The following is a 57,486-nucleotide window of genomic DNA, read 5'->3' on the forward strand; positions in this document are numbered from 1 at the left end:
GAGGTCGGGCAGTGCGAGACGGCGGTGCCGGTCTCGGCGCAGCGGTCGCGTTCCCGGCCGGTCAGATGGACGCCGTGCGCCAGGACCGCGCCCCGGCCGAGCAGACCGAAGTGGTCGTAGACGTCGAGGTAGCCCTGCTGCCTGGGGAAGAGCGAGCGCACCCAGGAGATCTCGCCGGTGTTCTCGGACACGTGGGTGTGGACGAGGGCCTCGGGGTGCTCGCGCCACAGGGTGCCCGCCGCCTCCAGCTGTTCGGGGGTGCTCGTGGGGGCGAAGCGGGGCGTGATGGCGTACAGGTTGCGGCCCTTGCCGTGCCACCGCTCCAGCAGGGCTTTGGAGTCCTCGTAGCCGGAGCGCGGGGTGTCGAGCAGGGCGTCGGGGGCGTTGCGGTCCATGAGGACCTTGCCGGCGGCGATCCGCATGGAGCGCCGGGACGCCTCCTCGAACAGCGCGTCCACCGACTGGGGGTAGACCGCGCAGAACGTCAGGGCGGTGGTGGTGCCGTTGCGGAGGAGTTCGTCGCAGAAGGACGAGGCGACCTGGCGGGCGTAGTCGGCGTCGGAGAACCGCTGCTCCTCCACGAAGGTGTAGCGGTTGAGCCAGTCGATGAGCTGGGAGCCGAACGCGGCGATGATGCCGGTCTGCACGTAGTGGGTGTGGGTGTCGATGAACCCGGCGGTGATGACGTGGTCCGGGTAGTGGACGGGCTCCACGCCCTCGGGCAGCCGATCGCGGAGAGCGTTGTAGTCGCCCGCGGCGGTGATGATCCCGTCCTCGCAGATCAGCAGCCCGTCGCTCTCGTGGACGAAGGCGTCGTCCCGGCCGACCAGGAACGGGTCGTCCCTGAACCAGATGAGCGGGCCCCGGACTGCTGATATGTGCGTGGACATGGCCGCCTCCGGTGCCTGGGAACACATACGACGGTTCCCAGTGCACGCTCCCGGGGGCTGCTACGGCATTTCGGGCTAGGCCGTCCGGGGGCGGAGCCAGGCCGGTTACGCCACCGGTGCGTACGAGCTCGCGAGATTGTCGAAGCCGAACTCCCGCAGATCCCGGAACTCCTGGTACGTCCCGATGGCATAGAAGCGCCTGCCCCGGTACCAGCTGTGCTCGCACAGCACGTTGGGCCCCCATGCCTTCACCGAGGAGGCCGCGTCGTTGCAGTCGTACGGGAACCAGTTGAAGTTGGGCCACGTACCGGTGAAGAAGACACCTCGGCCGCTCCAGCTGTAGCCGTGGTAGCAGATCATCGATCCGACGTCGCCGACGAGGTGCCACGCGTCGACGAGCTTCTGCTGCTCCTCGTGCGGGATGTTCTGCAGCTTGCGGGTGAGGACCTCGTCCCGCCGGGCGCCGGCGGCCTGGAGCTCGTAGAACTCCACGACCTTGTCGGGGTCACCGACGAGCTTCTCGATCTCGGCGAACCTCGCCTCGGTGGTCCTCATCTTCGCCGCCGTGGCCTCGTCGGCCTTCGCGACGATCTCGATGCACTCCTCCACTGCCACATCGGTGTGGATCTCCGGGGGCGAGTCGGCCGAATCGCCCACCTGGAGGGCCAGGACATGGTTCGCGTCGCGATTCGTGATCATGTGCGTTCGTCTCCTTTCGCGCAGCGGCTGATGGCCTGCTGTATTCGCCGCGACCCAGGAATGTTGTCGGGCAACGCTCACGTCACGCCCGTCATGTGGATGAATACGCAACCGGATTGCCGTTCCACGGCCGCTCCCTGACGGGTCGGCGATACGGGCACACAGTCCGCCATCTCCCATGGTGCGCCCCTCCGGCCGCCTTCGCATCCGCGAGGCACCGGAGGTGGGGTTCACTCTCAACTCCCCTTCTGCCCAAGCCTTTTGACTGCCCGACTGGCAGGTTCCGGACAGCCTGCGGCTTCACTCCGCGGCCGCGCCACCCGCACAACCGGGAACTCTTGCACATAGTTGTCATGCGCTTGACACTCTCGCGCCTCGCGCAACAGGCTCGGAACCCCCAGCGGAGCAAGCTCGACGACGAAGAGGTGCACTCTCATGCGATCACGCCCCATCGGATTCCTGCTCGCGACACTCGCGGGCGCGGTTCTCGCCCTCGGCGGCACCTCCGCCGCATCCGCGTCCCCGTCCACGGCCCCCGCGTCCACGGCGTCCGGGGACGTCGGAACGGCCGACGCCTGCTACACCTGGGGCGGCACTCTCCGCGAGGGCTCCAGCGGCGAGGCCGTACGCCAGCTCCAGATCCGCGTCGCGGGCTACCCGGGCACCGGAAACCAGATCGCCATCGACGGCGCGTTCGGCCCGGCCACCAGGGCGGCGGTGACCCGCTTCCAGTCGGCGTACGGGCTGGCCGCCGATGGCATCGCGGGCCCCGCGACCTTCAACAAGATCTACCAGCTGCAGGACAACGACTGCACCCCGGTCAACTTCACCTACGCCGAGCTGAACCGCTGCAACTCCGACTGGTCCGGCGGCAAGGTCAGCGCCGCCACCGCGCGCGCCAACGCCCTGGTGACCATGTGGAAGCTCCAGGCCATGCGGCACGCCATGGGTGACCGGCCCATCACCGTCAACGGCGGCTTCCGCAGCGTGTCCTGCAACAGCGCGGTCGGCGGGGCCGCCAACAGCCGCCACATGTACGGGCACGCGGCGGACCTCGGCGCCGGGCCCCAGGGCTTCTGCGGCCTCGCCCAGGCGGCGCGCAACCACGGCTTCACCGAGATCCTCGGCCCGGGCTACCCCGGCCACAACGACCACACCCACGTCGCCGGGGGCAGCGGCCGCTTCTGGTCCGCGCCCAGCTGCGGCATCTGACACCCGGCGGGGCGGGGGCCGGCTCGACCGGGATCAGCCGGTACCGGCCTCCAGCAGCAACTCCGCCAGTTCACCCGGCACGGTGACCATGCAGTCGTGACCGCTGCGCACCTCCCGTACCCGCGACGGAGCCCCGTGGGGCTGCGCCGCGGGTACGGGCCTGCGCGTGACGCCCTCCGGCTCGCTGCCCACGCAGTGGATGTACGTACGGGGGATCGCGGCCGCCGCCGGATCGTCCAGGCGGACCGGCTGCCGGAAGCAGCGCGCCGACTCGTCGATGAGCATCGTGCGCAGCCAGGCCTTGTCCGCCGGGTCGGTGACCCCGAACAGGCCCTGGGGCTCCGGCCCTTCCGGCAGGGGAGGGATGCGCCAGGGGGCCTCGGAGCCTGCCGCGAGGTCGAGCAGGTGCTGGGTGTGGGGCATGACGTCGAGGACGCTCTCACCGTCGGCCGGGACCATCGCGTCGACGAAGACCAGACCGGTGACCCGCTCCGGGAGCCGGTCGGCGACGGCGGCTATGACCATCCCGGCGTAGCTGTGGCCGACCAGCACCACGTCGGTGAGGTCCTCCTCGACGAGAAGACCGACGACATCGGCGATGTGCGTGTCGAGCCCCACGTCCGGGCCGAGCAGGTGCGCCTTCTCGCCGTGGCCGGTGAGCGAGGGGGCGGACACCCGGTGCCCGGCCCGGGTCAGGAAGGGCGCCACCCGGTCCCAGACGCGGCCGTCGTGCCAGGCGCCGTGGACAAGGACATAGGTCTTCTCGCGCTGCGTACTCAGCGGCGCATTGCGTGATGCGTTCCGTGGCGTGCTCATGAGAAAGACGCTACGGAGCCGATAGGTACCTCTTGGTACCGTTCAGCCCATGCGCGACCCTGCGGGAACCGTCTTCCTCGCGGACTGCCCCGCCCGGCTGGCCATCGAGATCATCACCACCAAGTGGGCAGCCGTCGTCCTGTTCGCGCTCAGTCGCGGACCGTGCCGGCACGGCGAACTCGTCGACCACGTCGGCGGTATCTCCCGCAAGGTGCTGACCCAGACCCTCCGCAAGCTCCAGGGCTACGGCCTGGTCGAGCGCCGCGCGTACGCCGAAGCGCCGCCCCGGGTCGAGTACCGCCTCACCGAGCTCGGCACGACCCTGGTCGAGCCCATCGCCGTACTGACGGAGTGGGCCCGGACGCACGGCGAGGCCATCGTGAGCTTCCAGGAGGAGGAGACGGCGGAAGACGGCCCGGAGCGGCTCACCGGGTGAAGGAGCGCTCCCAGCAAGCCTCATGAGGGTGCGTCAGCTACGCGCAACTCATTGACAGCCGGATGCACCCCTGCCACCGTCTCGACTGACGGCGGCAGTTCCCGGACCCGGCCCCCAAGGGTCCCAGGGTCCACCGCGCACACCTCCCCCACCCCGCGCCTCCCTCCCCCACAGCTCGGCCGCCGTCAAGTGGGAGCGCTCCCAGAGAAGGGCCGCACTCGTGAGAAGACTCCTTCGTACGCTCGCCGCCTCGGCGTTCGCCTGCCTGCTCCTCCCCCTCAGCGCCGGGCCGGGCAACGCCACCACCACCCCGGCCGCCGCCGCCCTGGCCGACCCGATCGGCATGACCAGCGGCTTCTACACCGACCCCCACTCCAATCCCGCCGCCTGGGCCGCCGCGAACCCCGGCGACGGGCGCGCCGCCGCCATCCGCGACAACATCGCGTCCCGCCCCATGGCCCGGTGGTTCGGCGCCTGGAGCGGGGACATCGGGGCCTCGGTCGGCTCGTACGTCGGGGCCGCGGACGCCGCCGACAAGCTGCCCGTGCTGATCGCGTACAACATCCCCGGCCGCGACGCCTGCGGCGGGCACTCCGGCGGTGGCGCGGGCACCCCGGCCGCGTACCGGACGTGGATCTCCGCCTTCGCCTCCGCCATCGGCTCCCGGCCCGCACTGGTGGTGATCGAGCCCGATTCGCTGGGCGACTTCAGCTGCCTGGACCAGGCCCGGATCGACGAGCGCAACGCCATGCTCCGGGGCGCCCTCGCCGAGTTCCGCAACCGCGCCCCCAACACCTGGACCTACCTGGACGCCGGGAACCCGGCCTGGATCAGCGCGTCCACCATGGCCCAGCACCTCGAAGGCGCCGGCGCCCGCGAGGCGCACGGCTTCTCGCTGAACATCTCGAACTACTTCACCACCGGCGAGAACACCTCCTACGGCAACGCCATCAGCTCGGCGCTGTCCGCGTCCTACGGCTACACGAAGCCGTACGTCATCGACACCAGCCGCAACGGCAACGGCTCCAACGGCGAGTGGTGCAACCCCGGCGGGCGCCGGATCGGGGCCGTCAGCCAGACGGGCGGCGGGGCCGAGATGCTGCTGTGGCTGAAGACCCCCGGGGAGTCCGACGGCAACTGCGGGGTCGGCGGCGGATCGGCGGCCGGGCAGTTCCTCCCGGAGGTCGCGTACAAGATGATCTTCGGGTACTGAGGGCGGGTCGTCGGCCGCTCGACGCAGGAACCCTTGATACCTCGCACCGGCCCGGGAACCGGCGGGACCTGACGTCCGCCGGTTCCCGGGCCCTCGCATGTGCAGGCCCGGCGCGGGACCGGGTCCCGGTCGCCGCCACGGGACCGCGCTCACGCGCGTTCGGCCCGCCCGCACGCCGGCGCGACCGCGCCCAAGCACGCGCCACGACGGTAGAGTTGCAGGTGAACCGGAGGTGCCGCGCGGAGAAAATTCTGCTTTCGCGCGAGTGCGTACCGTCTGCGCCACGCAGACCGAACTGCGTACGGAAGCAGACCCCCGGGAGCCTCACGTGTCGGTTGCAGCGGACCAGCTGAAACAGCTTGACCCTCAGTCGTGGGCCGACGGCCTGGTTGCCCATCTCTACGTCCAGGGGCCTCCGGTGATCCCGGACCTGCGGCGGTGGGTCGACATCCGTGTGAACACGCACTTCAACGGCGGTCTCGGCAGGTTCAGGGGGGTTCAGTCGTTCGTCCGCGGCCTGGAGCAGGAGGCCGAGAAGAAGCGCGCGGCGATTCTGGAGGCCCCCGGCCCCATCACCCTTGAGCTGGAGGACCTCACCACGCTCCTGGCGGCGCGGATGGTCAACGAGGCCGACTGCCCGCCCCTGCCGGAACCCCCGGACTTCCCGGAGGAACGGACCCCGGACCAGATCCGTGAGGCCCTCCCCGGCGGCTTCCAGTACATCGAGCGCAAGCTCAGGGCCGAACAGCGTACGTACTTCCATCTGGAGTGCGTCAGCGGAGTGCGCCGCGAGCTCACCGCCAGCCTCATGGGCGTGCCCACGACGACGGTCGCCACCCACGCCTACGAGGTCTGGAACGGGATGGAGCACCACGGTGTCGACCGCGTGTCGATGGCGTGGTTCGTGAACAACCGCCTCGGGGCCCGCGCGCCGAAGGCGTACAAGAAGGGGGACACGAAGCAGACGGCGGGCGCCGCGGCGCCCGCCCCGCCCCCCGCACGCAAGCCACCGAGAACGAGGAGGAATCCCCGTGCGAAGGAATGAACGATGACGCAGACCCTGACACGCAGCGCTGCCGACGACAAGGAGGACATCTTCATGAGTCAGCTCAGGACGCGTGAATCGCTTGCCGGTTCCCCCCTCCGGCAGGACACGCCGGTCGGGCTTCCCTTGACCCGGGAGACCCGCCAGGCCAATAGGCAAGAAACCCGCCGCAGGCTCGCGAAGGCGCCCGGCGTCGTCGTCTCCGCGGGTGCGGTGACGTGCAGTCTGGCGACGACCGTGTCGCTGATGGCGGCCTGGGGGGTGAAGGAGGCCGCGCTCTTCCAGATCGGCACCATGCTCACCGCCGTTTACGTGGCCGTGAACGATATCCGTAGGTCGGTCGTGGGCGGGGAGGCGTGGCGCAGCCGCCACGTGATCATTTCCTGGCTGGTGCGACGGCACCCGCTCGACTGACAAGGGCGGGACCGCCCAGCGTTCTCCAGGATCGCGAGCCCATGGATCACGCTGAGCAGCCACCAACAGCCACTCCCCAGAGCTGCTTGACACGACACAGGACAAGGAAGAGCCGATGCCGCTAGTTTCCCCGCAGAAGGCGCAGCACAGTACGGATGCTCATTCTTCGATGTATTCCGGCAATTTCTGTGCGCCTTCCTGGCTGAAGACAGCCATGCGGCTCGTACACGCGTACTGCCGCCTCCGTCTGCTTTCGATACGCCAGCCCGACTGGGGCCCCCGGACGTGACATGACCGCGGCCCCAGGCTTGGCGAAGCCCGGGGCCGCAGCTGTGACGTGCGCCGTGGAAACGGTGCACGGAGAACCTTTAGACGCTCGTCGGGTGCATCTGTCCAGGACCCGCCCGACGGGCATCCTCCCTAGTTCTCGGTTAGGACACCGCAATGATGCCCTGTTCGTACTCTTTCCCGTGGCCGAACGCTGAATATGTCTGGCGAAGCAGCCCCCTTCAGGCCAGCGCCGCCGCTGATGCCGGTTTCGCCGGCTCGTTCACCTGGGCGGCGCTCGTGACCGCGATCGGCATCGTGCTCACCGCCGTCCTCGCCTTCGTCCACCGGTGGTTCGACAAGCGGGCGAAGCTGCTGGAGCAGGACGGCGCAGTCGTCGTCAGGCTCTCCGCCGAGGTGAATAGGCTCGCCAAGAAGACGGCCACCGAGGACGACCTCGGGGAGATCAAGGAACTCCTCAGCCTCCTCAAGCAGGCCGAGCGCCGCTTCCCGAGGATTCCGTTCGGCACAATCGTCGCGACCGTGGAGGTGTACGAGAAGGCCGTCATCAGTGAGGAGTGCGCCAAGGCGCTCAAGCGTGTCCTGGCCAACAGGAAGTTCGTGGACGAGGCGCTGAAGCTCTCCCGCGAGCAGGGCGTACGGCTCGCCGCCGTCCGCGCCGCGATCGAAACCGTCCAGCGGATCATCGACCGCAAGCTCAGGCGGTGACGACCGGAAGAGGCCGAGAAAAAGGCGCGAGAGAAAAGTCGCGAAACAATGCGGGCAACCACGTCGAGAACCCGCACCCGGCTCCGTCCCCGTAGTGAAAGCGACCACGAAGCGGCCCCACAGGTCGCCCGCACCGAGGAGAATCCCATGGCCAAGTACCTGATGCTCAAGCACTACCGAGGCGCTCCCGAGGCAGTCAACGACGTCCCCATGGACCGCTGGACCCCGGAAGAGGTCTCGGCGCACATCCAGTACATGAACGACTTCGCCGCCCGGCTGGAGAAGAGCGGGGAGTTCGTCGACGGGCAGGCGCTCGCGCCCGAGGGCGCGTGGGTCCGGTACGACGGGGAAGGGCGTCCGCCGGTCACCGACGGGCCGTTCGCCGAGACCAAGGACCTGATCGCCGGGTGGATGATCATCGACGTGGATTCGTACGAACGGGCCGTCGAGCTGGCCGGTGAGCTGTCGGCCGCCCCCGGGGCGGGCGGAAAGCCGATCCACGAGTGGCTGGAGCTGCGGCCGTTCCTGACCGCGCCGCCCACCATCTCGGAGTGACCCACCGATGGACGAGCTGCTGCTCCGGAGCATCGTTCCGGGCGTGCTCGGGGTCCTCGTCCGCCGCGGAGCCGACTTCGCGGCGGCCGAGGACGCCGTACAGGACGCGCTGATCGAAGCGGTCCGCGTCTGGCCCGCCGATCCGCCCCGCGACCCGAAGGCGTGGCTGGTCACCGTGGCCTGGCGGCGGTTCCTCGACGCGACGCGCGCCGAAACCGCCCGGCGGCGGCGTGAGGACCTCGTGGAGGAGGAGCCCACGCCCGGGCCCGCTCCCGGAACCGACGACACGCTCCAGCTCTACTTCCTCTGCGCCCACCCCTCCCTGACGCCCTCGTCCGCCGTCGCGCTCACCCTGCGGGCCGTCGGCGGGCTGACCACCCGCCAGATCGCCCAGGCCTACCTGGTGCCCGAGGCGACCATGGCGCAGCGGATCAGCCGGGCCAAGCGCACGGTGTCCGGCGTGCGGTTCGACCGGCCCGGCGATGTCTCCACCGTGCTGCGCGTCCTCTACCTGGTCTTCAACGAGGGGTACTCCGGCGACCTCGACCTCTCCGCCGAGGCCATCCGGCTCACCCGCCGGCTCGCGGCCGCCATCGACCACCCCGAGGTGGCGGGGCTGCTCGCCCTCATGCTGCTCCACCACGCCCGGCGCGCGGCCCGGACCGCGCCCGACGGCAGCCTGGTGCCGCTCGCCGAGCAGGACCGGGGGCAGTGGGACACCGCCTCGATCGCCGAGGGGGTCCGGATCCTTCAGTCGGCGCTCGCCCGCGACCGGCTGGGCGAGTACCAGGCCCAGGCCGCCGTCGCCGCGCTGCACGCGGACGCGCCGACCGCCGCGGAGACCGACTGGGTGCAGATCGCCGAGTGGTACGACGAGCTCGTGGGGCTGACCGGCAGTCCGGTCGTCCGGCTCAACCGGGCGGTGGCCGTCGGTGAGGCGGACGGGCCGCGCGCCGGGCTCGCGGCCCTCGCGGAGCTGGACGACACGCTGCCCCGGTACGCGGCGGTGGCCGCGTACCTCCACGAACGCGACGGCGACCCGGGGACGGCGGCGAAGCTGTACGCCGAAGCCGCGCGCAAGGCGCAGAACGTTGCCGAGCGCGACCATCTGACCCGGCAAGCGGCACGCCTCAACTCCCGTAAGGAGTAAGGGCTCAGGGGTTCCTCGCCCCGTCCGTCACCCGCTCCAGCCGGTAGAGGTCCGCCACGCACCCGCCGGGCCAGTAGCGGGCGCCTCCCTGGCTGAACGGCTCCAGCATGCCGCTGATGACGAGCCGTTCGTACGGCATCACCCGCTCACCGTCCGCCGCCCCCTGCCGCAGCCGCCGGTCCTGGGCGTCCCACTTCTCCGCCCGGGCCCGCATGGTGCCGTCCAGGTTGAGCAGCGAGACGGCCGGGCCGAAGCAGACCAGCACGCAGAGCGCGGCGCACACGGCCTTCACCGGGGCGGTACGGCGTACGTGCTGCCGCGCGGCGAGGCCCAGGAGCGCCCCGGCCGCGACGAGGAGGACCACGTACAGCAGGAGGTAGTCGTTCCAGAGCCGGTTGGCGCTCGGGTCGCTCACCCGGTCCCGGAACACCGGGTACGCGATCACCGTGCACAGGTAGCCCGAGACGAGCAGCGTGAGCAGGGCGGTCCAGGCCAGGAGGGGCCAGTGGGCCGGCGGGCGGGGGGTGCGGCCGTCGCGCCGGTCGCAGAGCAGGCCGAGGAGTACGCCGACCGCGACCGCGCCGACGTACTGCCAGGTCGTGACCACCGTGACGGTGATCTCCGCGAACCCTCGCAGCGAGGCGGCGAGCGAGTCGGGGGCGAGGAGGGACGTGGTCTGTGCCCCGAACCGCTCCCGGCGGTGGAGGGAGCCGGGTGAGGTGATGAGGACGAGGCCGCCCGCCACCGTCCCGGCGATGCCCGCCGCGCACCACAGGCGGACGAACCCCCGGGCGGGGGCGGGGACCACCCGGCCGCTCAGGAGCAGCGTGGCCAGCAGCACCATCACCACCACGATCGCCGTCTCCTCCGAGAGGGTGGCGAGGAAGACGCCCGCGAGCAGGACGGTGGCGAGGGCGGTCCCCCGGCCCCGGCGGGTACGGGCGAGCAGCAGCGGGACCAGGGCGGCGCAGGCCAGGACCGGCGGCAGGGTGTGGGAGACCGAGGCGGCGGGCCAGTAGAACGTCTTGTACGTGTTCGGCGTGACGAACAGGAAGAGCGCCGTCATCATCGCCGCGACCAGGATCGGCAGCCCGCGCGGCACCGTGATGCCGCCCCGGCGCAGCGCCAGCACGGTCACCGCCCAGAGCACCGCCAGCACCAGAACCCCGCTGACCAGGGGGAACCACTGGTGTCCGGCGACTTGGAACTTCGCGTAGGCGCCGACCAGCAGGGCGTTGGCCACGCGTCCGTTGTCGTCGAAGTAGAACTTGCCCACCAGGCCCGTGACGCCGGTGTCCCGTACGGCGGGGAGGAAGCACCAGTCGTCGGCACCGGGCCGCACCCACCGGCCGAACCAGGACGCGGCGGCGAGCAGGGCGAGGGGCGGGAGTGCGAGGGCGCTCACCCAGAGCGCGGTCGTCGGCCGTGCGCCCGGTTCCCGCGCGTCCCGTGGGACCTGGGCCCCGGGCGTCGGCTCGTCCGGCACGGCGGTTTCCGGCGGGCTCCCGGACATCAGGCCTCTCACCGGTCCTCGGAGGAGCGCACGGAGGGCTGGGGCGTGGGGTGGGTGGTCGTCCTCGGTGCGAAGGACCTGTCCGCCGCCGCGCGCCCGGGGAGCGGCTGGGCGGGACGCTCCGGTACGGAGACCTCGGGGGCTTCGGCGGCTCCGGCGGCTCCGGTGACGTCGGTGGCCTCGGAAGCTTCGGTGGCCTGGGCCCGGCGGCCCGACATGATCGCCCACCGGGCCAGCAGGAACGAGAGCGGTGTGACGATGATCCCGGCCGCCAGCGCGGCGAGGTTCTTGTCCATCCCGAGACCACTGACCGCGCCGTAGAGCAGTGCTCCGGACGCCACCAGGTTGGCCAGGCTGGAGACCGGGTAGCGCACGAACCCGTGCCAGGTCGGCTTCGTCCGGCAGGTGACGTAGGAGTTGAGGAGGAACGAGCAGACGATGCTGACCGCGTAGCCCAGCACATGGGCCACGAGGTAGGGGATCCAGCGGTTCAGCGAGGCGTAGACCCCCAGGTAGACGGCGGTGTTGACGCAGCCGACGAGGACGAAGCTGCCGAACTGACGCACCGTGCGGGAGCGGCTGGAAGGGTTGGGCAGGGCGGGCTCGTACGGCTCCACGACGACCGGCGGGGTCGCCGGCAGGTGACGCTCCGGCAGGGTCCGGCAGGTCGCGTCGGTCTCCCGCACCACATAGGGCGGGCGGTGTTTCGTCTCGTGGTAGATGCGGCCCACGTACTCCCCGATGACGCCGAGCGTGACGAGCTGGATCCCGCTCAGCGCGACGACCGCGGTGAGGAGGGTCGCGTAACCCGGGGTCTCCGCGCCGTGCAGCACGACGGTGATCACCGTCCACAGCGCGTACGCCAGGGCCGAGACGAAGACCCAGAAACCGGTGTAGATGGCGAGGCGGAGGGGGCGGTTGTTGAAGGAGAGGAGCCCGTCGATGCCGTAGTTCAGCAGGCGTCTGCTCCCCCACTTCGACCGGCCGGCCACGCGCTCGCTGTTGCGGTAGCGGAAGCTGACCGTGTCGAAGCCGATCCAGGAGAAGATCCCCTTGGAGAAGCGGTTGCTCTCGGGGAGCGAGAGGACGCTCTCCACGGCCCGCCGGGACAGCAGCCGGAAGTCGCCCGAGCCGTCGATCAGCTCGACGTCCATGCACCGCCGCACCAGGGCGTAGTACGTGTGGCTGAGCGTGGAGCGCACCATGCCCTCGCCCACCCGGTCGCGGCGCGGGATGACCTGGTCGTAGCCGTGCCGGTGCAGCTCCAGCATGCGGGGGATCAGCTCGGGCGGGTGCTGGAGGTCGGCGTCCATGATGACCACCGCCGCACCGCGTGACATGCGCAGACCGGCGAGCATGGCGGCCTCCTTGCCGAAGTTGCGGCTGAAGGCGGTGTAACGGACGCGCTCGTCGCGCAGGGCGAGGGTGCTGAGGAGTTCCCGGGTGGCATCGCCGCTGCCGTCGTCCACGTAGCAGACCTCGAAGCGGGTGCCGGTGGATTCGAGGACGGTGAGCAGGACGGTGTGGAAGGTGTCGAGCACCTCGGCCTCGTCGAAACACGGCACGACGACGGAGAGCTGAAGGCCGTTCATGGGAATCCTCCGGACTTCGGCGGCCGGTCACCTGCAATACGGGGACAACAGGTCCCGTTCTGATCGCTTTTCTCTACATTTGCCCATCCGGTGGGAGAGGCCCGGCCTTCCCCCTCCGGACGCGCGGTCCGCCGCGCCCTTTCATCCGAACAGCGCAGACCCCCCGGGGCGGCCGCCGGGGGCTGCCGGAGCCGCCGGGACTCCGGGTCGCGGGCTCCGACAGGCGGACATAGCCTCGCAAACGTGACGCCATCCGTGGACCGTATCCGGAGCTCCGCGCCCGGCAGGGCCCTGCTCACCGGCCTGCTCGCGACGCTCTTCGCCGGGTACTGGCTGGCCCTGCCCGGCGCGGCGGACGCCCGCGCCGAGGACCCGGTGGAGCTCTCCCGGGACGGCCAGATCACCGACCGGGTCGGGGCGCTGGGGGACCGTACGGACGCGGTGGAGGACGCCCTCGACCGGCTCTACGCGGAACAGCGCCTCCAGCTCTTCGTCGTGTACGTACGCGATTTCTCCGGGCGGTCCGGGCAGACCTGGAGCGACGAGACAGCCAACCGCAACGGGCTGGGCCAGGACGACGTGCTGCTCTCCGTCGCCACCCACGACCGGCAGTACGCCTACTCCGTGGACGCGGGCTCCGAGCTCACCGACGGGCAGCTGAGCGAGGTGGCGTCCACCGCGATCGAGCCCGCGCTGCGCGAGAACGACTGGGCCGGTGCGGCGATCGGCGCTGCGGACGGTTACGCCGCCGTCCTGGCCGGGCGTCCCGTGACCGCCCCCGCCATCACCCCGGGCCCCGCCGACCCCGGTACGGGCGCCTCCGGCCCCTCCTCCGGTGCGGGCGACTTCATCCTGCCGGTGGTCGTCGTCGGGGGCGCGGGGGCGCTCGCCGCGTTCGCGTACACCCGGCGCAAGCGGCGCTCCGCGACCCGCACGACCCCGGCCGCGACCGGCTGGGGGCGCGGTGCGGAGGGGGAGGACGCACCGGTCCCCCTGGAGGAGCTGGACGCGCGGGCGAAGCAGGTGCTGGTGGACACCGATGACGCGGTCCGCACCAGCGAGGAGGAACTCGGCTTCGCGACCGCCCAGTTCGGCGACGAGGCGGCGAAGCCCTTCACGGAGGCCGTCGCACGGGCGAAGGACGAGCTGACGCAGTCGTTCCGGTTGCGCCAGCAGCTCGACGACGCCTTCCCCGAGGACGACGCGACCCGCCGCCGGATGCTGGAGGAGATCCTCACCCGGTGCGCGGCCGCCGACGAGGGGCTCGACGCCGTCTCGGAGGACTTCGACCGGCTGCGCGCCCTGGAACGCAACGCTCCGGAAGCCCTGGCCGCCGTCGAGACCACGTACGCCACGCTCACCGGGCGCGTCTCGGCGGCCGAGGCGACGGTCGCGGGGATGCGCGAGCGGTACGGGGACGGGGCCGCCGCCCCCGTCGCGGGCGATGTCGAGCAGGCGAAGGACCGGCTCGCCTTCGCCGCCTCCGCCCTGGACCAGGCCCGCCCGGCGGTCGACGCCAACGACCACGCGCGGGCCGCCGTCTACATCCGGGCCACCGAGGGCGCGGTCGGCCAGGCGGGCACCCTCATCGACTCGGTGGACCGGCGCTCGGCCGAGCTGGCCGAGGCGGCCGGGAAGCTGCCCGCGGCCCTCACCGAGACGGAGACCGACCTCGCCGACGCGGGCGGACTCCTCGAAGGCACCGCGGCCGCCACCTCCACCGCCGACCTGCGGGGCCGGATCGCCCGCGCCGAGGCCGTACTCACCGACGTACGGGAGGCGATGGCGGCGGGTCCGTACGACCCGGTCGACGCGCTGCGCCGGGTGGAGGAGGCCGATGCGGCCCTGGACGAGGCGCTCGCCGGGGCCCGGGAGCAGGAGCAAGGCGGCCGGCGGGCCCGCTCGCTCCTCGACCAGGCGATGCTCACCGCCCGCTCCGCGATCGGGGCGGCGGCCGACTACATCACCACCAACCGGGGCGCGGTCGGCGCGCAGGCCCGCACCCGCCTCGCGGAGGCCCAGCGCCGCTGGGAGCGGGCCGGGCAGCTGGCCGACGGCGACGCGCAGGGCGCCCTGGCCGAGGCGCAGCAGGCGGACGCGCTGGCCCGGCAGGCGCTGGGCCTGGCCGAGCAGGACGTACGCGGCTTCCAGGGCCCGCAAGGACCGGGAGGCTTCGGCGGTCCCGGCGGTTCGCGGGGCGGGGGCGGCATGGGCGGGGCGGTGCTCGGCGGGATCATCCTCGGCGGGCTGTTCGGCGGCGGGCTCGTCCGGGGCGGCATGGGCGGCGGCTCCGGCGAGCCGGTCGGGGGCGGACGCGGCCGGTCCGGGGGGTTCGGCGGCGGGCCGGGCAGTTTCGGCGGGGGCGGCACACGGGGGCGCCGGGGCGGTGGCGGCCGCTTCTGAACGCCCGGCGCACACCACACCACTCAGCTGTTCCCGACACCTCAGCTGTTCCCGACATCCAAGGAGCCGTGCCATGACCAAGCAGACCATCCTCGGCCGCGTCACCCAGCTGGCGAAGGCCAACATCAACGCCCTGCTGGACCAGGCGGAGGATCCGCAGAAGATGCTGGACCAGCTGATCCGCGACTACACCAGCAACATCGCGGAGGCCGAGCAGGCAGTCGCCGCGACCATCGGCAACCTGCGGCTGATGGAGCAGGACCACAAGGAGGACGTGGAGGCGGCGGCCGAGTGGGGCTCCAAGGCGCTGGCGGCCAGCCGGAAGGCCGACGAGCTGCGCGGGGCGGGGTCGGTGGCGGAGGCGGACAAGTTCGACAACCTGGCCAAGGTGGCGCTCGGCCGTCAGCTCCAGTCCGAGCAGGAGGCGAGGACGGCCATGCCGACGATCGCCTCGCAGAGCGAAGTGGTGGACAAGCTCAAGACGGGGCTCGACCAGATGAAGGTCAAACTCTCCGAGCTGAAGGCCAAGCGGGACGAGCTGGTGGCGCGCGCCAAGTCCGCGCAGGCGCAGAACCAGATGATGGACGCCGTGAAGAGCATCGACGTCCTGGACCCGACGAGCGAACTGAGCCGCTTCGAGGACAAGGTGCGGCGCGAGGAGGCCCGGGCGCTGGGCAAGCAGGAGCTCGCCGCCTCCTCGCTGGACGCGCAGTTCGAGCAGCTGGACAGCCTGGGAGCCAGTGCGGAGGTGGAGGCCCGGCTGGCGGCCCTGAAGACGGGAGCCTCGTAGCGGTTCAGTACATGCTCAGCAGCTGCTCCACGGAGAGTTCCGCAGCCGGGGCCCCGGTCGGCAGGGCCAGCTCGAACCAGACGGTCTTGCCGCGCGGGGTGCGCCGCGAGCCCCATGCGGCGCTGAGCAGCCCGACCAGCTGGAGCCCGCGCCCGCCCTCGTCGGTGTCGCGGGCGCGGCGGCGGCGGGGCTGGACGAGTCCGGCGTCCCACACCTCGCAGACCAGGGTGCGGTCGCGCAGCAGCCGGAGCCGGATCTCGCCCTCTCCGTACCGCAGGGCGTTGGTGACCAGCTCGCTGACGAGGAGTTCGGTGGTGTCGACCAGGTCGTCCAGGTCCCAGGCCATGAGCTGGGAGCGGGCCAGTTCGCGGGCGCGGCCCACCGAGCGGGGTTCGCGCGGCAGCGTCCAGTCCCCCACCGCCTCCCCGGGGAGCCCCTGGATACGGGCCATCAGCAGGGCGATGTCGTCCTCGCCGTGCCGGGTGTCGAGCGTGGCGAGGACGAAGTCGCAGGCGTCCTCCAGGGGCATCTGCGGTCCGGTCAGCACGGCGCGCAGGGCGTCCAGGCCCTCGTCGAGCGGCTGGTCGCGGGATTCCACGAGCCCGTCGGTGTAGAGGGTGAGCAGGGCGTTCTCGGCGAGCTCCACCTCCACCTCCTCGAACGGTTCGCCGCCGACGCCCAGCGGCATCCCCGGCGGTACGTCGATGAGCCGGGCGGGCCTGCCGGGCTCCACGACGGCCGGGGGCATGTGCCCGGCGTTGGCGAACGTGCAGCGCCGGGTGACCGGGTCGTAGACCGCGTACACACAGGTGGCGAGGTACACCTCGGAGAGGTCCGCCTCACGGGACTTCTGCGCGGCGCGGGAGGGCCACTGGGCTCCGCCGCTGCCGCCGAGCCCTTCGCTGCGCTCGCCGCCGCCCGGGGAGCCGAGGCCGCGCGCGACCTCGTCCAGGGCGGAGAGCACCTCGGCGGGCTCCAGGTCGAGGAGGGCCAGCGTCCTTACGGCGGTGCGGAGTTCACCCATGGCGACGGCGGCCCGCAGGCCCCGGCCCATGACGTCGCCGACGACCAGGGCGGTGCGGTGGCCCGGCAGCTCGATGACGTCGAACCAGTCGCCGCCGACCTCGGTCGCGGTGTTGCCGGGGAGGTAGCGGCAGGCGATGTCGAGCCCGGCGGCCTCGGGGTCGCCGGGGGGCAGCAGGCTGCGCTGGAGGATCAGGGCGCGTTCGTGTTCGCGGCGGTAGAGGCGGGCGTTGTCGATACAGACGGCGGCGCGGGCGGCCAGCTCGGTGGCGAGCGCCCGGTCCCGCTCCCCGAAGGGCTCGCTCCCCTTCGTACGGGAGAACTGGACGAGGCCGACGACGGTGTCGTGGGCGACCATCGGCACGGCGAGCGTCGACTGCACGAACCCCATGTCGTCGCCGGGGACCGCCTCGACCTGGCCCGAGCGCAGCGCGATCGCGCACGGCGAGCCGAACGGGAAGCGGTGCACCGAGCCGAGCGCGGGCGGCAGGTCGTGGGGGCCGGGGCCGCCGCTGCCCGCCACGGCGGTCGGCAGCGCGTCGGCGACGGCGCTGGCGTGGGCGACCCGGCGCAGCTCGGCCGAGCCGCCGCCGGATTCGCGGTGCGGGGGCGCCCAGCTGCCGGGTGCGGCCTCCTCACCGGTGAGGAGGCCCTGGTAGAGGTCGACGGAGGCCAGGTCGCAGAAGCCGGGGACGGCCACGTCGAGGAGTTCGCGGGCGGTGGTCTCCAGGTCGAGGGAGTTACCGATGCGGGCGCTGGCCTCGTTGAGGAGGGCGAGGTTGCGGCGGGCGCTGGCGGCCTCACGGGCGGCGATATGACGGCGGGTGACATCGGTGGCGAGGCCCGCGACACCGACGGGGCGTCCGGCTCCGCTGTGCACCCGGTAGAGGTTCATGGACCAGTGGCGGCGGCCGGTGCCGCCGGGGGTGGGCCCGACCAGCTGGAGGTCGGTGACGGACTCGCCCGTATCCATGACGCGTTTCAGCGTGGCGCCCAGCCGCTCGGCCTCGGGGCCCGGGAGGTAGTCGTCGACCGTGCGGCCCCGGTGGTCGTCGGCCGCGCCGCCGAAGACCGTGGCGAAGCGCTGGTTGGCCCGTACGACGGTGAAGTCCGTACCGAACAGCACGAAGCCGAAAGGAGATTGGCCGAAAATGGCCTGCGAGGCGGCGAGGTCCGTCTCGATCCTCCGCAACGCCCGGACGTCAACGACGATACAGAGCGCGGCCCGCTCACCGTCCGCCGTCAGACTGGGCATCACATAGACCTCGGCGAGCCCGTGCGCTCCGCCCTCGCCCGGCATCCGGAACGGGACGAGGCCCGTCCACTCCTTGCCGTCCAGGATCTCGCCGACCCGCCGATGGCCGTCCGAGCGCAGCTCGGCGGGCATGAAGGCGTCGACCGGGTCACGCCCTATCGCCTCGTCCGCGGCCATGCCGAAGAGGCCGGCGGCCCGGCGGCTCCACTGCTCGATCAGGCCGTCGGGGCCGATCGAGAAGGAGGCGACCCTGATGTAGTCGTAGATCGAGCCGGGCGGACTGCTCTGCCACACGACGTCGCCCGTTGTCCCAGGTATTTCGCTCACGCGACCGTCCCCTCCAGCTCACACACCGGACCGGTCCTGCCCGCAGTATTCAGCACTACGGCCCCGACCGACACGGCGTTCACGATCACAGCAAGGTCTCAGTCCCTTTCAGCCAGGTTCTGCCCGACCTCTGGTGATCGCTGTGCGTCCCTCCCCACTCCTAACCAGGGAGAGCGAGCTCGAACCACACCGTCTTGCCACTCTTTCCGCGACGGGTCCCCCAACGGCGTGCGGAACAAGCCACGAGCTGCAGTCCTCGGCCGCCCTCGTCGTCGGGTCCCGCACTGCGTTCGGTGGGTGGATCCGGAAGCGGATCGGAGACTTCCACCAGCAGCCCCGGGGCGGCGGGCGGGCGGTCGGCGAGCCGGAGGTCGGTGGAGAAGTCTCCGGTGAGCCCGCCCGACCCGTTGCCCGAAGCGTTGTCCGATCCGTCACCTGATCCGTCGCCCGGTCCGGCACCCGATCCGGCACCCGAGGTGCTCGGGCGCGAGCGCTCCAGTCGTACGCCGATGGGGCCGGAGGCGTAGCGCAGGGAGTTGGTGACCAGCTCGCTGACCAGCAGGACCGTCAGGTCACCGACCGCCGTGTCCAGGCCCCAGCAGTCCAGGGCGTCACGGACGGCGTGCCGGGCACTGCGCACGGAACCCGGTTCGGCCGGGAAGGTCCACTCGGCGCAGTCGCCTTCGGTATCGATCACGCCGATCACTTCCCAGGGCAGACCACGGGCGCACCCCACAGATAAATGGGGACTAAACAGCCCATACCCACCATTTATTGCTTACTACCGCGCAAGCCTTCGTTTGGTGCAGACGGGGGTACGGGCCCCGCCCGCCGCGGGCGGCGGGTCAGCGCAGCTCGCCGGCGGCTTCGAGGTCGTCGAAGAGCAGTTGGTCCACCGGGGGCACGAGAGAGCGGTCGGCGTAGGAGAACCACGCCACCTCCTCGATCTCGCTGCTCGCGGCCAGGGTCCCGCGATAGTCGGCGTAGTAGCAGCTCATCGTGACGAGGGGGGCGTCCGGACCGTCATGGGCGTGCGCCTCGTACGTACCGGCGTGGACGACGGTCTCCGGGATCAGGCCGACCGTCAGCTCCTCCTCGATCTCGCGCAGGAGGGTCTCCAGGTCGGTCTCGGCGCCCTCGCGCTTGCCGCCCGGGATGTAGAAGACGTCCTTGCCCTTGGGGCGGGCGCAGAGAATCCTGCCGTCCTCGATCCGCACCCATGCCACCGTGTCGATCAGCACCGACGTCACCGCTCCGCCCCTCGTTCGCCGCGCCCGGGACGCTCGTACCGGACGGGCGGGACCCTACCGCCTGCGCGGCAGGGCCCCGGAACGCGACGGGGGCGCCTCAGGCCCTGAGGCCTGACGGGGCGCCTCAGGCCCTAGGGTCGGCCTCCCTGGCCCACGCGCTCCACCCGGTACACCTGGCGGTGCTTGCGGTCGTCCAGGCCGTCGGCGACCTTCTGCGCCTCGGCCTGGGTGGCATATCTGCCGACCCGGTAGCGGTTGCCGCTGTCGTCCTGCCGTATGACCAGCCACGGGAGCACAGCACCACTGTCGCTCATCGTGTTGCTCCCCCGCATATGCCCCCTCTTTCCACCGGCGTGCACGTATCCACCGGCGTGCACGTCTCTAAGGATCCCCAGGAAACCGCAGTACGCATATGCCCGAGCGTACGCCTGACCTTCACTCAGCGCAGGCGCCTTTACACAAAGAGATACACATCCGGCCAACACGAAGGGGGCGCATCCGCTGAATGCGCCCCCTTCACCGCCCCATCGCCCCTGGTTCCGGGGCCGCCACACGGCCCGACGGGGCGTCAACTCATCTGACCGGCAAGTGATAGGCGACCCGGTAGCGGTCGGCGGGCACCACCACGTCGGCCGTCTCCACGGCCCGGCCGGAGGCGTAGTACGTACGCCCGATCACGATGACGACATGGCCCGGCACCCCGCCGAGCGCCAGCAGCTCCTCCGCGAGCCCTGGGCGCGCACCGACCTCCTCCGCCACGTTGTCGACCACGATGTCGATCGCCGCCATGCGGTCGACCACCCCGCAGCCGCCCAGCGGACCCTCCTCAGGGAGCATCACCGGCGTACGCCCGGTGACAGAGAGGGGCTCCCACGAGGTGGAGAGCATGATCGGTTCTCCCGCCTCCCGGAACACGTAATGCGTCCGCATGACCCGGTCGCCCGGCTCGATGCCGAGCCGCTCGGCGACCTCGGCGCTCGCCCCCTCCTGCTCGCTGCGGGACTCCCAGGTCCCGCGCACCCCGTCGGCGGTCTGCTCCTGGCGGAACGGACTGGCCCCCTTCCCGGGCCGGTATCCGGAGCGGGCGATCATGCGGGGGACGGGGCGCTCGCGCACATAGGTGCCGGATCCGGAGCGGCCCTCGACCAGCCCCTCGGCCATCAGGACCTTCCGCGCCTCCAGGGCGACGGTGTCCGATACCCCGTACTCCTCCCGGATGCGGGCCTGCGACGGCAGGCGGGTATGGGGCGGCAGCGCGCCGTTCACGATCTTCTCCCGCAGATCGCTCGCCACGCGCAGATAGGCGGGCTGCTCACCGAAAGTCACAGGCCACTCCCAACAGGTTGACAGTCTGCAACAGCCTGACAACCGTGGGTTGTGCACCGCAAGCATGGGCCAGAGTTTCACTCAATGTGATGACGCTGCGGTCGTTCATGCATGAACCGACTGCGAGCACCAGGGCGCTTACCAGCCATTCCCACCCGGAATCCACACCGGACCCGCCCCGAACCTGCCCCGAATTCCGTCGGCCGACACCGCCGCGGAGACCCACAACTCCCCAGCCCTTGACCGTTTTTGGTCCAGACCAATACCTTCCTGTGCACAGCACGGCTCCCGATGTCCCTCCCGCAACGGATCACGCACAGGAACGAGCCTCATGCGTCGAAGAGACCTGTCCCGACTGACCATCGCCGGCGTCGCCCTCGCCCTGCTGGCGGGCACCGCCCCGGCCGCGGTGGCCGGCAGCGACCGCGGCCAGAACAACGGCGGCGACCGCTCCAAGGGCCACCACCGTCCCGCGTACAAGAACATCGGCTACTTCACCCAGTGGGGCGTCTACGGACGCGACTTCCAGGTCAACGACCTGCAGACCAGCGGGTCCGCGGCCAAGCTGACCCACATCAACTACGCCTTCGGCAACGTCAACGCCGAGGGCAAGTGCTTCACCGGCAACATCCCCGGCCAGGCCGATGCCTGGGCGGACTACGCCCGCCCGCTCGACGCGGCGAACTCGGTGGACGGCGTCGCCGACACCGACACCCAGCCGCTCGCGGGCAACTTCAACCAGCTGCGCGAGCTGAAGGCCAAGAACCCCGGCCTCAAGGTCATGATCTCGCTCGGCGGCTGGAGCTACTCCACCAACTTCTCCGACTCGGTGCGCACGGCCGCCTCCCGCAAGGCGCTCGTCGCCTCCTGCATCGACCTGTACATCAAGGGCAACCTCCCGGTGGACGGGGCGCGCGGCGGCCAGGGCGCGGCGGCCGGCCTCTTCGACGGGATCGACGTCGACTGGGAGTGGCCCGGCTCGGCGGGCAACGAGGGCACCGTCTTCCGCCCGGAGGACAAGAAGAACTTCACGGCCCTGATCCACGAGTTCCGCACCCAGCTCGACGCGTACGCGAAGAGCCAGGCCAAGCAGAAGAAGGGCAAGGGCCACCACAAGCCGAAGCCCAAGCACTACGACCTGTCGGCCTACGTCCCGGCCAACCCGGCGGCGATCGACGCGGGCTTCGACGTGAAGCGCCTCATGAAGGACTTCGACTTCGTCAACCTTCAGGGATACGACTACCACGTCTCGGGCGAGAAGAAGACGGCCCAGCAGTCGGCGCTGTACGCGAAGAACGACTTCAGCGTGGACCAGACCGTACGGGACTGGATCCGGCGCGGCGCCCCCAAGCACAAGCTCGTGGTGGGCATGCCGACGTACGGCCAGGGCTGGACCGGAGTGAGCGGCGGCGGCAAGGGCCTGGGCCAGCCGGCCACCGGCCCGGCTCCGGCCACCTGGGCCAACGGCTACGAGGACTACAAGGTCCTGAAGAAGCTGGCCGCGTCGGGCACGTACAAGATCCACCGCGACACGAAGAACGGCCACGCCTGGCTCTTCGACGGGACCTCGCTGTGGACGTACGACGACCCGCAGGTGCTGCGCGCCAAGACCTCGTACATCCGGGACAAGGGCCTCGGCGGCGCGATGTTCTGGTCGCTGGACGGGGACACGGACGACGGTGAGCTGGTCAGCACCGTCGACCGCGGGCTCAACCGCCGCTAGACACGAAGGAGTCGGGGCGGTCGCTGTCCGCGACCGCCCCGACCTCATGTCATCGGCTCAGTACCGCTGCGCGGGGATCAGAAGTGCAGACCCCAGCTGTTGATCCGGCCGGTGTCGTACGTCCAGTTGTCGGCGACGCGGAGCTTCCAGGTGCCGTTGGCGGGGACGGAGGAGGCGTTGACCGTGTACGTGGTGACCACGTTGTCGCTGCTGCCGCCGGAGCCGAACGCCTTCAGGTTGAAGACCGTGCCGTTGGGAGCGACCAGGTCGATCTTCAGGTCACCGATGTAGGTGTGCGAGATGTTGACCGGGACCTGCAGCGTGGCCGGGGCGTTGCCGGTGATCCCGGTGACGGTGATCGGCGACTCGACGGTGGAGTTGTCGTTGATCGGGTAGCCGGTGGTGTTCTCGAACTTCTTGCCCGGGTCCGGGTCCGGCGGGTTGGTGCTGCCCGCGCCCACGTAGAGGAGGCGGTTCGGCGAGCCGGTGCCCGGGTTGCCGACGACGTTCGGCGTCGAGGCCGCGACGAGACCGGCGGAGACCTGGGCGGGGGTCGAGCCCGGGTTGTCGGCGAGGTAGATGGCGGCCGCGCCGGCGACGTGCGGGCTGGCCATCGACGTACCGGAGATGGTGTTCGTGGCGCTGTCGCTGGTGTTCCACGTCGAGGTGATCGACGAGCCGGGCGCGAAGATGTCCACGACCGCACCGAAGTTGGAGAAGCTGGAGCGGGCGTCGGTGTTGGTCGTCGAGCCCACCGTGATGGCCTCGGCGACGCGCGCCGGGGACTTCGTGTTCGCGTTGGTCGACTCGTTGCCCGCCGCGACGGCGTAGGTGATGCCGGAGGCGATGGACCGCTGCACGGCCGCGTCGAGGACCGAGTCGGCGCCACCGCCGAGGCTCATGTTGGCGACGGCGGGCTTCACGGCGTTGGCCGTCACCCAGTCGATGCCCGCGACGACCTGCGCGGTGGTGCCCGAGCCCTGGTTGTTCAGTACCCGGACGCCGACGATCTTGGCCTTCTTGGCCACGCCGTAGGCGGTGCCGCCGACGGTGCCCGCCACGTGCGTGCCGTGGCCGTGTCCGTCCTGCGCGACGTTGTCGTTGTCGATGGCGTCGTAGCCGTTGAAGGCCCGGCCGCCGAAGTCGCCGTGGCTGATCCGTACCCCGGTGTCGATGACGTAGGCGGTGACGCCCTCACCGGCCTTGTCGGGGTAGGTGTAGCGCTGGTCCAGCGGGAGGCTCCGCTGGTCGATCCGGTCCAGACCCCAGGAGGGCGGGTTGTTCTGGGTGGCGGAGACCGTGAAGGTGCGGTTCTGCGAGACGGAAGCGACGGCCGGGTCGGCGGCGAACTTCTTCGCCTCCGCGGCGGTGGCCTCGACCGCGTAGCCGTTGAGGGCCGAGCGGTAGGTCCGTTCGATGGACGCGCCGTACTTCTTCGCAAGGGCCTTGCCCTGGGCGGAGTCGGACCTGGCGGCCGAGTCCTTCAGCGTGACGATGTAGCTGTCGCTGACGGTGCCCGGGGCACCCGCGTTCAGAATCACGCCTTCGGGCGCACGCTCGGCCGCGATCGCCGGGAGGGTGCCGGCGGTGGCGAGCGCGACGGCTGCCGCGGTGGCTATGACGGTCGCCGCGGCGAGTCTTCGACGTGCATGGGGGGTGTGACGCATCACTGACATGTGAGGGGTCCTCCTCATAGGCGGTGCGCTGGTGGGGGGTGGTTCCGGAGCCGCGCGAGACTCCCGGCAGGGGCATGACAAATCAACCGTCCGAACGCCCCGTTTTCTGCGTCGTCCGCGACCGGCATGCCCTGCTGCCAGCGAAAGATTGACCGATCCATGGCAAACCCACAAGGGTGCCTTGAGCCACGCCATACGTGCGTCATTCACCTGCCATATGCCTGACATCCTGGCGACCATGACCACCTATCACTGCCCCCGGGACGGAACCCGGTCCGCCGTTTCCGCCCTGACCTGGTGCTGTCCGGTCTGCCGCGGCCCGTGGGACCTGGACTTCACACCGGCCCCGGGGCTCGCCCTGAACGCGCTTTCCGGGCGTGCCAATTCACTGTGGCGTTACGAAGAGATCCTGCCGCTCTCCGCCCCCTCGGTCTCCCTCGGCGAGGGCCGCACCCCGCTCGTCCCGCTCACGGACACCGTCTCGGCCAAGCTCGACCATCTGATGCCGACGCTCTCCTTCAAGGACCGGGGCGCGGTGATGCTCGTGGAGCTGGCCCGGCGGCTGAACCCGGAGCGGGTGGTGGCCGACAGCAGCGGCAACGCGGGCACATCGATCGCCGCGTACTGCGCCCGCGCGGGGCTGCCCTGCACGGTGTACGTCCCCGAGGGCACGTCGCCCAAGAAGACCGAGCAGATCCGGGCCCACGGGGCGCGCCTGGTGGCCGTCCCCGGCGACCGGGAGGCGACGGCCCTGGCCGCCCGCGCGGCGGCCGACGAACCCGGCGCGTTCTACGCCTCGCATGTATTCAACCCGTACTTCCTGCACGGCACGAAGACGTACGTGTACGAGCTCTGGGAGGACCTCGGCGGCCGGCTCCCCGACACCCTCGCGGTCCCGGTCGGCAACGGCACCCTGCTCCTCGGCGCGGCCCTCGCCTCGGCCGAACTGCACGCCCTGGGCCTGATCGCGTCCCGGCCGCGGCTGATCGCCGTCCAGGCCGAGGCGGTCGCCCCGCTGGCCGCCGCCTTCCACGCGGGCGCGGACGACCTGCTGCCCGGTGCCGCCGCCGCCCCGACCCTGGCGGAGGGCATCGCGATCCCGCGTCCGCCGCGCGCCCGGCAGATCCTGGCGGCGGTACGGGGGTCGGGCGGCACGTTCCTGACGGTGACGGAGGACGAGATCCGGGACGCGCAGAGGGACTTGGCGGCGCGCGGGTTCTACGTGGAGACGACGGGGGTGGCGTGCTGGGCGGCGGTACGGGACGGCCTCGGGCAGGGCGTCGATCGGCCGGGGAGCGTGGTGGTGCCACTGTGCGGGGCGGGGCTGAAGACGGGGATGGCGGGTTAGCGGGCGGCGGGTCAGGGGGCAGCCGGTTGCGGGTGGCCGGTCAGGGACGGCTGATCAGGGGAGGGCCGGTCAGCGGGTGGCGTCCGATGGGCCGAGCTCCAGCAGGTACGTGTCCAACTCCGCGGCCCCCGCGAGCAGCGCGCGCCCTCGGGCGGAGAGCCGGGAGTGCCAGTCCCCGAGGGCGGCCTCCAGGGGCGCGAGCCCGCCGGCCGCCCGGACCTGGTCGATCAGCGGGGCGATCTGCTCCAGCAGGTAGCCGCCCCGCCGGAGCTGGTGGACCAGCCGGGCATCCCGTACGTCGGCCTCGCCGTACACGCGGTAGCCGGTCAGCGGATCGCGGCGGGGGCTGACCAGCCCGGCGTCCTCCCACTTGCGCAGGGTGGCGGGCCGGATGGAGAGCCGGTCGGCCAGGGGGCCGATGAAGGTGGCGGCGGGGCTCGCGCGGGGCGCGGACTCCGCCGCGTCGGGCCCCAGGTCGCGCAGGGCGCTCTCCACCGCCCGCAGGGTCCGCCGGTCGTCCAGGAGCTGGGCGTGGCTCTCGTCGATGAGGAGGAACGCCTCGTCGGCCGCGCCCCGGTTCACGGCCCGCATGATGCCCGTCGCCCTCGCGTGGCCGTGGCCGGGCACCAGGGCGAGGAACGTGTCCAGGGCGCGGGCGTGCAGCGGAGTGTAGGTGCGGTAGCCGCTCCCGGTGCGCTCGGCGGCCGGGAGGATGCCGGCCTCCTCGTAGTTCCGTACGGCCTGCGTGGAGAGACCGTGCGGGCGGGCCAGGTCGACCGGCCGGAGCCGTACCCGGCTTTGAGGGTTTTCCCCCACACCAACCCCCAATTTCCGGTGCTGTCAGCGCACTCGGCAGGAAAAGTCTCCACCGAAGGTTCAACGATACCGTTGAATCCATGGCCACCGACCTCACCGATATCACCCACACCACCCATGCCGTCGAAGCCTCCTCCGTCATGAAGCTGCTCAGGGCCCGCCCCCGGCTGCTCGCCCTGGGCGAGCCCACCCACGGCGAGGACACGTTGCTCGACGTACGCAACGAACTCTTCCGGCACCTCGTGGAGCAGGAGGGTTACCGGACGATCGCGATCGAGAGCGACTGCCTGATGGGCCTGCTCGTGGACGACTACGTCACCGGGGGCGAGGGCACCCTGCACGACGCCATGGAGCACGGATTCAGCCACGGGTTCGGGGCGTCCGCCGCCAACCGTGAACTCGTGCGCTGGGCAAGGGAGTACAACGAAGGCCGCCCCGCCTCCGACCGCCTCCGCTTCGCCGGATTCGACGGCCCCCTGGAGATCACGGGCGCCGCGAGCCCCCGGCAGGCCCTCACCGCACTCCACGGCCACCTCGCCTCCTGGCTGGACGCGGACGAACTGCTCCCCTGCACCGCCGCCACGCTCGACCACCTCCTCGGCAGCGACGAACGCTGGACCGAACCGGCGGCGATGATGGACCCGTCCCGCTCCTTCGGACGGTCGCCCGAGGCGGCGCAACTGCGCCTGCTGGCCGACGACTTGGTGGCACTGCTGGACGAGCGGACCCCGCACCTGATCGCCGCGGCCGGGCGGGAGGCCTCGGACCGTGCCCGCCTGTACGGCCGCACCGCCACCGGCCTGCTGCGGTACCACTCCTGGATGGCCGACACCTCACCGGCCCGCATGGTGCGGCTGCTCGGCGTACGGGACCGGATGATGGCCGACAACCTCCTCGCCCTCGCCGCACGCGGCCCGGTCCTGGTCTTCGCCCACAACAGCCATCTCCAGCGGGAGAAGAGTTCGATGCGGATGGGCGGCTTGCCGCTGGAGTGGTGGAGCGCCGGCGCGATAGTCGCCGCGCACCTGGGTGCGGAGTACGCGTTCCTCCCCACCGCCCTCGGCACGATCCGCCACCACGGAGTGGACGCGCCGCCACCGGAGACGGTGGAGGGCCTCCTGTACGCGCTCCCCGGGGACCGCCTCCTGGTCGACGCGCGCGGACTGGCCGCAGCCTTGGGCGAGGCGCTCCCCGCGCCCCGCGACTCCCCCTGGTTCGGCTACTTCGGCCTGGACCCGGCGCACCTGGCGGAGGCGGACGGGCTGATCTTCGTCAAGGACCTCGCGCAGAGCTGAGGGCCGCATCGAAGAAGGACAGGGCGGGCGGGTTCCGGTAGGGAAGGGCTACCCGTCAGGCGGGTTCCGGGAGGCACAGGACTACCCGTCAGGCGGGTTCCGGCAGGCACAGAGCCGTCCGGCGGGCGGGTTCCGGCGGGAGACACAGGGCCATCCGGCGGGCGCGTTCACGCCGAGCCCCCGGGGCGGGCGTGCCGTACCGCCCGCCCGTACGGCCGCCTCCCTACCTTCGTACCGTGAGCCTCTCGCGTATCTCCGTCCTCGCACCCCTGGTCGCGGCCGCCCTGATCGCACCGCTGCCACCCCTCCCCCGGGCGGCCGCCGCCACCCCGCCACCGCCGCCGTCGTCCCCTGCCGTGCCCGCCTGCGGCCGGACGGACGGCCAGGACCCCACCTGGGCCTTGTCCTCCACCCGCTTCGGAGAGTCGGAGGGTTACGACCCCTACGTGGGGAACGGCTATCTCGGCCACCGGGTCCCCGCCACCGGCACCGGCTACGCGGCCACCGGCGAGAAGACGGGCTGGCCGCTCTACACCCCCCGCTACGACGGCGCGTTCGTCTCCGGGCTGTACGCCACGGACAAGGCGGTCTCGGAGGGCCGCGAGGTGATCGCCGCGCTGCCGAGCTGGACGACGATCGAGGTGGGAGTCGGCAACGAGAAGTACGGCGCGGACACACCGGCCGGCCGGATCTCGCGCTACCGGCAGACGGTCTTCCTCAGCTGCGGCCTCGTCCGCACCTCGCTGCGCTGGACGACGGCGGACGGCCGGGCCACGGACCTCACGTACGACGTCCTGGCCGACCGGTCCGACGTCCACACCGGCGCCGTACGCCTGCGGATGACCCCACGCTGGAGCGGTACGGCGACGGTCACGGGCCGGCTGGACGACCGGGGCGCACGCCGGATCACGCTGCGCAAGGACGGCACGTTCAGGACGCTCGGCACCGGCGTGGAGGGGGCGGTGGCGCAGACGATGCGCCGGGGTTCCGGGGTAGTCGAAACACTGCGCCCCGAGTCGCGTACGGCCCCGCGGCCGACGCCGGTGCGCGAGGGGACGACGTACACCTTCGAGAAGTACGTGGGCGTCGACACCGCCCTGACCTCCCGCGCCCCCGCCGATGACGCCCGCGAGGCGGCGCACCGCGCGGCCCGGCGCGGCTGGGAGCGGATCTTCGCGGCGAACGAGACGGCCTGGCGCGAGGCCTGGTCCGCCGATGTCCTGGTCCCCGGCGACCGCCGGCTCCAGGGGTGGCTGCGCTCGACCCAGTACGGACTCCTGGCGAGCACCCGGCGCGGCTCCTCCGACAGCATCGCTCCAGCAGGCCTGACCAGCGACAACTACGCCGGCATGATCTTCTGGGACGCCGAGACGTGGATGTTCCCGGGTCTGCTCGCCACCCGCCCGGAACTGGCCCGCTCGGTGGTGGAATACCGCTACCGCACCCGGGACGCGGCCCGTGCGAATGCCGAGAAGTACGGCCACCGGGGCCTGTTCTACCCCTGGACCAGCGCGAGCAGGGGCCGCATCGACTCCGAGTGCCAGAGCTGGGACCCACCGCACTGCCTGACCCAGAATCACCTCCAGGGCGATGTCTCGCTGGCGGTCTGGCAGTACTACCTGGCCACCGGCGACCGCGACTGGCTGGCGGCCAGGGGCTGGCCGCTCCTGAAGGGCATCGCGGAGTTCTGGCAGTCGCGCGCCACGGCGAACGCGGACGGCAGCTACTCCATCAAGAACGTGGCCGGGCCCGACGAGTACAGCAACGGCGTGGACGACGCCGTCTTCACCAACGCGGTCGCCGCCACCGCCCTCCGCAACGCGACCCGCGCGGCCGACCTGCTCGGCCACCGCCCCCCGACCGGCTGGAACCGGGTGGCGGACGGCCTCCGCATCCCGTACGACGCGGACCGGAAGGTCTTCCTCCAGTACGCGGGCTACAACGGCTCCACGATCAAGCAGGCGGACACGGTCCTGCTGATGTACCCGCTGGAGTGGCCGATGGAGCCGGGCGCGGCGGCCGCCACCCTGGACTACTACGCGGCCCGCACGGACCCCGACGGCCCCGCGATGACCGACTCCGTGCACGCGATCGACGCGGCGGCGATCGGGGAGCCGGGCTGCTCGACGTACACGTATCTCCAGCGTGCGGTACGACCGTATCTGCGGGGTCCGTACGACCTGTTCTCCGAGGCGCGCGGCGACAAGTCCGGCGCCGAGGACCCCCTGTCGGGCTTCCCGGCCGAGGACTTCCTGACCGGCAAGGGCGGTTTCCTCCAGGTCTTCACGCACGGCCTGACGGGTCTGCGCCTGCGCGAGGACGGCGTGCACCTGGACCCGCTGCTGCCGCCTCAACTGCGGGAGGGCGTGCGGCTGACGGGGCTGCGCTACCGGGATGCGACGTACGAGGTCGAGATCGGCGCCCGTACGAGCACGGTCCGCCTGACGTCGGGCACCCCGTTCACGGTCCACACGGCGGAGGGCCCGCACCACCTCACCTCGGCGTTGGTGCTCCCGACGCGCCGCCCGGACCTGACCCCGACGGCCGACGCGGCCCGCTGCCGCCCGGCAACGGCCACCTCGGAGACCCCCGGCCTCTACGCGGAGGCGGCGGTGGACGGCTCCCCGGCGACATCCTGGTCCCCGGACGGCGCGGAGGGGGCCCTGACGGTGGACCTGGGCCCGCACCCTCTGCGCATCACCTCGGTGACCCCGCGCTGGAGCGACGTACCGCCTGCGTCCCACACGTTGGAGACCTCCGTCGACGGCCGCTTCTGGCGCCCGTACCTGGCGGGTGACACGGCCCGCAAGGTCCGGGTGACGGTGGTCTCGGAGGACCCGGAGAAGCCGGCGGGGGTCGCGGAGCTGAGAGTGGAGGCGGGGAGGTAGGGGCTGGGCACCACCTCCCACGAAGCTCCCGCGCACCATCGGGTGCAGCATGGAAGAGGGGGCACGACGCGACCATCGGAGGTGCGGAAACCATGGGCATGTACATGGACGTCCACCGCGGCATGAAGGGCATCACGTCCGATCAGCTGAAGAAGGCCCACGAGGCCGACACAGCGATCGAGAAGGACGAAGGCGTCCACTTCGAACGCGCCTGGGCGGACCCGAAATCCGGCACGGTCTACTGCCTCTCCACCGCCCCCTCCGCCGAGGCCGTGCAGCGCATCCACGAACGCGCGGGCCACACGGCGGACGAGATCCATGCGGTGCCGCTGGCTGTGTGACACGCGGCAGACCTGAATCGGTGGTGGAACGCGACAACCGGACTTGGCTGCGGCGGGAAACAGAATGCTCCCCGCCGCAGCGAGGGCGCGGGCGCTCCCGGCCTCACTCAGCCGCCGGACGTCCGCCCCCGGCCCGGCAGCGGGGCCTCCCCCGCCGCCTCGGCCTCGGCCTTCGCATCGCTCACTGCGACGGCGGCCTGCTTCGCCACCACATCGGCGGCGGTGGCGGCATCCAGCGCGAGCGTCGGATCCGCACCGAGCTCCGGAGACGCGGCCTCGTCCGGCGTACCGTCACCGGCCGCTTCCGCTCGCTGTGCGGTTTGGGGAGAACCCATCTCCGACCGGTCGCCGAACGCGCTGGTGACGGTACGGACCGCCTCGGTCAGCTCGCCCGGGATCACCCAGAACGTGTTGTTCTCGCTCTTCGCCAGGTGCGGGAGGGTCTCCAGATACTTGTACGCCAGGACCTTCGGGTCGGCGTTGTTGCGGTGCACGGACTGGAAGACGAGCTCCACCGCCTTGGATTCGCCGTCCGCCCTCAGGATCATGGCCTGCTGCGTGCCCTGAGCCTCCAGGATGTCCTTCTGCTTCGTACCCTCCGCGGTGAGGATCTTGGCCTGCCGCTCCCCCTCGGCGTGCAAGATCGCCGCGCGCTTGTCCCGCTCGGCCCGCATCTGCTTCTCCATCGCTTCTTTGATGGTGTTCGGCGGGTCGATGGCCTTGATCTCGACGCGGTTGACGCGGATGCCCCACTTGCCGGTCGCGTCGTCGAGGACCGCGCGGAGCCGGGCGTTGATCTCCTCACGCGAGGTGAGGGTGCCCTCCAGGTCCATGGAGCCGATGACGTTCCTCAGCGTGGTCACGGTGAGCTGATCGATGGCCTGCAGATAGTCGGCGACCTCGTAGGCCGCCGCCCGGGGGTCGGTGATCTGGTAGTAGAGCACGGTGTCGATGTTCACGACGAGGTTGTCCTCGGTGATCACCGGTTTGGGGTCGGACGAGTACACCTGCTCACGTACGTCGAGTTTGGTGTTGACACGGTCCGCCACCGGCAGGACGAAGTTCAGACCGGGCTGGAGCGTACGGCGGTACCGGCCGAACCGCTCGATGTTGTAGCGGCGCGCCTGCGGAACGATCCGCACAGTGGCGGCCACGAGAAAGACGACAACGATCGCCGCCACAAGAATCGGGATGACAACCGGATCCATGCGTCCTCCCTCAGTACGTGTTCAGCCGTTCACGGAAGAAGCTCGCGCGGGTACACCACAGCTGTGGCGCCTTCGATCTCCATGACATCCACCAGCGCTCCCACCGGGATCACATGGGTTTCGTCGAGAGCCCGGGCGGACCATTCCTCGCCGGACACCTTGATCAGGCCGTGGGTCGCGGTCACCTCCTGCATGACCTCGGCCCGCTTGCCGATCAAGGCGTCGCTGCCCTCAAGGGTGATGGGCGAGCGATCCATGGCCCGCAGGGCGATGGGCCGCACGATGACGAGCCCCGCCACCGCCGCCAGTGCGAGCGCCACCAGCTGACCGAGGAGGCCGATGCCCACACCGGCCACCACGGCAGCAACCAGCGCGGCGCCGGCCAGCAGCCCGAAGACCAGCGTCAGCGTGAAGAACTCCGCAGCGCCGAGCGCCGCGGCGGCGAGCAACCATGCGAGCCACGGCATCGAATCAGCCTCCCCAAGGGGACCTATACATCACATACCCGCCACAACCGGTACGGAACCGCTCTCCCCGTCCACTCTGCGATCAGGGCGCCCGGAGGGAGGGGTGCCAGGCGTCGGGAGCGCCTTTGATAGCGTCCTCGGCCGGATCAACGGGGTAAGGAAACAGAATGCGATCCATACGGGGGCTCGGGCGACGGACGAAGGCGGCAGGGGGAGCGCTCGTCCTGACGCTCACGGCCGGCGGGCTGATCTGGGGGTTCGGCCTCCGGGGCGACGGCTCGGGGCAGAGCCCCGCCGACACCTGCCGGGGGGCGCTGGCGGTCGAGGAGGCCGAGGCGTTCTTCGGGGGCGCCGGGCTGGAATTCGGCGGCCATACCTCGGAGTGGGTGGGCCACGAGACCGAGTACTGCGCGGCATGGGCCCGTGGCGGGGAATCCGGTGGCGTACAGCTCAAACTGAACATTCGCCCGGCGGCAGCCCATCGCGCCAGTGGCGCGGCGGAGGACAGCTCGGCGACACCGATCGGATTCGGCTGGAACGGCTCGTTCGTCTCCGGACACACACCCGAGGCCGCGGTGCTCATCGACTGCGCTCCGCTGCCGGGCAAGGGGCTCCTGGTCCTGACCGAAGCACGCGAGGACGTCGAGGAACTCTCGGACGAGCAGGTAGTCCAAGTGGCCCGGTTCACCACCGAGTCGGCGCGCCGGGCGGCAGAACGCTTCGGCTGCGAGGGACCCCTCGGGCAACGCCCCTCGACCGTCGACCGCGCCGGATGGCGAACGCTCCCCCTCGCCAGGGCGGAAGGGACCTGCCGCGATGTCGCCGACTCGCGGGACACGTCCCGGCTGGGGCTCACAACGGCTTCGGAGATGCCGGTCGGAGGTGCGCTCACCGAGGAGTGCTCCCTGAAGCTGCCGGCCAAGGGCCACCATGTGCGCCTCTCCGCGTACTACGGCCCTTCCTCCCAGCAGGAGATCTACCTGGACAACCGCTACCCCGGCAGCGTGAAGGGCGCGGTCACCCGCTCGCATCCCTGCAAGGGCGCCCTGGGGACGGCGTACTTCAAGTTCGAGGAATTCCCGAGGCCGGACGCCGAGAAGGGAGTACGGAGCAGCGTCCGCAGCGAGGACGCGCAACGACTGCTGACGTCCTTCGCCACCGCTTCCGGGTCTCGGCACAGTTGCCCCGTGACCTGAAGAAGCCGACCCATCGATCCACCGTGTACGACACCTGGTCCTGAGCCAGGACACGTGCGGTCGGCCAATGCCACCGTGGGGACCGGCGGGCTGGGTTGTCAGTATCTACTGCTTCCATGACGCCATGAGCACTGTGCACGAGACCGCCACCCGCCTTCCCACCCCCACCGAACTCCGCACCCACCTGCGTGCGTTGGCTGTCCTGGAGGCTGCGATCGCCGACGATCCGCAGTACTGCCACTACACCTTTCACGGCGCCTGGGGTCCCGGCGAAGAGGCAGCCTTGATGGAGAACGGTTCGGGGGACGACTTCTCCGTCCTCTTCACCCCGGCCGGTGTACTCATACGCGGCTTCGACCACGAGTCGGCGATGAGCCCCTACGGGACGGACGACGAGCAGGTCTGGCCCGGAGTCATCGACGAAGTGCCCGCCGCACTGCGCCCACTCCTGGACGAACCCGCCTTCCGCGATGAGGACATCGGCGCCCCTCGGGTCACCACCTGCCTGTGGTGGGAGACCGGCGGCACGGCCTGGCGCGCCGGTTCGGGCATCGACTTCCCGCCCGGCAGCGAGGACCCGGACGGCTCCGGTTTCCTCTTCCGCCTCCTCGCCGACCGCTCCCCCGAAGCCACCCGGGCCCACTTCGAGGACTGCTACGAGCGCCCCGTCCCCCTCGAAGCCGTCCGCCACGTCCTCGCCGGACATCCCCTCACCCCCGCGGTCGCCGCAGCCCTCAACCCGGCCGCCCTCTCGGACAACGCCCTGCTCCGCAGGATTGCCGCGCATCCCGAGGTCGTTTCCTACCTTGCCTGCGACGGCGAGTTCGACCTCGCCCGCACCGACCCGATCGAGCCGATCGCCCTACCTAACGGCCTCCCGGTGGAGCCGGTCGCCGGTTGCAACGCGGGCGGCACCCACTACCTCTGCGGCCCAGCCGTCCCTGGCGGCCCCCGCCCCGTCCTCTACACCGACTCCGAGGGGCAGGCCTCCCTGATCGCCGAGTCGCTCGCCGAGGCCCTGACCCTCGCCGTCGCCCTCCCGTCCTGGCACGACGCCCTGGCCGGCTTCCGGCCCCCGGCCCTCAGCTCCGACTACCTCGACGACCACCCGGGCCACCCCGCCGTCCGCGACCGTCTCCTCGCCACCCTTCGGCTCCCCCCGGCCACCGAGCCGGAAGTCCTGGACCGCCTCCTCGCCACTGCCGCCCGTACCGTCCCCGACGGCTTTCTCCCGCACGTCCCCGACGAGGAGGACTCCGCCTTCCAGCCGATGCTCGAACCGCTTGCCGACTAAGGAGCTCAAGGGCACAAAGGTGACGAAGCGTCAGAATATCCAGCACCCATCCAGCACGGGAACCGGCAAGGGGCCGAATCCCGAGAGGGCCGACCCCTTGCCACCTGCAGACTTGACGAACCAACTAGCCCGCAGTAACCGGCTGACTACACATTGAAGCGGAACTCCACCACATCCCCGTCCTGCATCACGTAGTCCTTGCCCTCCATGCGCGCCTTGCCCTTGGCGCGGGCCTCGGCGACCGAGCCGGTCTCCACCAGGTCGTCGAAGGAGATGATCTCCGCCTTGATGAAGCCCTTCTGGAAGTCGGTGTGGATCACACCGGCCGCCTCCGGGGCCGTCGCGCCCTTCTTGATGGTCCAGGCGCGGGCTTCCTTCGGGCCTGCCGTGAGGTAGGTCTGGAGGCCCAGGATGTCGAAGCCGACGCGGCCGAGGGTGGCGAGGCCCGGCTCCTCCTGGCCCATGGACTGGAGGAGCTCCAGGGCCTCGTCGTCGTCGAGCTCGATGAGCTCGGACTCGATCTTGGCGTTGAGGAAGATCGCCTCGGCGGGGGCGACCAGGGCGCGCTGCTCGTTCTTGAAGTCCTCGTCGACCAGCTCGTCCTCGTCGACGTTGAACACGTAGAGGAACGGCTTGACCGTGAGCAGGTGCAGCTCGTGGAGGAGCTTGCCCTTCTCGGTGCCGGCCGTGATGCCCGCCGAGAAGAGGGTCTCGCCGGACTCCAGGATCTTCTGCGCGTCCTCGACCGCGGCGAGCACCGCGACCTTCTCCTTCTGGAGGCGGGACTCCTTCGTCAGGCGCGGGACGGCCTTCTCGACGGACTGGAGGTCGGCGAGGATCAGCTCCGTGTTGATCGTCTCGATGTCGTCCTTGGGCGAGACCTTGCCGTCGACGTGGACGACGTTCTCGTCCTTGAAGGCGCGGATGACCTGGCAGATCGCGTCGGACTCGCGGATGTTCGCGAGGAACTTGTTGCCCAGGCCCTCACCCTCCGACGCGCCACGGACGATGCCGGCGATGTCGACGAAGTCCACCGTGGCCGGCAGGAGCTTCTGGGAGTTGAAGATCTCCGCGAGCTTGTTGAGGCGCGGGTCCGGGACGCCGACCACTCCGACGTTCGGCTCGATCGTGGCGAACGGGTAGTTGGCCGCCAGCACGTCGTTCTTGGTCAGGGCGTTGAACAGGGTCGACTTGCCGACATTTGGCAGACCGACGATTCCGATCGTGAGCGACACTTTGGCGACTTCCTGGAGTGAGGAGGGGGTCAGGGGCGTCCGGGGCCGGCTCGGCTGTTCGGGCCGGGTCTCGGAGTGGACCGATTCTCCAGTTTACGGGCGGGGGCGCGCGGCCCCGCACGGGTCCACCCGAGGCCGTGGACCGGTGGGTACTGTTCGCTGCTGTTCTGTGCTTCGGTGTCGTACGCCGATGGCCCTCGCGTGCCTCCTCGGCGTATGCCGCCCGCCGTCCTGTACGGCTCGACTGCGCCTTGTGTACACCGCCGAACAGGTTCGTTTCGGCCGTGTGGCATCGAACGCAACGCCAAGCTCAGCCAAAGCGCGTGTCCAACGCCTGATTCCTCCCGCCCCGCGACCTACGTTGTCCCCGTGGAGCAGCACAGGACACGTCCCCCGCAGCGCAGGCCGTCACCGCAGGCCGCGACCGCCCCTCCCGTCGCGCCCGTGCAGGGCTCCTTCGGGGAGAACGCCACCGTCTACCGGGCCGTGGGGGCGGCCGGCGGGCGTGTGCGTGCCGTGCCGCCCTTGCTGCTCGCCCTGCGGCGCTTCCCCAATCCCCGGCTGACCGGGATCGGGGCCGGGCTGTTCGCCGCCCTCACCATGTTCGTGCTCGCCTGCCTGGACCGGCTGCTGTTCGACAGCTCCGAGATCGTCTACGGGCTGCTGTTCCTGCCGGTCAGCGCGCTCACCGCCCTCTGGGTACGGCCCGCCGACCTGGTCACCGCGCCGATCAGTGTGCCCATCGCCTTCGCCGTCGGGGTCTTCCCGATCTCCGGCGGGTCCGACGGCTTCGGCGGTCAGACCATGGCCCTGGTCACCGCGCTCGCCGTGCACGCCGGCTGGCTGTACGGGGGCACGCTGATCGCCGGCCTCATCGCCTCCGTACGCAAGGTCCGGCACATGCGGGCCCGGCGGCGGTATCTGCTGGCTCAGGGGCGTACGGGAGCGGAGAAGGGGCGGCCCGCTCCCCGGGCGCCCAAGAAGGCCGCCGGGGCGGGCGCACCGGCCGGACGTGCCGAGCGCCCCCGCGCCAGCAGGTGACAGCGGACTGCCTCTCCCGCTGCCCCCGCGCCAGCAGGTAACGCACCACCCGGCCAGGTAACGCCGCCCCAGCAGCAGGCGCCGCCCCTACCTCCCCGCCGCCGCCATCGCCGCGCCGACGATCCCCGCGTTGTTCTGGAGCTCCGCCGGGACCATCTCCGCGCGGACCTTCTCGATCAGCGGCAGGAACTTCTCCGCCTTGCGGCTCACGCCTCCCCCGACGATGAACAGCTCGGGCGAGAACAGCATCTCCACGTGCAGCAGGTACTTCTGGACCCGGTGCGCCCAGTGCTGCCAGCTGAGGTCCTCGTCCTCCTTGGCCTTCGTGGAGGCACGCTTCTCCGCGTCGTGGCCGTGCAGCTCCAGGTGGCCCAGCTCCGTGTTGGGGACGAGCCGGCCGTCGACGAAGAGCGCGCTGCCGATGCCCGTACCGAAGGTCAGCATGATGACCGTGCCCTTGCGGCCCCGGCCCGCGCCGAACGTCATCTCCGCGACCCCGGCCGCGTCCGCGTCGTTCAGGATCGTCACGGGCTGGCCGACCCGCTCGCCCAGCAGGGCGCGGGCGTCGATGTCGATCCAGCCCTTGTCGACATTGGCCGCCGTGCGCGTGGTGCCGTCCGTGACGACGCCCGGGAACGTGATCCCGATCGGGCCCGACCAGTCGAAGTGGCCGACGACCTCTGCCACGCAGTCGGCCACGCGGTCGGGCGTGGCCGGATGCGGTGTCAGCACTTTGTGGCGCTCCTGCGCCAGGTCCCCTCGGTCCAGGTCCACGGGAGCGCCCTTGATCCCTGAACCGCCGATGTCCACGCCGAAGATCTCCATGGAAACACCGTACGGGCAGGCCGGGCCCCGTGCCCTGCTACTCGGCCTACTCGCGGACTCCGCCTACTCGCGCCTACTCGGCGGAGAGGGCGGCGGCCTCGGCGCGGAGGTCCCGGCGGAGCTCCTTGGGGAGGGAGAAGGTGATCGACTCGTCGGCCGTCTTGACCGTCTCCACGTCCTCGTAACCGCGCTCCGCGAGCCACTCGATGACCCCGTCGACCAGGACGTCGGGGACCGAGGCACCGGAGGTCAGGCCGACCGTCGTCACGCCCTCCAGCCACGCCTCGTCGATCTCGCTCGCGAAGTCGACCAGGTGGGCGGCGTCGGCTCCGGCGTCGAGGGCGACCTCGACCATGCGGATGGAGTTCGAGGAGTTCTTGGAGCCGACCACGATGACCAGCTCGGCGTCCTCGGCCAGCTTCTTCACCGCGATCTGGCGGTTCTGCGTGGCGTAGCAGATGTCGTCGCTGGGCGGCGAGAGGAGGTTGGGGAACTTCGACTTGAGCGCGCCCACCGTCTCCATCGTCTCGTCGACGGAGAGCGTGGTCTGGGAGAGCCAGACGACCTTCGACTCGTCGCGGACCTCGATGTTCGCCACGTCCTCGGGGCCGTCGACCAGCTGGATGTGGTCGGGGGCCTCTCCGGAGGTGCCGATGACCTCTTCGTGGCCCTCGTGGCCGATCAGGAGGATGTCGTAGTCCTCCTTGGCGTACCGGACGGCTTCCTTGTGGACCTTGGTGACCAGCGGGCAGGTCGCGTCGATGGTCGCGAGCTTGCGCTCGGCGGCCTCCGCGTGGACGGTGGGCGCGACTCCGTGCGCGGAGAACATCACGATGGACCCTTCGGGGACCTCCGCGGTGACGTCCACGAAGATCGCACCCTTCTTCTCCAGGGTCTGCACGACGTACTTGTTGTGCACGATCTCGTGGCGGACGTAGATCGGGGCCCCGTACTGCTCCAGGGCCTTCTCGACGGCGATCACGGCGCGGTCCACGCCCGCGCAGTAGCCACGGGGTGCGGCGAGCAGGACACGACGGGCAGGCGTTGCAGTCATGCGTCCCATCGTAAGGCCGTACCGAACAGGCGCCGTGACGGCCGGGTCGGGAGACTGATGGCTGGACGGGTGCAGCGGACGGTGACTGTGGAGGGTTCATGACGTCTGACTCGGGGAGCGGTACGGGGTCTGCGGGCGGCAGCGGGGCAGGGAGCAGCGCCGAGGAGGGCAAGCTGCGGCGGTCCCTCGGCTTCCGGGACCTCGTCGTCTACGGGCTGCTGTTCATCGCGCCCATGGCCCCCGTCGGGATCTTCGGCACCCTGGACGCCAAGTCCGGCGGCTCGGTCGCCCTCGTCTATGTCGTGGCCACCGTCGTCATGGGGTTCACCGCCTTCAGTTACGCCCAGATGGTGCGGGTCGCCCCCTTCGCCGGCTCGGTCTTCACGTATGCCCGCAAGGGGCTCGGGGAAGGGCCCGGCTTCATCGCCGGGTGGATGGCGATGCTCGACTATCTGCTGATCCCGGCCGTCGCCTACCTCTTCTCCGGGATCGCGATGAACGCGCTGGTCCCCGAGGTGTCGCGGTGGGTGTGGACCGCGTTCGCCGTCCTGATCACCACCCTGCTCAATCTGTGGGGGGTGCGGGCGGCCGCACGGGTCGGGTTCGCCGTGCTGGCCATGGAGATCGTGGTGCTGCTGGTCTTCGTGGTGTCGGCCGTGGTCGTCCTCGTACGGGACGGGGCGCAGCGCGGGTGGCTGACGCCGCTGACCGGGGACGCCACGTTCTCCATGGCGGCGGTCCTGGGCGCGGTGTCGGTGGCCGTCCTGTCGTATCTGGGGTTCGACGCCATCGCCTCGTTCGCGGAGGAGGTGACGGGCGGGTCGCAGAAGGTGGCGCGGGCCGTGCTGTTCTGTCTGGTGCTCGCGGGGGTGCTGTTCATCGCCCAGACGTATCTGGCGGCGCTCCTGGAGCCGATGAGCTCGGCGGAGCTGGCCGCGGATCCGGCGGCCCAGGGGTCGGCCTTCTACGACGCGGTCGACGCCTCCGTCGGGACCTGGCTGCACGACCTGGTCGCGGTCAGCAAGGCGATCGGTGCGGCGTTCGCGGCGCTGGCGGGGCAGGCCGCCGCCGGGCGGCTGGTCTTCGCGATGGCCCGCGAGCGGCGGCTGCCGTCCTTCCTCGCGAAGGTCGACCCGAAGTCGGGCGTGCCGCGGGTGGCGATCCTGGGGGCCGCGATCGTGACGCTCGTGGCCGCCGTGTGGGCCGCCCGGCGCGACGACGGCCTGGACCATCTGGTGTCGGTGGTGGACATCGGGGCGTTGACCGCGTTCGTGCTGCTGCACGCGTCGGTGGTCGGCTGGTTCGCCGTACGCCGGATGAGCGGGCCGCCCGTCTGGTGGAAGCACGTGCTCATGCCGGTGGTCGGTGCGGGGGTGCTGATCGCCGTCATCGTGGAGGCGACGACGAGCGCCCAGGTGGTGGGGTTGTGCTGGCTGGCTGTGGGGTTCGTGGTCCTCGCGGTGCAGGGGGCGGGCGGGCGCGGGATGGAGCGTCCTCACTAGGGGCCTCGGTGAGTGCCTCAGTAAGGGGTTTGCCCTTCCCGGACCGCCGTCGTTGTCGGTGCGTCCCGATACGCTCGGGCGCATGGCTCTCAACACGTCCGCGGAAGCGCCGCTGCCCGTCGGTGAGGTGTCGCGGCTCATCGGGGGGTGGATCGACCGGCTCGGTGCCATCTGGGTGGAGGGGCAGATCACCCAGCTGTCGCGGCGGCCGGGTGCCGGGGTCGTCTTCCTGACCCTGCGCGACCCCTCGCACGACATTTCGGTGAGCGTGACCTGCTTCCGGCAGGTCTTCGACCGGATCGCCGACGTGGTGAGCGAGGGCGCCCGGGTCGTCGTCCTCGCCAAGCCCGAGTGGTACGCGCCCCGGGGGCAGCTGTCGCTGCGGGCCACCGACATACGGCCGGTCGGTATCGGTGAGCTGCTGGTGCGGCTGGAGCAGCTGAAGAAGTCGCTCGCCGCCGAGGGGCTCTTCGCCCTGGACCGGAAGAAGCCGCTCCCCTTCCTGCCGCAGCTCATCGGGCTGGTCTGCGGGCGTGCCTCGGCCGCCGAGCGCGATGTCCTGGAGAACGCGCGCCGCCGCTGGCCCGCCGTGCGCTTCGAGGTCCGCAACACCGCCGTGCAGGGGGTGAACGCGGTCAGTCAGGTGGTCCAGGCGGTCGAGGAGCTGGACGCGCTGCCCGAGGTGGACGTGATCGTCGTGGCCCGGGGCGGCGGCAGCGTGGAGGACCTGCTGCCGTTCTCCGACGAGCAGCTGATCCGGGCCGTGGCCTCCTGCCGTACGCCGGTGGTCTCCGCGATCGGCCATGAACCCGACTCCCCGCTGCTGGACCTGGTGGCCGATCTGCGCGCCTCCACGCCCACGGACGCGGCCAAGAAGGTCGTACCGGACGTGGGCGAGGAGCTGGAGAGGGTGCAGCAGTTGCGGGACCGGGCGCTGCGGACCGTACGGGGGATCCTGGACCGTGAGGAGCGGGGGCTCGCGCACGCGCTGGGGCGGCCCGCCATGGAGCACCCCCAGCGGCTGGTGGACGAGCGGGCGGCGGAGGTCGACGCGCTCGTCGGGCGGAGCCGCCGGGTGCTGGGCCATCTGCTGGACCGGGCCGATTCGGAGCTCGCGCACACCCGGGCCCGGGTCGTCTCGCTGTCGCCCGCCGCCACGCTGGAGCGGGGGTACGCGGTGCTCCAGCGGCCCGACGGGCATGTGGTGCGCTCCCCCGCCGAGGCCGGGGCGCCCGGTGAGCCGCTGCGGGCACGGGTGTCGGAGGGGGAGTTCACGGTGCGGGTGGACGGGGGCGGGGACGGGTGAGCCTCGATGAGGAGGCTGGGCGCGTGGGACCGGGAAACGACAGACCTAGGGTGGATCACATGACGGACGACGGTACGGCGGCGGCTGCCGCGACGGGCACGCTCGGGTACGAGCAGGCGCGGGACGAGCTGATCGAGGTCGTGCGCCGGCTGGAGGCGGGCGGCACGACGCTGGAGGAGTCGCTGGCCCTGTGGGAGCGGGGCGAGGAGCTGGCGAAGATCTGCCGCCACTGGCTGGAGGGCGCCCGGGCCCGCCTGGACGCCGCGCTGGCCCGCCCGCAGGACGAGCCCGGCGGGGGTCCGGGCTCCGACGACTGAATCCCTGGCGACCGCAGCCGGCCGACAACCGCGGCCGGGCTGTGGAGTGGATCACTCCACTCCGGTTTTAGTTGAAAGTTAACCTACCTCTCCGTTACGGTCGACTCATCGCTTCCCCCCATGCCCGTCCGGAAGGTTTGCCCCAGATGTCCCTCGTTCTTGACCCCGCCGCCCAGGACCTCCTCTTCCGCGAGGCCCGCACCGCCAACACGTTCACCGACGAGCCGGTGACCGACGAGCAGGTCCAGGCCATCTACGACCTGGTCAAGTTCGGCCCGACCGCCTTCAACCAGTCGCCGCTGCGCGTCGTCCTGGTCCGCTCCGCCGAGGGTCGCGAGCGTCTGGTGCAGCACATGAGCGAGGGCAACCGCCCCAAGACCGCCACCGCTCCGCTGGTCGCGATCCTGGCCGCCGACAACGAGTTCCACGAGGAGATCCCGGCGCTGCTGCCGCACTTCCCGCAGGCCAAGGACATGTTCTTCGCCGAGCGCCCGGTCCGTGAGTCCAGCGCCGGCCTCAACGCCGCGCTCCAGGCCGCCTACTTCATCATCGGCGTCCGCGCCGCCGGCCTGGCCGCCGGACCGATGACCGGCTACGACGCCGCCGGCGTCCAGAAGGAGTTCCTGGACGGCGACCACACCCCGCTGATGATCGTCAACATCGGCAAGCCGGGCGAGGACGCCTGGTTCCCGCGCAGCCCGCGCCTCTCCTACGACGAGGTCATCACGACCGTCTGAGCGGCTACGTGAAGGGGCCCGGAACACCTGGTGTTCCGGGCCCCTTCACGTACGTACGGAGGACATCACGTACGCGCGGGCGCGGAGGGCGACGGCACCGGGCCCCCGACCGGTTCCGTCTTCAGCGCGGCGGCCATCTCCACCAGCCGCTCCTTGGGTGCCGAGCCGGTCACCACGGTGGTGTGCCCCTTGTCCACCAGGACGAGGGCGTTGTACTTCGCGCCCTTCCAGTACTGCCACTCGCGGCCCGCCACCGTCTCGGTAGCCCCGCTGTCCTTGGCCTTCTGGCTGACCTGGGGGACGTACGTCCGGACGGCGGCGGTGGACTGCTCGACCGCGACGTACTTGCCGTCCGGGTCGAGGAAGCCGATGTGCCAGGCCTTGCCCGCGGCGGCGTCGTACGAGACGGAGGTCGGCTTCCACTGCTCCGGCAGGCCCTCCGGCGCGGCGACCGGGTAGGGCGCGGCGATGCGTACCGTCGCCAGTTCCACGGTGAAATCGACGGCCTTGACCGGGTCGAGGTTCTCGTCGTGCGGAACGAAGATGTAGATGACGCCCGCGCAGGCGGCGGTCACCAAGGTCGACAGGAACATGTTCCTGGCCGTCTGTTTGCCTCGCTTGCTTGCCACGGGGTCCATGGTGGCACGCGGCCCGGCGCGCCCGGCCGCAGGGTGGGGCCGGGCGCGGGTGCTGACGGTGGGTGGCGGCGGGAGTACGGACCGGGGCGCTCATGCGTGACCCGCACTGCTCATTTTATCGACCTACCGATAGAGTCACAGCACCCTCATATCCGGTCGTCGCCGTACAGAAAGGTGCGCTCCGATGTCCGAGCATCATCTGCCGTCCCAATTGGAGGTCTCCCCGGAGGCCCCCGACCGCAACCTGGCCCTGGAGTTGGTCCGGGTCACCGAGGCCGCCGCGATGGCCGCCGGGCGCTGGGTGGGCCGCGGCGACAAGATCGGCGCCGACGGCGCCGCAGTGAAGGCCATGCGCACCCTCGTCTCGACCGTCTCGATGAACGGCGTCGTCGTCATCGGGGAAGGTGAGAAGGACGAAGCCCCCATGCTGTTCAACGGCGAGCGGGTCGGCGACGGCACCGGCGCCGAGGTCGACATCGCGGTCGACCCGATCGACGGCACCACGCTGAACGCCAAGGGCATGCCGAACGCGATCGCCGTGCTGGCGGCCGCCGACCGCGGGGCGATGTTCGACCCGTCCGCGGTCTTCTACATGGACAAGCTGGTCACGGGGCCCGAGGCGGCGGACTTCGTCGACATCGACGCACCCGTGGCGGTGAACATCCGGCGCGTCGCACGGGCGAAGAACTCCACGCCCGAGGACGTCACCGTCGTCATCCTCGACCGCCCTCGCCACGAAGGCATCGTCAAGGAGATCCGGGAGACGGGCGCCCGGATCAAGTTCATCTCCGACGGCGACGTGGCGGGCTCGATCATGGCCGCCCGTGAGGGCACCGGCGTCGACCTGCTGATGGGCATCGGCGGCACTCCCGAGGGCATCATCTCGGCGTGCGCCATAAAGTGCCTCGGCGGGGTCATCCAGGGCAAGCTCTGGCCCAAGGACGAGGCCGAGCGGCAGAAGGCGCTGGACGCGGGCCACGATCTGGACCGGGTGCTGTCGACCGACGACCTGGTCAGCGGCGACAACGTGTTCTTCGTGGCGACGGGGATCACCGACGGTGAGCTGATGCGCGGTGTGCGGTACCGCGCGGAGACAGCGACCACCGAGTCGATCGTGATGCGCTCCAAGTCCGGCACGATCCGGACGATCTCCTCGACCCACCGGCTGTCGAAGCTGCGCGCCTACAGCGCCATCGACTTCGACCGCGCGAAGTAGCGGAGGAGCAGGCCGGAAGCAGGAGAAGCCGAGAGAGGGGGCGCGGGGGCCACGGTCCCCGCGCCCCCTCCCCCGTCGGCCGCTCAGCCGGCCGCGGCTATGCGCTCCGCCGGTGCGGCGGCGGTCAGTTCGATGTCGCGGCGGCGCCGGCGGGCCAGCGCGACCCGGCGTTCGGCAGCGGTGAGGCCGCCCCACACCCCGTACGGCTCGGGCTGCATCAGTGCGTGCTCCCGGCACGCCACCATCACCGGGCAGCGGGCACAGACCCGCTTGGCGGCCTCCTCACGGGCCAGTCGGGCGGCGGTCGGCTCCTTCGACGGGGCGAAGAACAGCCCGGCTTCGTCCCGGCGGCACACCGCCTCCGAGTGCCAGGGGCCCGCCTCGTCCTCCCGGGCGGGGGTCCGCTGGGCAGGAACGGCGGCGACCTGCAGAGGCTGATGCGGCGGTTGCAGCACGGTCTACTCCTGACGACGGCTACGGCTTCGCGAGCGAGAGACGATGCAGCAAGCCATACCCACCGTGTGTACGCCTAAGCACTCAGTGCCACCGGCGCACGGTGTGCGACAAGGGCTCCGGGAGGTGTTCTGGCTGATTCCCGAACGTGCGTCCGCCGCCCCGTTCGAGCCGTTCTCAGTGCCCGAGGTGCTTGCGCAGCCGCCGCTGGAGGTCCGTGACGAACTTGCCCCGCTTGGGCTTCGCCTCCACGCTGCCGAGCACCGCGTAGCCGTTCACGACCACGACCGGGGCCTCCGGGTCCATCGACTCCAGCGTGCGGACGTCGAAGTCGCCGAGGACGCCCGTTCCGCTGCCGCGCAGGGTGACGTTCTCCGGCACCCGGATCTCGACGCTGCCGAAGATGGCCGTGGCGTTGATGACGGTGAGTCGTTGGCTGAAAAGCGCCTCGGTCAGATCGATCTCCACGCTACCGAAGAGCGAGAAGGCGTTCGTCCGGGGGCCGACGCGCCAACGGCCCTTGCGGGTGGCGCTGCTGAAGATCGCGACGAGGTTGTCCGTCGGGCCGTCCTGGGGCTCGGGGCCGTAGGCGTACGGCTGCGGCGCCGGGCCCGGGGCGGCTCCTGAGGAGGCGGCGGGCAGATCGCGGACCAGCGGCTGGAGTTCGCCGACGGTCTTGGCCCGGTAGACGAGGTCGACCCGCTCCGCGTGCTCGTCCACCGTCAGACGCCCCTCGGCCATCGCCTCGCGCAGGATGTCCGCGATCCGGTCGCGGTCGGCGTCGGAGGCGCGGAGGGAGTCGCCGGGCACGGCCTCGGCGGGCGAGACCTGGGCGGGCGGGGCGGGCGGCCGGGCGGGCTGCTGGGGCTGCTTCTCTAGGTCCACCGCCTCAGCGTACCCAAACGCGATAGATCGCGACTACCCCTCCGGGCGGCGCGCCCCTGGGCGGAACGGCCGGTCTCCAGGTGAGCCTTACCTCACAGGACCGGCCCGAAGGCGGCGTTCTACCCTGGTTGATGCGCTGCCCAAGGGAGGTCAGCCGCTGTCGCCGAGTGAGGAATGGCCGTAATGCCAGAGTTTGCGTACTCCGATCTGCTCCCCCTGGGAGAGGACACCACGCCGTACCGTCTGGTGACCGCCGAGGGTGTCTCCACCTTCGAGGCCGACGGCCGCACGTTCCTCAAGGTCGAGCCGGAGGCGCTGCGCACGCTGGCCGCCGAGGCGATGCACGACATCTCGCACTATCTGCGCCCGGCCCACCTGGCGCAGCTGCGGCGGATCGTGGACGACCCGGAGGCCTCCTCCAACGACAAGTTCGTGGCGCTTGACCTCCTGAAGAACGCCAACATCGCCGCCGCGGGTGTCCTGCCGATGTGCCAGGACACCGGTACGGCGATCGTCATGGGCAAGCGCGGGCAGAACGTGCTGACCGAGGGCGGTGACGAGGAGGCCCTGTCGCACGGGATCTTCGACGCGTACACCAAGCTCAACCTGCGCTACTCGCAGATGGCCCCGCTGACCATGTGGGACGAGAAGAACACCGGCTCCAACCTCCCGGCCCAGATCGAGCTGTACGCCACCGACGGCGGCGCGTACAAGTTCCTCTTCATGGCGAAGGGCGGCGGCTCGGCCAACAAGTCGTTCCTCTACCAGGAGACGAAGGCCGTCCTGAACGAGACCTCCATGATGAAGTTCCTGGAGGAGAAGATCCGTTCGCTGGGTACCGCGGCCTGCCCGCCGTACCACCTGGCGATCGTGGTCGGCGGCACGTCGGCGGAGTTCGCGCTGAAGACCGCCAAGTACGCCTCCGCGCACTACCTGGACGAGCTGCCCGCCGAGGGCTCCCCCACCGGGCACGGCTTCCGGGACAAGGAGCTGGAGGAGAAGGTCTTCGAGCTGACGCAGAAGATCGGGATCGGCGCACAGTTCGGCGGCAAGTACTTCTGCCACGACGTGCGCGTGGTGCGGCTGCCCCGGCACGGCGCGTCCCTGCCCGTCGCCATCGCCGTCTCCTGCTCGGCGGACCGCCAGGCCACCGCGAAGATCACCGCCGAGGGCGTCTTCCTGGAGCAGCTGGAGAAGGACCCGGCGCGCTTCCTCCCCGACACCACCGACGAGCACCTCGACGAGGCGGGCGGGGACGTCGTGGAGATCGACCTCAACCGCCCGATGGACGAGGTGCTGGCCGAGCTGACCAAGTACCCGGTCAAGACCCGGCTCTCGCTGACCGGTCCGCTGGTCGTGGCGCGCGACATCGCGCACGCCAAGATCAAGGAACGCCTTGACGCGGGCGAGGAGATGCCTCAGTACCTGAAGGACCACCCGGTCTACTACGCGGGCCCGGCGAAGACGCCCGAGGGGTACGCCTCCGGCTCCTTCGGCCCGACGACGGCCGGCCGGATGGACTCCTACGTCGAGCAGTTCCAGGCGGCGGGCGGCTCCAAGGTGATGCTCGCCAAGGGCAATCGCAGCAAACAGGTCACCGATGCCTGCGACGCGCACGGCGGCTTCTACCTCGGCTCGATCGGCGGCCCGGCGGCCCGCCTCGCGCAGGACTGCATCAAGAAGGTCGAGGTCGTCGAGTACGAGGAGCTCGGCATGGAGGCGGTCTGGCGGATCGAGGTCGAGGACTTCCCCGCGTTCATCGTGGTCGACGACAAGGGCAACGACTTCTTCACCGAGCCCGCCCCGGCGCCGACGTTCACCAGCATTCCGGTGCGCGGACCCGGCCTGGGCTGACCGGCCGGCCGCCGGATCGGCTGACGGGAGAGGGGGCGTCCGGATGGGCGCCCCCTTCACCGTGCCGGGGCTCCCTTCGCCGTGCCCGGACGCCCCTCCGCCATGTCCGGGCTCCCTACCGCCATGTCCGAGCGCCCACTTCGCCGTATCCGGGTTCCCCCTCCGCCATGTCCGGGCGGCGGCATGCGAAGAGGCTCCCCCCGAGGCGGCGTCCGAACGGGCGCCCTTCTCCCCTCCTCGGGCGCGCCAACCCCGCCCCTACGTCGAGATCAAGCCAATTCCGCAGCCGCACCCGCCCCCGGTGCCGCCGCGCCCCCAAGAGGTGCGGCAGGCTCCATGACGCGCCTGCCGGCCTCCACCAGGGCCGTCCGGCCGCCACGGGCAGGGCCCTGTCAGCTCGCCCGAACGGACCCCGCGCGAACAGGCGTTAGGCAACTTTCCCGCCCCGGACCCCGGCAGCCACGGCCACCGTGCCGGGCCGATGGCCGGTCCGGCACCGCCGCTTTCCCGCAGCCCGCCGCCTCCCGGGCTTGCGCCGCGCCGGGCCGCCGCGAAGGGTTATCGAACGTTCCTGACAATCTCCACCGGCCTGATCCGCCGGGCACCCCCCGGCGCCCTGCGGCCCTCAGCCCGCGCAGCCACTGCCGAACTCCGGAAAGGCGGACGCCGAATGACTCCGGCCCCCCACCGCAGCCACACCGACGACCTGCTCGCCTTCATCGCCGCCAGCCCCTCGCCGTACCACGTGGTCGCGAGCGCCGCCCAGCGGCTGGAGAAGGCCGGGTTCCGCGAGCTGCTCGGCACGGACGACTGGACCGGGGCGAGTGGCGGCTGTTTCGTCAGCCGGGCCGGCGCGCTGATCGCGTGGTACGTCCCCGAGGGCGCGCCCGCGCACACCCCGTTCCGGATCGTCGGCACCCACACCGACTCGCCGAACCTGCGGATCAAGCCCGCGCCCGACACCGGCTCGTCGGGGTGGCGGCAGATCGGGGTGGAGATCTACGGCGGGGTCCCGCTGAACACCTGGCTCGACCGGGACCTCGGCATCTCCGGCCGGCTCGCGCTGCGCGGCGGCCCGGACGGCACCCCGCGCAGCAGCCTCGTACAGATCGACGAACCCCTGCTCCGGGTGCCCCAGTTGGCGATCCACCTGGACCGTACGGTCAACGACGGCGTGGCCCTGGACCGGCAGCGCCACATCTCCCCGATCTGGGCGCTCGGCGACCCGCGCGAGGGCGAGCTGCTGCGGCTGGTGGCGGCGGCGGCCGGGGAGGACCCGGCCGATGTGCTGGGCTGGGACCTGATGCTGCACGACATCCAGCAGCCCGGATACCTGGGCGCCGACCGGGAGTTCGTCGTGGCGTCCCGGCTGGACAACCAGGTCTCGGTGCACGCCGGGGTGAGCGCCCTGGTGGACGCCGCGACCGGGGTCACCGAGCCCTCCTTCGTCCCGGTGCTGGCCGCCTTCGACCACGAGGAGGTCGGCAGCGGCTCCGAGACGGGGGCCCAGAGCCCGCTGCTGGAGCGGGTGCTCTCGCGCTCGGTCTCGGCCCGGGGCGGCAGCGACGAGGACTGGTCGCGGGCCCTGGCGGGCGCGTTCTGCGTCTCCGCCGACATGGCCCACGCGGTGCACCCCAACTACGCGGAGCGGCACGACCCCGACCACCGGCCGCTGCCCAACGGCGGCCCGACGGTCAAGGTGAACGTCAACCAGCGGTACGCCACCGACTCCACCGGTATCGCGATGTTCACGGCCGCCTGCGAGCGGGCGGGCGCCCCCTGGCAGCCGTTCGTCTCCAACAACGCGATGCCCTGCGGCACGTCGATCGGCCCGCTCACCGCGGCCCGCCTCGGCGTCACCACCGTGGACGTGGGGGTGCCGGGCCTCTCGATGCACTCGGCGCGCGAACTGTGCGGGGTCGACGACCCGGCCCACCTGGCGGCCATCCTGGGGGCGGTGATGACGGGGGCCTGACAGGACGGCACACGGTGGGTGGCGGGCGGACCGCCGGGCACACGGTGGGTGGCGGGCGCCGCACGGCTCCCGCCACCCACCGCTGCCGGACGCGCCTACACGAAGCGCTGCTTCGCGCTGCCGTCGCACGTCTGGAGCTTCAGCGGGTCCTTGGCCCCCGCCAGCGTCAGACAGAGCCCGGTCGCGGCGGCCGGGCGGACGGTGCCCGCCTGCCGCACGAACTTCTGGTTGGCCGCGCCCGAGCAGTCCCACACGATGAGCGTGGCGCCCGGGTTGTACTTGGCGCCCGACACGTCCAGGCACCGGTCGTGGCTGAGCGCGGTGCGCAGGGTCTGCGTACCGCCGTCGTACCACCAGTTCTGGTTGCGGCCGCCGTGGCAGTCCCAGCCGCCGATCGCGGTGCCGTTACGGGTCACCGAGGCGGGGACGTCCACACAGGTGCCGGTGGCCTCGTTCTTCACCGGGGTGAACACGTCGTCCCAGGCAGCCCGTTGGAGGACCGGATTGCCGGTGCTCGCCGGGTCGGCGCAGCTCGCCTCGCGGAGCCCGGAGTCGTACATCTGGGTGAGGCAGGAGGCGAAGGCGCGGTGGCCGGCCGCGTTGGGGTGGAAGGACTGGCGTACGGAGTTCTCGTCGGGCAGTCCGGGCTTGCTGAGGTCGATGTAGAGCCCCCGCGCCCAGGCGCTCTCGCTGCAGACCTCGTGGCCGTGGAAGAGGCGGGAGTTGTCGAGGTAGGCGGCTCCGGTGCTGGCGGCGGCCTTGCGCATGCCGACCTGGAAGGCGGGCACGGCGGTGCTGCGGCCCCAGACGGTGTCGGAGTCGTAGCCCAGGCCGCCGCAGACCAGCTTGCCGGGGAACTTCGGGTTGTCGTAGAAGTCCGGGCCGATCGGGCTCGGGTAGCCCATCAGGACGAGCTTGTAGTCGCTGTCGGCGTACCCGGCGTCGGTCATCACCGTGCGCAGGTCGCGGACGGTCGCCTCGACCTTGGGGACCAGGGCGTCCACGCGGGCCTGCCAGCCGCCCGCGTACTTCGGCTCGCACGGGCCCTGGAGGGTGATGTAGCGGACCACGCAGTCGGTCATGACCGGGCCGAACTGGAGGTCGTCGTTGGCCCCGGCGACCAGGACGATCATCTTGATCCGGGTGTTGCGGGCCTTGATGGCGAGGCTGTCGCTCTGCACCAGCTCGTCGGCGTACTGCTTGTTTCCGCCGATTTTGATGTTCCCGGTATAGGCGCCGGAGCAGGAGACGTTGTACGTGACGTCCGCCGCGATGCCCGTGCGGTGGATGGCGGCCTCCGGCGAGCGGTGGCACCAGTTGTCCGGCCCGTTGGTGCCGGGGTCGTAGGTGCCGACGCCCTCGCCGGAGATCTCGCTGTCGCCCAGCGAGATCAGCCCGGACTTGCGTTCGGCGAGCGGCCGTTCGGCGGGGCTGCCGTACAGCCGGGTGGCCTCGGCCGCCCGGACCGTTTCCAGCGCGGGCGGGAGAGGAGTGGATGCGATAGTGCTGGAGCCGGTACCCGACTCGGTCGCGCCGGCCGGTCCGGCGACCGCCATGGTGGTGGCGGCCACCGCGAGTGCGGCGGTGACAGCGGCCGTACAGCGGAGCCGGCGAAGGCTACGGAGCCCTCGAAGTCTGAGCCTGGTGCGCCTCATTGCGCCTCCCGGGTGAGTGGTTACCCCCGGTATTTACTGGCCGGTAGGCGACTTGGGAATACATAGAACAAGACACGTGCTCATCTTTTGCAGGAGGTTTAAACACGATGGTCGACGCGACGTCGGATCCGCAGGACACCCCGGAGTTCCGGATCGAGCACGACTCGATGGGTGAGGTGAAGGTCCCCGTTCACGCCAAGTGGCGGGCGCAGACCCAGCGGGCGGTGGAGAACTTCCCCGTCTCCGGGCAGCGCCTGGAGCGGGCGCACATCGAGGCACTGGCCCGGATCAAGGGCGCGGCCGCCAAGGTCAACGCCGAGCTGAAGGTGCTGGATCCCGATATCGCGGGCGCGATCCAGGAGGCGGCCGCCGAGGTCGCGTCGGGCCGCTGGGACGAGCACTTCCCGGTCGACGTGTTCCAGACGGGCTCGGGCACCTCGTCCAACATGAACACCAACGAGGTCATCGCCACCCTCGCCACCGAGCGCCTGGGCAGCGAGGTCCACCCCAACGACCACGTCAACGCCTCGCAGTCGTCCAACGACGTCTTCCCCTCCTCCATCCACATCGCGGCGACCGCCGCCGTCACCGCCGACCTGATCCCCGCCCTGGACCACCTGGCGGAATCCCTGGGGCGGAAATCGGCCGAGTTCGCGGAGGTCGTCAAGTCCGGCCGTACGCATCTGATGGACGCCACCCCGGTCACCCTCGGCCAGGAGTTCGGCGGCTACGCGGCCCAGATCCGCTACGGCGTGGAGCGGCTGCGCGCCTCCCTGCCCCGGCTCGCCGAACTCCCCCTGGGCGGTACGGCGGTGGGCACCGGCATCAACACCCCGCCGGGCTTCTCCGCCGCCGTGATCGCCGAGGTCGCCTCGGCCACCGGGCTGCCGCTGACCGAGGCCCGCGACCACTTCGAGGCGCAGGGCGCCCGGGACGGGCTCGTGGAGACCTCGGGCCAGCTCCGTACGATCGCCGTCTCCCTGACGAAGATCTCCAACGACCTGCGGTGGATGGCCTCCGGCCCGCGCACGGGCCTCGCCGAGATCAACCTCCCCGACCTCCAGCCCGGCTCCTCGATCATGCCGGGCAAGGTCAACCCGGTCATCCCGGAGGCGGTCCTGATGGTCGCCGCCCAGGTCACCGGGAACGACGCGACGGTCGCCACGGCGGGCGCGGCCGGCAACTTCGAGCTGAACGTGATGCTCCCGGTCATCGCGAAGAACCTGCTGGAGTCCGTACGGCTGCTGGCCAACGCCTCCCGGCTGCTGGCCGACCGCACGGTGGACGGCATCACCGCCAACGTGGAGCGGGCCCGCGCCTACGCGGAGTCCTCCCCCTCGGTGGTCACCCCGCTCAACAAGTACATCGGGTACGAGGAGGCCGCGAAGGTCGCCAAGCAGTCCCTCAAGGACGGCACGACGATCCGCGAGACCGTCCTGGCCTCGGGGTATGTCGAGCGCGGCGATCTGACCGTGGAACAGCTCGACGAGGCGCTGGACGTGTTGCGGATGACACGGCCGTGACGCGTGGGTCACCCGGGGTCCGTGGGTTCACCCGGGTGACCTGAGTCGCAGCGGGCGGGCGCGGACGCTCCGTAAGATCCATCCATGACAGGTACGGGAGAGTGCGCACGCTGGGCGCCGGGGGACCAGATCCTCTGGCGCTACCGCGACAACGGCCGGGCCCACCGGGCGCAGGGCGGCCCGCCCGTGCACATCTGCCGCCCGGTGACCGTCGTCCAGGACACCGCCGAGCTGCTCGCCGTCTGGATGGCGCCCGGCACCGAATGCGTACGGCCGGTCCTGGCCGACGGCACCCAGGTGCACGCCGAACCGCTCGCCACCCGCTACACCGCGCCGCGCACCACGGCCCGCTCGACATGGTTCGGCGCGGGGGTGCTGAAGCTGGCCCGGCCCGGGGACCCGTGGTCGGTGTGGCTCTTCTGGGACCGGGGCTGGCTCTTCCGGAACTGGTACGTGAACCTGGAGGAGCCGCACATCCGGTGGTCCGGAGGGGTGGATTCCGAGGATCACTTTCTCGACATCTCCGTGAACCCGGACCGCAGCTGGAAATGGCTCGACGAGGACGAGTTCGCCCAGGCGCAGCACGTCGGACTGATGGACCCGGCGACCGCCGCCGGCGTACGGGAGGCGGGCCGGGCGGCCGTCGAGGTGATCTCGGCGTGGGGCTCGCCGTTCCGGGACGGCTGGGAGCACTGGCGGCCCGATCCGCGGTGGCAGGTGCCGCCGCTACCGGATGACTGGGACCGCACCCCTGCCCATATGCCGTCGTGAGACCCTGGACGCACCCCCCGGGGGCCCGGTCGGCAGGCCCGGCCCACCGAGGGGCGCGCCGGCATGATCGGCGCGCACCACACCGGATCTGACCACAAGTCATCGCACCGGTCGTGCGGCAGGACGGGCCACGGACCCGGCCGGACCGCCCGGTCGCAGGACCACCACGAGGGGGTGGAGACGTGTTCGCTGCCCGCTGCCGCCTCGCCGTGAGCAGACCGGCCGCCGCGCGGAACGTCGTCCTCCGGCCATCTCGCGGACGCACGGTTTCGGCCCCGCGTGCGGGGGCACCCGCAGACAGCCGTTGTCCTCATCGCGGTCGCCGGGGCACAGTGGCGCCCCACGAGGTGACTGCCTCATACAACCGGCCCGGACGGACGGAATCCCACGCGTGACGGAGCACCCCACCTCCCACGAAGGCCGGCAGCCTCTCGCCGCTCGGCAGCAGGAGCGCACCCGGCCCCGACAGCAGGACGCCGCGGCCGCGGCCTCGGCTGCCGCGATCCCGGCGCCGGCCGCCGCGCCGAACCCGGGCCCCGGACCGGCCGCCGTCGCCGAGGCGCAGGCGGCCACCCGCCGCGAGGGCGACCGGCTCCGTTTCGTCGGCGCGGCGACCCGGCGGATCGCCCGCGGCATAGACCTGGACGAGATCGTCCTGGGGCTGTGCCGGGCGAGCGTGCCGACCTTCTCCGACGCGATCCTGGTCTATCTGCGCGATCCGCTGCCGGTCGGCGACGAGCGGCCGGTGAGCCCGTTCGTGCTGCGGCTGCGCCGCAGCGACCGGCTCCGGCTCACCGACGAGGACGGCGAGGCGGGTCCGGAGACGGAGCGGCTGCGGCCGCTGCTCACCGACCCGACGGCCGACCTGATGCCCGCCGCCGAGCTGTGCGAGGTGCGGGCGGGCGGCGCGCTGGCCGAGGTGCTGCGCGGGGTGCGGCCGGTCTTCGGCGACTCGGCCGCGGCCCGGGCCGCGCTGCCCGAGCTGCTCGGCCCCGGGCGCCCGGCCCCCACCGGCCACCGTGCGATCCTCGCGCCGCTGCGCGGCAGGCGCCGGGTGATCGGCGCGGCCGTCTTCGTACGGGGCACCGAGCGGCCCCCGTTCGAGGCCAGTGATCTGCTGGTCGCCGCCCAGCTGGCGACGCACACCGCGCTCGGCATCGACAAGGCCGTGCTGTACGGGCGCGAGGCCTACATCGCGGACGAGCTCCAGCGCACGATGCTCCCCGACTCGCTCCCCCAGCCCACCGGCGTACGCCTCGCCTCGCGCTACCTCCCGGCGGCCGAGACCGCCCGGGTCGGCGGCGACTGGTACGACGCGATCCCGCTGCCCGGCAGCCGGGTCGCGCTGGTCGTCGGCGATGTGATGGGCCACTCCATGACCTCCGCAGCGATCATGGGCCAGCTCCAGACGACGGCGCAGACCCTCGCCGGGCTCGACCTGCCGCCGCAGGAGGTGCTGCACCACCTGGACGAGCAGGCGCAGCGGCTCGGCAGCGACCGCATGGCGACCTGCCTGTACGCGGTGTACGACCCGGTCGCGCACCGGATCACCATCGCCAACGCCGGCCACCCGCCGCCCGTACTGCTGCACCTGGGCGGCCGGGCCGAGGTGCTGCGGGTGCCGCCGGGCGCCCCGATCGGGGTGGGCGGCGTCGACTTCGAGGCCGTCGAGCTGGACGCCCCTGCCGGTGCCACGCTGCTGCTGTACACGGACGGGCTGGTCGAGTCGCGGCTGCGGGACGTGTGGACGGGCATCGAGCAGCTGCGGGAGCGCCTCGCGGCGACCGCGCAGCTCACCGGGCCGGACCACGCGCCGCCGCTGGAGGCCCTCTGCGACGACGTGCTCGACATGCTGGGCCCGGGCGACCGGGACGACGACATCGCGCTGCTCGCCGCCCGCTTCGACGGGATCGCGCCGAGCGATGTGGCGTACTGGTATCTGGAGCCGGAGGACGCGGCCCCGGGCCGGGCCCGCAGGCTGGCCCGGCGGGCGCTGAGCCGGTGGGGCCTGGACGAGATGTCCGACGAGGTGGAGCTGCTGGTCAGCGAGGTCGTCACCAACGCGGTGCGCTATGCGGAGCGGCCGGTGACGCTGCGGCTGCTGCGGACGGACATCCTGCGCTGCGAGGTCGGCGACGACTCCCCGCAGCTGCCCCGGCAGCGCCGGGCCCGGGAGACGGACGAGGGCGGCCGCGGGCTGTTCCTGGTGAACCGGCTGGCCCGGCGGTGGGGTGCGACCCGGCTGTCGACGGGCAAAGTCGTCTGGTTCGAGATGGCGACGCGGAGCCAGTAACCGAACGTACGCGGAGAGGGGCGGTGCCGATATCGGCACCGCCCCTCTCCGTCATGCGCGCGCGGTCACTCCCCGAGCAGTCCGCCACCGCCGGGCCGCTCGCCCGGCTGCCCGTCGCTCTCCCCGGGCTGGGGCGGCAGCTCGGGGCTGGTGGGCGGCGTGGTGGAAGGCGTGATGGTCGGCGGGGCCGACGGCATGGTCGGGGTCTCGCTGGGCGTCTCGCTCGGGGTCTCCGACGGCTTGTCGGACGGCGAGGGCTTCTCGGACGGGGTGGGCTCCTCCGACGGCGTCTCCGAAGGTGTCGGAGGGGCCGGGACCTCGCCGCGCTCCACGTCCTGGAGGTCGAACCGGGCGTCCGAGCCACCGCCGAGGGCGCCGAGCGTGTAGTCCGCCCAGATGCGGGCCGGGAAGCCACCGCCGTTGGCCCGGCCGGAGTTGGCCGTTCCGGTGAGGGAGACCTGTTTGCGGCCGCCGTCGCCCTCGCCGAAGAGGGCCACGACCGTGGTCAGTTCGGGGGTGTACCCGGCGAACCAGGCCGCCTTGTTCTCCTCGGACGTGCCCGTCTTGCCCGCCGCCTGGTAGGCGGAGGTGTTGGCCGCGCTGCCGGAGCCCGACCTGACGACCCCGGTGAGCGCGGAGGTCACGGTGTCGGCCGACGCGCGGCTGATCGCCTGCTCCCGCTTGGGCGCCTCCGGCTTCACCGTACGGTCGCGGTGCTCGGCGGACTGGAGGATGTGCGGGGTGACCTTGCGGCCGTGGTTGTCGAGGGTCGCGTAGACCCCCGCCATGTCCCAGGTCGAGGCGTTCATGGTGCCGAGGGTGACGGCGGGGCGTTCGGGGAAGTTCTTGTCCGGTACGCCGAGGGCGAGCGCGGTCCGCTTGGTGGCGGCGGGCGTCACGTCCACGATCATCTGCGCGAAGACGGAGTTGACCGAGCTGTTCATCGCCTTCTGGACGGAGATCGGACCGTAGCTCCGGTCGTCCTCGTTCTGCGGGTTGAACGGGGTGTCGCTGCCGACGACGGGCCGCTTGCTGGTGCCGTCGTAGAC

50 protein-coding genes (2 of these 50 running past the window's edge) are annotated in these 57,486 nt (G+C 71.4%); 28 read left to right on the top strand and 22 right to left on the bottom strand.

Translation table 11 applies throughout. The features are described 5' to 3' along the window. Together guaD and IE264_RS25675 are read right to left on the bottom strand one after the other, a co-directional pair. A protein-coding gene (gene guaD / locus IE264_RS25670; protein WP_032757768.1) for a guanine deaminase crosses the window boundary here: on the bottom strand, positions 1-890 show its 5' portion. It extends 436 nt beyond the left edge of the window; 890 of the gene's 1,326 nt are visible here — the first part of the coding sequence; it begins with the start codon at positions 888-890; the stop codon falls past the left edge of the window. A 105-nt stretch (positions 891-995) separates the two neighbouring features. After that, positions 996-1,589, bottom strand: a complete 594-nt coding sequence (locus IE264_RS25675; protein ID WP_032757767.1) for a hypothetical protein — start codon at positions 1,587-1,589, stop codon at positions 996-998. 435 nt (positions 1,590-2,024) lie between these two features. Here IE264_RS25675 and IE264_RS25680 point away from each other — a divergent pair, with 435 nt between their 5' ends. Next, positions 2,025-2,801, top strand: coding sequence for a D-Ala-D-Ala carboxypeptidase family metallohydrolase (locus IE264_RS25680; RefSeq protein ID WP_032757766.1), 777 nt, complete (start codon positions 2,025-2,027; stop codon positions 2,799-2,801). A gap of 33 nt (positions 2,802-2,834) precedes the next feature. Here the strand turns inward: IE264_RS25680 and IE264_RS25685 are convergent, their stop codons facing one another. After that, a complete protein-coding gene (locus tag IE264_RS25685; RefSeq protein WP_051821855.1) occupies positions 2,835-3,617 on the bottom strand; it encodes an alpha/beta hydrolase in 783 nt (260 codons plus the stop codon). Positions 3,618-3,666: 49 nt separating this feature from the next. Here IE264_RS25685 and IE264_RS25690 point away from each other — a divergent pair, with 49 nt between their 5' ends. From IE264_RS25690 to IE264_RS25720, 7 genes are all read left to right on the top strand, one after another. Beyond that, entirely contained in the window at positions 3,667-4,053 is a 387-nt protein-coding gene (locus IE264_RS25690; protein ID WP_032757765.1) for a winged helix-turn-helix transcriptional regulator, read from the top strand. Positions 4,054-4,273: 220 nt separating this feature from the next. Continuing rightward, positions 4,274-5,266 (top strand): glycoside hydrolase family 6 protein, encoded by a 993-nt coding sequence (locus IE264_RS25695; RefSeq protein ID WP_032757764.1) that lies wholly within the window; start codon positions 4,274-4,276, stop codon positions 5,264-5,266. Between the two features lie 328 nt (positions 5,267-5,594). Continuing rightward, complete coding sequence (locus IE264_RS25700; protein ID WP_158706534.1) at positions 5,595-6,311, top strand: hypothetical protein; 717 nt, start codon at positions 5,595-5,597, stop codon at positions 6,309-6,311. A gap of 3 nt (positions 6,312-6,314) precedes the next feature. Further along, positions 6,315-6,725, top strand: coding sequence for a hypothetical protein (locus IE264_RS25705; RefSeq protein ID WP_032757760.1), 411 nt, complete (start codon positions 6,315-6,317; stop codon positions 6,723-6,725). Between the two features lie 567 nt (positions 6,726-7,292). Further along, entirely contained in the window at positions 7,293-7,721 is a 429-nt protein-coding gene (locus IE264_RS25710; RefSeq protein ID WP_158706533.1) for a hypothetical protein, read from the top strand. Between the two features lie 147 nt (positions 7,722-7,868). Further along, positions 7,869-8,276, top strand: a complete 408-nt coding sequence (locus IE264_RS25715) for a YciI family protein (protein ID WP_015611093.1) — start codon at positions 7,869-7,871, stop codon at positions 8,274-8,276. A gap of 7 nt (positions 8,277-8,283) precedes the next feature. After that, positions 8,284-9,426 (top strand): RNA polymerase sigma factor, encoded by a 1,143-nt coding sequence (locus IE264_RS25720; RefSeq protein ID WP_032757758.1) that lies wholly within the window; start codon positions 8,284-8,286, stop codon positions 9,424-9,426. Between the two features lie 4 nt (positions 9,427-9,430). Here the strand turns inward: IE264_RS25720 and IE264_RS25725 are convergent, their stop codons facing one another. Together IE264_RS25725 and IE264_RS25730 are read right to left on the bottom strand one after the other, a co-directional pair. Continuing rightward, on the bottom strand, positions 9,431-10,939 hold the full coding sequence (locus IE264_RS25725; RefSeq protein ID WP_032757757.1) for a DUF6056 family protein: 1,509 nt from the start codon (positions 10,937-10,939) through the stop codon (positions 9,431-9,433). An 8-nt stretch (positions 10,940-10,947) separates the two neighbouring features. Further along, the gene (locus tag IE264_RS25730) at positions 10,948-12,531 is read right to left on the bottom strand and encodes a glycosyltransferase (protein ID WP_032757755.1); all 1,584 of its coding nucleotides are present in this window, start codon (positions 12,529-12,531) and stop codon (positions 10,948-10,950) included. 255 nt (positions 12,532-12,786) lie between these two features. Here IE264_RS25730 and IE264_RS25735 point away from each other — a divergent pair, with 255 nt between their 5' ends. Together IE264_RS25735 and IE264_RS25740 are read left to right on the top strand one after the other, a co-directional pair. Continuing rightward, the gene (locus IE264_RS25735; protein ID WP_190167714.1) at positions 12,787-14,934 is read left to right on the top strand and encodes a TPM domain-containing protein; all 2,148 of its coding nucleotides are present in this window, start codon (positions 12,787-12,789) and stop codon (positions 14,932-14,934) included. Positions 14,935-15,007: 73 nt separating this feature from the next. Beyond that, positions 15,008-15,724 (top strand): PspA/IM30 family protein, encoded by a 717-nt coding sequence (locus IE264_RS25740; protein ID WP_032757754.1) that lies wholly within the window; start codon positions 15,008-15,010, stop codon positions 15,722-15,724. A gap of 4 nt (positions 15,725-15,728) precedes the next feature. Here the strand turns inward: IE264_RS25740 and IE264_RS25745 are convergent, their stop codons facing one another. The 5 genes from IE264_RS25745 to IE264_RS25765 all read right to left on the bottom strand — a co-directional run bounded on the left by IE264_RS25745 (position 15,729) and on the right by IE264_RS25765 (position 20,905). Then, positions 15,729-18,296, bottom strand: a complete 2,568-nt coding sequence (locus tag IE264_RS25745) for a SpoIIE family protein phosphatase (RefSeq protein ID WP_190167713.1) — start codon at positions 18,294-18,296, stop codon at positions 15,729-15,731. Between the two features lie 193 nt (positions 18,297-18,489). Then, positions 18,490-19,035 (bottom strand): ATP-binding protein, encoded by a 546-nt coding sequence (locus tag IE264_RS25750; protein ID WP_015611086.1) that lies wholly within the window; start codon positions 19,033-19,035, stop codon positions 18,490-18,492. A gap of 139 nt (positions 19,036-19,174) precedes the next feature. Continuing rightward, positions 19,175-19,579 (bottom strand): NUDIX hydrolase, encoded by a 405-nt coding sequence (locus IE264_RS25755; RefSeq protein WP_015611085.1) that lies wholly within the window; start codon positions 19,577-19,579, stop codon positions 19,175-19,177. 131 nt (positions 19,580-19,710) lie between these two features. Next, positions 19,711-19,911: a hypothetical protein gene (locus IE264_RS25760; RefSeq protein WP_015611084.1), complete on the bottom strand. Its 201-nt coding sequence runs from the start codon at positions 19,909-19,911 to the stop codon at positions 19,711-19,713. 241 nt (positions 19,912-20,152) lie between these two features. Beyond that, positions 20,153-20,905: a GntR family transcriptional regulator gene (locus tag IE264_RS25765; protein ID WP_031123187.1), complete on the bottom strand. Its 753-nt coding sequence runs from the start codon at positions 20,903-20,905 to the stop codon at positions 20,153-20,155. A 331-nt stretch (positions 20,906-21,236) separates the two neighbouring features. On the opposite strand from IE264_RS25765, the gene IE264_RS25770 reads away from it, so the two are divergent. Continuing rightward, positions 21,237-22,628, top strand: coding sequence for a glycoside hydrolase family 18 protein (locus IE264_RS25770; RefSeq protein WP_032757751.1), 1,392 nt, complete (start codon positions 21,237-21,239; stop codon positions 22,626-22,628). A 77-nt stretch (positions 22,629-22,705) separates the two neighbouring features. On the opposite strand, the gene IE264_RS25775 is transcribed toward IE264_RS25770, so the two are convergent. After that, positions 22,706-24,304 (bottom strand): S8 family peptidase, encoded by a 1,599-nt coding sequence (locus tag IE264_RS25775; protein WP_032757749.1) that lies wholly within the window; start codon positions 24,302-24,304, stop codon positions 22,706-22,708. Between the two features lie 238 nt (positions 24,305-24,542). Here IE264_RS25775 and IE264_RS25780 point away from each other — a divergent pair, with 238 nt between their 5' ends. Then, positions 24,543-25,652, top strand: a complete 1,110-nt coding sequence (locus IE264_RS25780) for a threonine synthase (protein WP_229887758.1) — start codon at positions 24,543-24,545, stop codon at positions 25,650-25,652. Positions 25,653-25,721: 69 nt separating this feature from the next. On the opposite strand, the gene IE264_RS25785 is transcribed toward IE264_RS25780, so the two are convergent. Further along, complete coding sequence (locus IE264_RS25785) at positions 25,722-26,468, bottom strand: TioE family transcriptional regulator (RefSeq protein WP_032757746.1); 747 nt, start codon at positions 26,466-26,468, stop codon at positions 25,722-25,724. Between the two features lie 80 nt (positions 26,469-26,548). Between IE264_RS25785 and IE264_RS25790 the strand changes: the two genes are divergently transcribed. The 3 genes from IE264_RS25790 (at position 26,549) to IE264_RS25800 (ending at position 30,992) form a co-directional block, all read left to right on the top strand. After that, positions 26,549-27,763: an erythromycin esterase family protein gene (locus IE264_RS25790; protein WP_032757745.1), complete on the top strand. Its 1,215-nt coding sequence runs from the start codon at positions 26,549-26,551 to the stop codon at positions 27,761-27,763. Positions 27,764-27,999: 236 nt separating this feature from the next. Next, a complete protein-coding gene (locus IE264_RS25795) occupies positions 28,000-30,651 on the top strand; it encodes a glycosyl hydrolase family 65 domain-containing protein (protein WP_032757743.1) in 2,652 nt (883 codons plus the stop codon). 92 nt (positions 30,652-30,743) lie between these two features. Continuing rightward, complete coding sequence (locus tag IE264_RS25800; protein WP_032757742.1) at positions 30,744-30,992, top strand: SCO4226 family nickel-binding protein; 249 nt, start codon at positions 30,744-30,746, stop codon at positions 30,990-30,992. A gap of 107 nt (positions 30,993-31,099) precedes the next feature. On the opposite strand, the gene IE264_RS25805 is transcribed toward IE264_RS25800, so the two are convergent. Both IE264_RS25805 and IE264_RS25810 read right to left on the bottom strand, forming a co-directional pair. Then, on the bottom strand, positions 31,100-32,200 hold the full coding sequence (locus tag IE264_RS25805) for an SPFH domain-containing protein (RefSeq protein ID WP_032757741.1): 1,101 nt from the start codon (positions 32,198-32,200) through the stop codon (positions 31,100-31,102). Positions 32,201-32,229: 29 nt separating this feature from the next. Next, positions 32,230-32,667: an NfeD family protein gene (locus tag IE264_RS25810; RefSeq protein WP_015611074.1), complete on the bottom strand. Its 438-nt coding sequence runs from the start codon at positions 32,665-32,667 to the stop codon at positions 32,230-32,232. Between the two features lie 167 nt (positions 32,668-32,834). Here IE264_RS25810 and IE264_RS25815 point away from each other — a divergent pair, with 167 nt between their 5' ends. Both IE264_RS25815 and IE264_RS25820 read left to right on the top strand, forming a co-directional pair. Further along, positions 32,835-33,863 carry a hypothetical protein gene (locus IE264_RS25815; RefSeq protein ID WP_032757740.1) on the top strand — a complete coding sequence of 343 codons (1,029 nt, stop codon included), beginning with the start codon at positions 32,835-32,837 and terminating at the stop codon, positions 33,861-33,863. Between the two features lie 124 nt (positions 33,864-33,987). Then, complete coding sequence (locus IE264_RS25820) at positions 33,988-35,157, top strand: hypothetical protein (RefSeq protein ID WP_032757739.1); 1,170 nt, start codon at positions 33,988-33,990, stop codon at positions 35,155-35,157. Between the two features lie 146 nt (positions 35,158-35,303). On the opposite strand, the gene ychF is transcribed toward IE264_RS25820, so the two are convergent. Beyond that, positions 35,304-36,392, bottom strand: coding sequence for a redox-regulated ATPase YchF (gene ychF / locus IE264_RS25825; RefSeq protein WP_015611071.1), 1,089 nt, complete (start codon positions 36,390-36,392; stop codon positions 35,304-35,306). 369 nt (positions 36,393-36,761) lie between these two features. On the opposite strand from ychF, the gene IE264_RS25830 reads away from it, so the two are divergent. Further along, positions 36,762-37,433, top strand: coding sequence for a DUF6542 domain-containing protein (locus IE264_RS25830; RefSeq protein WP_078618749.1), 672 nt, complete (start codon positions 36,762-36,764; stop codon positions 37,431-37,433). An 87-nt stretch (positions 37,434-37,520) separates the two neighbouring features. On the opposite strand, the gene ppgK is transcribed toward IE264_RS25830, so the two are convergent. Continuing rightward, positions 37,521-38,258: a polyphosphate--glucose phosphotransferase gene (ppgK, locus tag IE264_RS25835; RefSeq protein ID WP_032757738.1), complete on the bottom strand. Its 738-nt coding sequence runs from the start codon at positions 38,256-38,258 to the stop codon at positions 37,521-37,523. A 73-nt stretch (positions 38,259-38,331) separates the two neighbouring features. Next, positions 38,332-39,321 carry a 4-hydroxy-3-methylbut-2-enyl diphosphate reductase gene (locus IE264_RS25840; protein WP_190167706.1) on the bottom strand — a complete coding sequence of 330 codons (990 nt, stop codon included), beginning with the start codon at positions 39,319-39,321 and terminating at the stop codon, positions 38,332-38,334. 89 nt (positions 39,322-39,410) lie between these two features. Between IE264_RS25840 and IE264_RS25845 the strand changes: the two genes are divergently transcribed. The 4 genes from IE264_RS25845 to IE264_RS25860 all read left to right on the top strand — a co-directional run bounded on the left by IE264_RS25845 (position 39,411) and on the right by IE264_RS25860 (position 43,174). Continuing rightward, the gene (locus IE264_RS25845; RefSeq protein WP_051821853.1) at positions 39,411-40,814 is read left to right on the top strand and encodes an APC family permease; all 1,404 of its coding nucleotides are present in this window, start codon (positions 39,411-39,413) and stop codon (positions 40,812-40,814) included. Positions 40,815-40,896: 82 nt separating this feature from the next. Next, positions 40,897-42,120 carry an exodeoxyribonuclease VII large subunit gene (gene xseA, locus IE264_RS25850; RefSeq protein WP_015611066.1) on the top strand — a complete coding sequence of 408 codons (1,224 nt, stop codon included), beginning with the start codon at positions 40,897-40,899 and terminating at the stop codon, positions 42,118-42,120. Between the two features lie 59 nt (positions 42,121-42,179). Beyond that, positions 42,180-42,437, top strand: a complete 258-nt coding sequence (locus IE264_RS25855; protein WP_032757736.1) for an exodeoxyribonuclease VII small subunit — start codon at positions 42,180-42,182, stop codon at positions 42,435-42,437. A gap of 146 nt (positions 42,438-42,583) precedes the next feature. Beyond that, positions 42,584-43,174 carry a malonic semialdehyde reductase gene (locus IE264_RS25860; protein WP_015611064.1) on the top strand — a complete coding sequence of 197 codons (591 nt, stop codon included), beginning with the start codon at positions 42,584-42,586 and terminating at the stop codon, positions 43,172-43,174. A gap of 65 nt (positions 43,175-43,239) precedes the next feature. On the opposite strand, the gene IE264_RS25865 is transcribed toward IE264_RS25860, so the two are convergent. Continuing rightward, complete coding sequence (locus tag IE264_RS25865; protein ID WP_078657484.1) at positions 43,240-43,812, bottom strand: DUF4245 domain-containing protein; 573 nt, start codon at positions 43,810-43,812, stop codon at positions 43,240-43,242. A gap of 184 nt (positions 43,813-43,996) precedes the next feature. Between IE264_RS25865 and glpX the strand changes: the two genes are divergently transcribed. Continuing rightward, positions 43,997-45,028 (top strand): class II fructose-bisphosphatase, encoded by a 1,032-nt coding sequence (gene glpX / locus IE264_RS25870; protein ID WP_015611062.1) that lies wholly within the window; start codon positions 43,997-43,999, stop codon positions 45,026-45,028. Positions 45,029-45,111: 83 nt separating this feature from the next. Here glpX and IE264_RS25875 read toward each other — a convergent pair whose 3' ends face one another. Both IE264_RS25875 and IE264_RS25880 read right to left on the bottom strand, forming a co-directional pair. Then, positions 45,112-45,483 carry a WhiB family transcriptional regulator gene (locus IE264_RS25875; protein WP_015611061.1) on the bottom strand — a complete coding sequence of 124 codons (372 nt, stop codon included), beginning with the start codon at positions 45,481-45,483 and terminating at the stop codon, positions 45,112-45,114. 175 nt (positions 45,484-45,658) lie between these two features. Further along, entirely contained in the window at positions 45,659-46,366 is a 708-nt protein-coding gene (locus IE264_RS25880) for a DUF1707 SHOCT-like domain-containing protein (RefSeq protein ID WP_032757734.1), read from the bottom strand. Positions 46,367-46,549: 183 nt separating this feature from the next. Between IE264_RS25880 and IE264_RS25885 the strand changes: the two genes are divergently transcribed. Continuing rightward, the gene (locus IE264_RS25885; RefSeq protein ID WP_032757732.1) at positions 46,550-48,220 is read left to right on the top strand and encodes a fumarate hydratase; all 1,671 of its coding nucleotides are present in this window, start codon (positions 46,550-46,552) and stop codon (positions 48,218-48,220) included. 670 nt (positions 48,221-48,890) lie between these two features. Then, entirely contained in the window at positions 48,891-50,195 is a 1,305-nt protein-coding gene (locus tag IE264_RS25890) for a M18 family aminopeptidase (protein WP_015611058.1), read from the top strand. A 95-nt stretch (positions 50,196-50,290) separates the two neighbouring features. On the opposite strand, the gene IE264_RS25895 is transcribed toward IE264_RS25890, so the two are convergent. Beyond that, positions 50,291-51,850 (bottom strand): ricin-type beta-trefoil lectin domain protein, encoded by a 1,560-nt coding sequence (locus IE264_RS25895; RefSeq protein ID WP_032757730.1) that lies wholly within the window; start codon positions 51,848-51,850, stop codon positions 50,291-50,293. A 107-nt stretch (positions 51,851-51,957) separates the two neighbouring features. Between IE264_RS25895 and IE264_RS25900 the strand changes: the two genes are divergently transcribed. The 3 genes from IE264_RS25900 (at position 51,958) to IE264_RS25910 (ending at position 56,437) form a co-directional block, all read left to right on the top strand. After that, positions 51,958-53,373, top strand: coding sequence for a class II fumarate hydratase (locus tag IE264_RS25900; protein ID WP_015611056.1), 1,416 nt, complete (start codon positions 51,958-51,960; stop codon positions 53,371-53,373). 84 nt (positions 53,374-53,457) lie between these two features. Beyond that, entirely contained in the window at positions 53,458-54,144 is a 687-nt protein-coding gene (gene fomD / locus IE264_RS25905) for a cytidylyl-2-hydroxypropylphosphonate hydrolase (protein WP_015611055.1), read from the top strand. A gap of 391 nt (positions 54,145-54,535) precedes the next feature. Further along, positions 54,536-56,437 (top strand): SpoIIE family protein phosphatase, encoded by a 1,902-nt coding sequence (locus IE264_RS25910; protein ID WP_032757728.1) that lies wholly within the window; start codon positions 54,536-54,538, stop codon positions 56,435-56,437. 65 nt (positions 56,438-56,502) lie between these two features. Here the strand turns inward: IE264_RS25910 and IE264_RS25915 are convergent, their stop codons facing one another. After that, on the bottom strand, positions 56,503-57,486 hold the final stretch of the coding sequence (locus IE264_RS25915; protein ID WP_032757726.1) for a transglycosylase domain-containing protein. The gene runs 1,245 nt beyond the window's last position; only the last 984 of its 2,229 coding nucleotides appear in the window; its start codon lies off the right edge, out of view; the stop codon is at positions 56,503-56,505.

It is taken from the genome of Streptomyces microflavus (assembly GCF_014650075.1).
GTDB lineage: Bacteria > Actinomycetota > Actinomycetes > Streptomycetales > Streptomycetaceae > Streptomyces > Streptomyces microflavus.

Excerpts from the sequence above, each read along its gene's own strand:
- IE264_RS25675 (WP_032757767.1), bottom strand. The coding sequence starts at position 1,589 with ATGATCACGAATCGCGACGCGAACCATGTCCTGGCCCTCCAGGTGGGC.
- IE264_RS25680 (WP_032757766.1), top strand. The coding sequence starts at position 2,025 with ATGCGATCACGCCCCATCGGATTCCTGCTCGCGACACTCGCGGGCGCG.
- IE264_RS25685 (WP_051821855.1), bottom strand. The coding sequence starts at position 3,617 with ATGAGCACGCCACGGAACGCATCACGCAATGCGCCGCTGAGTACGCAG.
- IE264_RS25690 (WP_032757765.1), top strand. The coding sequence starts at position 3,667 with ATGCGCGACCCTGCGGGAACCGTCTTCCTCGCGGACTGCCCCGCCCGG.
- IE264_RS25705 (WP_032757760.1), top strand. The coding sequence starts at position 6,315 with ATGACGCAGACCCTGACACGCAGCGCTGCCGACGACAAGGAGGACATC.
- IE264_RS25715 (WP_015611093.1), top strand. The coding sequence starts at position 7,869 with ATGGCCAAGTACCTGATGCTCAAGCACTACCGAGGCGCTCCCGAGGCA.
- IE264_RS25720 (WP_032757758.1), top strand. The coding sequence starts at position 8,284 with ATGGACGAGCTGCTGCTCCGGAGCATCGTTCCGGGCGTGCTCGGGGTC.
- IE264_RS25725 (WP_032757757.1), bottom strand. The coding sequence starts at position 10,939 with ATGTCCGGGAGCCCGCCGGAAACCGCCGTGCCGGACGAGCCGACGCCC.
- IE264_RS25730 (WP_032757755.1), bottom strand. The coding sequence starts at position 12,531 with ATGAACGGCCTTCAGCTCTCCGTCGTCGTGCCGTGTTTCGACGAGGCC.
- IE264_RS25740 (WP_032757754.1), top strand. The coding sequence starts at position 15,008 with ATGACCAAGCAGACCATCCTCGGCCGCGTCACCCAGCTGGCGAAGGCC.
- IE264_RS25760 (WP_015611084.1), bottom strand. The coding sequence starts at position 19,911 with ATGCGGGGGAGCAACACGATGAGCGACAGTGGTGCTGTGCTCCCGTGG.
- IE264_RS25770 (WP_032757751.1), top strand. The coding sequence starts at position 21,237 with ATGCGTCGAAGAGACCTGTCCCGACTGACCATCGCCGGCGTCGCCCTC.
- IE264_RS25775 (WP_032757749.1), bottom strand. The coding sequence starts at position 24,304 with ATGTCAGTGATGCGTCACACCCCCCATGCACGTCGAAGACTCGCCGCG.
- IE264_RS25780 (WP_229887758.1), top strand. The coding sequence starts at position 24,543 with ATGACCACCTATCACTGCCCCCGGGACGGAACCCGGTCCGCCGTTTCC.
- IE264_RS25790 (WP_032757745.1), top strand. The coding sequence starts at position 26,549 with ATGGCCACCGACCTCACCGATATCACCCACACCACCCATGCCGTCGAA.
- IE264_RS25800 (WP_032757742.1), top strand. The coding sequence starts at position 30,744 with ATGGGCATGTACATGGACGTCCACCGCGGCATGAAGGGCATCACGTCC.
- IE264_RS25805 (WP_032757741.1), bottom strand. The coding sequence starts at position 32,200 with ATGGATCCGGTTGTCATCCCGATTCTTGTGGCGGCGATCGTTGTCGTC.
- IE264_RS25810 (WP_015611074.1), bottom strand. The coding sequence starts at position 32,667 with ATGCCGTGGCTCGCATGGTTGCTCGCCGCCGCGGCGCTCGGCGCTGCG.
- IE264_RS25815 (WP_032757740.1), top strand. The coding sequence starts at position 32,835 with ATGCGATCCATACGGGGGCTCGGGCGACGGACGAAGGCGGCAGGGGGA.
- IE264_RS25820 (WP_032757739.1), top strand. The coding sequence starts at position 33,988 with ATGAGCACTGTGCACGAGACCGCCACCCGCCTTCCCACCCCCACCGAA.
- ppgK (WP_032757738.1), bottom strand. The coding sequence starts at position 38,258 with ATGGAGATCTTCGGCGTGGACATCGGCGGTTCAGGGATCAAGGGCGCT.
- IE264_RS25840 (WP_190167706.1), bottom strand. The coding sequence starts at position 39,321 with ATGGGACGCATGACTGCAACGCCTGCCCGTCGTGTCCTGCTCGCCGCA.
- IE264_RS25845 (WP_051821853.1), top strand. The coding sequence starts at position 39,411 with ATGACGTCTGACTCGGGGAGCGGTACGGGGTCTGCGGGCGGCAGCGGG.
- xseA (WP_015611066.1), top strand. The coding sequence starts at position 40,897 with ATGGCTCTCAACACGTCCGCGGAAGCGCCGCTGCCCGTCGGTGAGGTG.
- IE264_RS25855 (WP_032757736.1), top strand. The coding sequence starts at position 42,180 with ATGACGGACGACGGTACGGCGGCGGCTGCCGCGACGGGCACGCTCGGG.
- IE264_RS25860 (WP_015611064.1), top strand. The coding sequence starts at position 42,584 with ATGTCCCTCGTTCTTGACCCCGCCGCCCAGGACCTCCTCTTCCGCGAG.
- IE264_RS25865 (WP_078657484.1), bottom strand. The coding sequence starts at position 43,812 with ATGGACCCCGTGGCAAGCAAGCGAGGCAAACAGACGGCCAGGAACATG.
- glpX (WP_015611062.1), top strand. The coding sequence starts at position 43,997 with ATGTCCGAGCATCATCTGCCGTCCCAATTGGAGGTCTCCCCGGAGGCC.
- IE264_RS25885 (WP_032757732.1), top strand. The coding sequence starts at position 46,550 with ATGCCAGAGTTTGCGTACTCCGATCTGCTCCCCCTGGGAGAGGACACC.
- IE264_RS25890 (WP_015611058.1), top strand. The coding sequence starts at position 48,891 with ATGACTCCGGCCCCCCACCGCAGCCACACCGACGACCTGCTCGCCTTC.
- IE264_RS25895 (WP_032757730.1), bottom strand. The coding sequence starts at position 51,850 with ATGAGGCGCACCAGGCTCAGACTTCGAGGGCTCCGTAGCCTTCGCCGG.
- IE264_RS25900 (WP_015611056.1), top strand. The coding sequence starts at position 51,958 with ATGGTCGACGCGACGTCGGATCCGCAGGACACCCCGGAGTTCCGGATC.
- fomD (WP_015611055.1), top strand. The coding sequence starts at position 53,458 with ATGACAGGTACGGGAGAGTGCGCACGCTGGGCGCCGGGGGACCAGATC.